Here is a 57,671-nt window from a genome sequence, read left to right as displayed (position 1 = left end):
ACATATGTCTCATAACGGAACGAAGCCCCCCTCCCATAATCCTGTAAAAGCGCCAGTTTTTTCTCAAAAGAAAGATATTGTCCAAAGAATAACTTTAATAAAACTTCATTTCGTTCTACTGGTAACTGATCAGCGGCTGCGCCACATCGTATAATAAGCAGAAGAGCACTTAAACACAAATCTAAATTGAGGGGTCTATTTCACCTTAATAGACCATTTAAATTTTGCAGTAGAACACTTCAAAAAGAATATTAATATCACAAATCTCGTGTACTGGGAAATCAAAAATTACTAAGAAGAATTTGAAGTAGGTAATTATGCACTAGGTGAAAAACCTGATTCGAAAGATGGTATAAAGTATGCCAAGATGATCGGGAGTAGAAGTCAATCTTGCGATAATTAAATGTGAAAATGGACCTTATTACAGCCGGTTCATTTCCCATGTGAAATTCTTTGTGGGAAGATTTTATGCAAATAAATTATTATCAGATCAAGAAAATGAGCTGCTGGAACAAATTGCTCACTTGTATCCTCAGCAATGGATGTTGCCAACAGGTGCATAGTATCGTCATCATATATTGTGGTACATATCCACCGCCTCCTTTCTTTCAACAAGTAAAGTAAATGTATAACCACTCGCCTCATCATGAGGCAAGTGGTTCTTTGTATAGTACCGTTTTATATTATGTCCCTATAGGCCGTTCTGCTGTACCAGGATTCGAGTCATTTAACGGATTGAAAAACCCTGTTTGTCCAAAGACAACGATGGCTAAAGCGAAAATCAGTAAACTCATTTTTTTCATCAGAATTCCTCCAGTCAATTTTATGATGTTCCGTGTGATAGGCTTCCTTTAAAAAGAGATATGCTTGATCTATTGATCCCAACTCTTCAAAGTGTCTCGCAGCTAATGCACTCAATTCACGTCCACCTTCAGCATCCTTTAATTCTTTCAGAATACGGATTTCATCGAAACAGGTTTGAGCTTTTTTGGTCATGTCTTCAGTGAAATATAGATGATAGAGCAAATTCATTTTTGCTGTATAGATGGGGCTTTTCTTCGTTTCATGTTTTTGTTTAAGCAATTCGAAATAATAGAGAGCTTGTGTTCTGTCATCAATAGAGAGCAGCTCTTTTATTAACATAAACATGGAGTGATGGAAATAACACGATGAAAGGTAGTCATCATCACTAAGAGCCTTTTCTAGTGCATCGATACATTTTTTTGATTCTCCAGCTTCGGCATACAGAATGCTGATATTATGATAAAGCTGTGATGTTAGAAAATAATCATTTAGACCTTTTGCGATATATAACGCTTTTTTGTAGTAGTTCTCTGCTCTTTTGTAGTCACCAATATCCATAAAATTGGTGGCGGCAATCACAAAGGCTGCAACCAGTCTCCTTTCATACCCTTCATGACTTTTGAAAATATCAATGGCATTCTGAATATAGTGAAGTGAAATCAGGCTTTGATGAAGCAGCATATATAAGTTTGCAATCTTTGTATGAAATTCAGCTACTTCTATTTCATCAGGAATGTTTTGTAGTTTTTTCTCTGCAATCTTAAATAGTCCAATCGCTGAAGCATAGTCTCTCTTATGTGATGCGTAAAGGGCTTTGTACAGGTAAAAATAGTACTCAATTAAGTCATTTGTTTTAGAGGGGCAATCTAGCTCTGTCTTTTCATTCAGATTGTGACCTCTTCTTTCATATAACATGAGTTTATACTTGCCCTCTAGCAATGAATAATAAGTCAAGACCTCCTGATTCTCTTCCATTTTTTTAAGTAATTCCTTTAATTCTGTATACATTGCGTTTGCACTGTGTACATCATGCTTACGAATCGCAATTCGCCAATCATTTAAACGGTTCCCCACCTGTTCAGCTGAAATGGTAGTCATGAAAATTTCACCTCTTTAAGATCCTTTCACCTGTTTCAACAAAAACGATATCACAATTTTTGGTAAAATATAATTGTTTTGGAGAGGTGATTGACAAAAGGTAATAAAAGGGACCTTAGGTCATGTGATGTACGATATTGTACTGATGAATAATCGTTTGTACAAATGAATAAAATCGTTTTTTAAAATGCTAAAAAAGTGATAAACAGATCAATTTTGTCATTATTTTTGAAAATATCACCCAAATATTTATAATAAAGCAATTTTAGGTATTTTTGAGGAAGAATGAAAGATCGATCTAGTAAAGAAAATCAGTTATAATGTTGCTAGAACGTATTGGGAAAGAAATAGATAGAAGCAGACAAAGATAGATATAAATACCAATTACAAAGAATCACGTATGTTAGAAAGGATTTCGGAATGAAGAAAAGATCTCAAACCTTGAATTGGACAAACACACTAGTTATTATGACGTTCTTACTCGTTTTAGTGACTCTTTACATGTCAAAGACATCCTTTTATAGCAAAGAAATTGAACTGTTGACGGAGTCATGTCAACAAGCAGACGGAAAAATTATTTTAGAAACAAATGATTTTTCCATGGATTACTTATTTACATGTAAGGAAAAGTAAAAACAGCCAGCTTCTGAAGTGCACCCCAAATGTTAGAACTTTTCTTTATTACTAAATTAAGAGCACCTTTTGGCTCATCTGCAAAAAGAATGCTTGGTTCATTCATCAGAGCTTGACAGATAGAGGCTCTTTGGGCTGTCCGCCTGATACCTCTAATAAATATCTATCTGCTAATTGACCAAGATCAAGCTTTTCCACTTAAATATTTAGCTCGTTCATTTATTTTTTTCTCGGTCTTTTTTCGCTAAGTAAGCTTCAGCAATAATGTTGTCAAATAGATTGAGATTCTTTAGTAATTGGCTGTGCTAGTGGGTGTAACCTCTTTTGACTAACAAAAATGAACTTCACTCTCCTTTTAGACCGACCGTATGCAGGATTGGTATTAAAGGGACCAATCACTGATTATTGTTATCCAGCTCTCCAGTTAATCGTTTGAGAAGGGAGGAGAAGCTTCCCTTTTTTGCATGTAACGAGGTCTCAAGGATATCTATAAATGCTAGAGCTCGTTGCATACTTTCTTCGGCGATCGTTGGAAAAGGCTCCCATCAAATATGACCTGTGCAGAAGCAAGGAGAAATTCAACCGTCTCTTGCGGATACTGCGTCTGAAAAGTTCATTCTTCTACACCTTGCTGAATGACATCTGCCAAAACGGGTGATAGTTCTTTAATGGCTTTGATCAAGTTTTTTGATGCATTTCTGCATTAGAAGGTTGATGAAATTGTTCTATCATGCCCTGTTTATTACTGCCTTGCTTAGGAGATTGGGCCATATGATATGAAATAGCTTATCGACTACTGGCAGGTTTGGATCAGCCTCAATGCGCTTTGCCACAATGATATCTACTTTTATGATCCTATCACTAATGGCATCCATCACTTCTTCTTTGGATGAAAAGTAATTAGAATGTGCCTTTTGCAATGCCCACGGCTTTTAAAATGTCACATTTTTGCGCTCCTCAGGATGTTTAACGGTTCTCATAAAGCCATCCTTTCTTTTATAAGACTGTCGGTTGGTCCTTTAATTTTATTAAACACTTTTCAACGACTGTTTTTTGCGAGCTTTGCATTTATTGTGCAATGACACTATGATACATTGAATGAAAACATCTTCAGGAGAGATGCTGTATGCAATTTTTAACCAGTAAATTGGCTCAAGAAATGGTTGAACGAACGATGCATATTTTACATCAAAACATCAATGTTATGAATGCGGATGGTGTGATTATTGGTTCTGGTGAACGAAAAAGGATTGGACAAAAACATGACGGAGCACGACTTGTGCTGTTAAGCGGGAACAGTGTCGAAATTGACCAGGAGAAATCTCTCCACCTAAAAGGAGTGAGGCCCGGAATCAATTTGCCTATTTGCTTTCACGAACAAGTAGTTGGTGTGATTGGGATTACTGGTGAGCCAGAGGACATTCGGCATCATGCCGAGCTAGTGAAAATGGCAGCTGAACTTGTATTAGAGCAATCTTTTCTGCTTGAACGAGTTCAGTGGCGGCAACGTATAGAAAGTGAAATTGTCAATCAGCTTATATCTCAATCCGACGTTGGTGATCATCAGCTAAAAAACCGAGCTGCATGGCTGGGAATGGATTTAGATAAGCGTCGAATGGCGGTCGTTTTTCAGCCAGTTCCCTCCTCTGAGGACACCGTGCACAAAATGATGCATGCGATACAATACGATAAGAATCCAACTGATTTACTAGGAATGACCTTCCTTCATGAATTGATTCTTTTAAGACAGCCGATCCGTGAACATAGTCTGAAGCATGTGATTGAGCAGCTACAGCGAACGATGACGAGAGCAGTAGGTGGACAAGTACTTGTGGGTGCAGGAAATGTTGCTGACGATATGAATCAATTGCCATTGTCTTTTCAGCAGGCGAGGGATGCCCTGCGGTTGGGGAAGGTTCTTGATCCAGGGGAAAGCATGTATTTCTTTGATTCTTATCAGCTTGAAAGCTTGTTCATGAGAGCAGGAGTCACCGAAGAAGAAAATTGGTGGAGTGATTTTTACAAGCCGCTTATACAAGAGACGGAGCTCGTCCTTACGTTAAAGGTTTATATTGAAGAGGGCGGTGATTCGCAAAGGATTGTTGATCGTTTATTTATTCACCGGAATACACTGCGATATCGTTTAGATAAAATCAAAGCAATGACCGGAAAAGATCCGCGTCATGTGAAACAGTTGATGGAGCTCTATATGGCACAATTGATGATTCAACTCCCCTGATTGTGCATTTGCACAACTGGATAAAGTGATAAATAAAAAAAGATTATCTAGATTCACAACTCGATCTTATTCAGTAAACGCTTACAATAAAGAAAAGACAAACTGGGGGGATCGGGAATGAATGGAGAAGTGACGGTAAGTACACTTGGAGCCATTATTGCGCTTGTGATTGCTATTGTTCTCATTCTAAAAAAAGTATCACCTGCTTATGGCATGTTGGCAGGTGCATTCGTTGGTGGTTTGGTTGGTGGTGTAGATATTGCTCAGACCGTCAATGTCATGATGGATGGAGCTAAGGACATGATTCCAGCGGTCCTTAGAATTATGTCCGCCGGAGTTCTTGCGGGCGTCCTAATTGAGTCGGGTGCAGCTTTATCTATTGCTGAGTCCATTGTGAAAAAGCTGGGAGAGGCAAGGGCGCTATTAGCACTCGCGCTTGCGACGATGATTTTAACAACGGTGGGTGTTTTTGTAGATGTAGCCGTTATCACGGTAGCACCCATTGCCCTGGCAATTGCTAAACGGGCAAAGCTTTCGAAAACGGGAATTTTACTTGCGATGATTGGGGGTGGAAAGGCGGGAAATATCATGTCGCCGAACCCGAATGCAATTGCCGCCTCTGATGCTTTTGGTGTACCCCTTACTTCAATGATGGCGGCAGGTGTTATTCCGGCTGTGTTTGGTTTAGCTGTTACGTATGTGTTAGCCAAAAAGCTCGCAAATAAAGGGACACCCATTTTTGAAGAGGAAGTCAATCAAAGCAAGGTTCAAGTGCCTACCTTTTTTTCATCGCTGATTGGTCCACTTGTTACCATTCTCTTGTTGGCCCTAAGGCCGCTGTTTCAAATCAATATAGATCCAATGGTTGCCTTGCCGATTGGAGGCATTGTAGGCGCTATTTTTATGAAAAAAGGAAAGTATATCAATGATTATGCGATGTCAGGGCTTCATAAAATGTCAGGTGTAGCGATTATGTTATTAGGGACAGGCACATTAGCAGGAATCGTATCCAATTCTTCCTTGAAAGAGGTTTTTATTCAAGCACTTGACGCATCAGGATTGCCTCCTTATTTGCTCGCACCAACGTCGGGAATCTTTATGTCAGCAGCAACTGCTTCGACAACAGCAGGAACGGCAGTCGCCAGTGGTGTATTTAGCGGAACATTGCTTGGGCTTGGCGTATCTGCTCTTTCAGGCGCAGCCATGATTCATGCTGGCGCAACTGTGCTCGACCATATGCCGCATGGGAGCTTTTTCCATGCAACAGCAGGAAGTGTTCAAATGGACATGAAAGAACGGTTGAAATTAATGCCCTTTGAATCGTTAATTGGTTTGACTTTAACCGTTGTATCGACCATTATCTTTGGCATTTTCCAACTGTTCGGCTGAAGACATGATGAGAAACGGAGGGTTTTTGGATGAAAATTGTGATTGCACCAGATTCATTTAAAGAAAGTTTATCTGCTTATGAGACGGCATGTGCCATTGAGCGAGGGTTTCGTTCTATTTTGCCAAACGCAGAGTATATTAAACTTCCAATGGCAGATGGGGGAGAGGGTACGGTTCAATCACTGGTTGATGCGACAGGTGGACACATTGTCAATCAAGTGGTAACAGGACCTCTTGGTGAGCCGGTGGATGCCTTTTTTGGCATGCTGGGGGATGGTCAGACCGCTGTCATAGAGATGGCCGCAGCATCAGGATTACACCTTGTCCCGCCAGAAAAAAGGAATCCTTTATTCACAACGTCTAGAGGAACGGGAGAATTAATGCTGGCCGCACTGGATAAAGGAGCGAATCATTTAATCATTGGGCTTGGCGGAAGTGCAACGAATGATGGCGGCGTTGGGATGATGCAAGGCTTAGGTGCAGCTTTTCTCGATAAAGCAGGACAAGACCTCATGCAGGGCGGTGGACCACTGAATCAATTAGCTTTTATTGATCTATCTGGACTCGATCCTAGACTTCAAGCTGTCAGGCTAGAGGTGGCTTGTGATGTGGATAATCCTTTAACGGGTGAGAGAGGGGCATCAGCCGTATTTGGTCCTCAAAAGGGAGCAGATGATGAAATGGTTCAGCTTTTAGACAGAAACCTATCTCATTTTGCACTTGTGGCAGAAAAGCAGCTAAAAGTATCCTTTTGTGATGCAGCAGGTGCAGGAGCAGCAGGAGGACTTGGTGCTAGTTTATTAGGTTTTTTACAGGCTGATCTGCAACAGGGAATAGATATTGTGCTCAAGGCTGTTCATTTTGATGATGTCATGAAGGACGCAGACCTTGTCATAACTGGGGAAGGCCGAATTGATCGGCAGACTATCTATGGGAAAACGCCTATCGGTGTAGCCAAAGCAGCAAAACAGTATGATCTTCCTGTGATTGGCATCGCAGGCTCACTATCAAAAGACAGTGCAATTGTACATGACCATGGAATTGATGCGCTGTTTAGTATTGTTCCAGGTGTCACCTCTCTTTCTGAAGCGATGCAAGATGCGGGTGTTCATGTAGAGAGAACTGCGAGGAATATTGCAGCTGTAATGAAATTTGGAATATAAAAGTAAATGATTTAAAATTTTCCTTTTCTATCTCGTTCATTTCTATAGAAATGTGGTAAAATAAAATTGGGACGAAGGTGAAAGGCAGTCGTTTAGTTGAGGGCGATTATACCATTGATTGTAAAATTCCTAGCTTTGCGAATATGAAGTTAAATTCAGAGTTTGTGAAAAAGATATAATGAATGAAGAGGCTGTCGATAATAGCCTCTTTATTCATTTCAATATTTATAGGTGAAAGAAATAATCATAAAAAGAATTCCATACATATAGACTTGTTGAAAAAGGTTCGTTTCAGAAAAAATCAAGCTTCTTTTCACATAAAAATCCGCTGTTTTCTTAACCCTACCTTAAAAAAGGCAGATGATTCTCTAAATTTTTCCTAATCCTCTTCACAACTTTCGGCCATTGCTGTACCATATGGAAGTGTTCTTCTATTTTTGACGGATCATGGGGTTTATCTGGAAATAGATGATACTTAGAAAAAGAAGGAGAGGTAACGTTGAACGTTTTAGAACTGAATAATGTATCTAGGCATATTCGCGGGAAAAAGATTGTTCAAGACTTGAGTTTTTCTGTCCAAGCGGGCGAAGTCTTTGGCTTCTTAGGACCGAATGGCGCAGGGAAAACAACCACCATTCGTATGATGGTCGGTCTTTCTCCAATTACCTCTGGTGACATTCTGATTAATGGTCATAGTATTCAAACCTCATATCAGCATGCCATTCAAGATGTCGGTGCGATTATTGAAAATCCGGAAATGTATAATCATTTAACTGCAAGGCAAAATCTTGTCCATTTTGCCAGAATGAATGGAAAAGTGGATGAAGGTCGAATTGATGAGCTGCTAGAGCTAGTCAGTTTGCAGCATGTAAAACATAAGCGTGTCCGTACGTTTTCACTAGGAATGAAGCAACGTTTGGGCATTGCACAGGCACTGATACATAAACCGAAACTGCTGATCTTAGATGAGCCGACCAATGGGCTTGATCCAGAGGGAATTCGGATGATACGAAATTACTTGAGAAGGTTGGCAAAGCAAGAAGGGCTGGCTGTCATCGTCTCAAGTCACCTCATGTCAGAAATGGAATTGATGTGTGATCGTTTTGCCATTATCAAAACAGGAAAGCTGATTGCGATTGAGGATCAGCGTGCGGAGACGAAGCAGGCTGATTTGGTCAATTATCGAATGAAGATCGCATCAAATGAGCTTGAAGAAGCGCAGAAGCTCATTGGTGCATTCGAGGAAGGCATCACTGTAAGGAAAGAGGAGCATTACTTATTCTTCTCCATGCCAGAAGAGAAAATGCCGCAATTGATTTGTCATTTGAGCGAGGCTTCTATTCATTTGTACGAAATCAAAATAGAAAAACAGACACTAGAAGATAAGTTTTTAAGCTTAACTGGTAAAAAGGAGGCAGACGTATGATTCGCCTCATTCAAAACGAGTGGATGAAGATCAGTTATCGTGTCGGTACGTGGATTATGGTTGGACTTCTTGTTTTAGGCATGATTGCCACGCTTATCTTTGCAGTTAAAACAAATGACGATGATCAATCGATAAGTGATTGGAAAGCCGAGCTGCAAATGATCAATAAAGAAAAGAAGCAAGAATTGAAAGAGAATGATTTAGGATTTTATAAGAGATCCCTTGAAAAGGATATTGCGATCAATGAGTATCGTATCAAACATGATTTGCCTCCAGCCGATCAATTCGGTAAAAATGCATGGACTTATGTGAAGATAAATGCTGATTTGCTTCAGCTCGTTGGTGTATTTGTGATTATTATTGCAGCCACGATTGTCTCGGCTGAATATAAGCATGGTACAATTAAATTATTATTGATTCGACCACCATCAAGGTTGAAGGTTCTTTTATCTAAATACTTTACCGTTCAACTTTACTCTCTATTCCTTATCGCAGTCCTATTTATCTTATCATTCATCTTAGGTGCGATATTCTTTGGACTAAACCATGATTATGTGTATTTGTCTTACCAAAATGGTGAAGTCATTGAACGATCTCAGTTTGCGAATATGGTTTTTTATTATTTGGCACATTGTTCCATGTTCGTTGTACTAGGGACACTTTCTTTTGCAATCTCAACGGTATTTAGAAGTGAGGCCATTTCTATTGCAATTAGTGTGTTAGCTTATATTGTGGGAGCATCCATCACAAGCATTTTGATGTTCTTCTTTGATTGGGCGAAATACTTATTGTTTGCCAACGACCCTGCACAATATTTCGCGGACACACCTACTTTTATCGAAGGCATGTCTCTAGGATTCTCATTAACCGTCCTAGTCATCTATTGGGCTATTTTCTTGGCTATTGCCTTAATTGTCTTCCAAAAGCGAGAAGTGAAAACAGGCAGTTAATCTAATTTTTTAGGAGGTTTACACATGATAAAACGTAAAGGTGAAAAAGTAATGGGGATTATTAGCATTGTCCTCAATGTCATTGGTGTTGGTTTTGGGGCATTGATGCTCTCTATGGATCAATCGTTTTTTGATCAATTCAATGAAGTGTTACAAGAGGAAGGCGAAACATTGCCAATCGAAACACTTCAGGCTTCGGTTCATGCATTTGGTATTCAATTCATGGTGGTTTCTGCCATTGGGGCTTTGTTAACCATTGTTGGTGTGATTATGTTGAAAACAGACCGCCGCGCCGTGCTTTCTGGTATTCTCTTCTTGGTTTCTGCGATCACTCTTTTAATTGGAACTGTTGGTCTTGCCTTCGTTCCGATGATCTTGTTGCTTATCATTGGATTGATGTCACTTATTAAAAAGCCGAAAACTGAAGTGCACACGAGTGAATATCCTTCTTAAATAAAAGAAAAAGACATGCGTCCATATGCGCATGTCTTTCTTTTTTTAAATGATGCCAATTAGCTTGGCGACGATCAGTAAAATGATACTGAATCCCCACATCCAAAAGAAGGAATAGCGGATATGTTTCCCCATATCCACACCTGCAAGGCCTACAGCAAGCCAAACAGCAGGGGCGAGTGGACTGACAAAGGTTCCGATGATATTTCCAATCATCATTGCATATGCCGCTGATGAGCCAGACACGCCAACCTCAGATGTAATCGATTCGACAATTGGCAGAAGTGCATAATAATAGGCGTCTGTACTTGTCAGCATATCAAGTGGTACCCCAAACATCCCCACAATGATGTGTAAAAATGGAAGCAAGAAAGCAGGTAGAATTTGAACGCTGTCAACAGCTATTGCTTTGAGCATTCCCGTTCCTTCGAGAATTCCTAGAAATGAACCTGCGGAGAAGATGACAGCAGCCATCATCAGCGCACTCGGTGCATGAGCCTTGATTCTTTCCATTTGTACATTCACATTCGGATAGTTAATCAACAGCGCAAGAGAAAGTCCAATCATAAACATATAACTGGCTGGAATCACACTCAGCACAAGAAGGACAACAACAGCCAAAAACAGGATGAAATTCACCCAGATGAGGTGATAACGTTTTAAAGAGGCGTCACCTGTTTCACTAATAGATTGAATAGCCCGGTCCCAATCAGCGCCTTCTAGTTGAACGGCGGCAATTTCTTTTGAAGCAATTTTCACCCTAATCCGTTTTTCTTCTCGTTTCCCTAAGATGAACGCCATCCCCAACACGAGAACGACTCCGATGAGCTGAATAGGGATGAGCGGTACCCATAGCTCTGATGGATCCATATTCAAGACACTTGCTGCCCGTCCAGTCGGTCCAGCCCATGGCACCATATTCGTTAATCCGGCACTAGTTCCGATTAATAACAGCAGTAAGTAAGGACTCATATGTAATTTTTTATAAAGTGGAAGCAGTGCAGGCACAGTTAATAAAAAGGTGGTGGCTCCTGCTCCATCTAAATGTGCGAAAACGCCAATTAGAGCTGTCCCCATCGCAACCGTGACAACATTTCCCTTTGTCAATTTGATTAAAGCTTTTATGACAGGTTCAAAGAACCCTGTATCTTGTAAAATACCAAAAAATAAAATGGCGAAGATAAACATGGTCGCCACTGGTAATACTTTGATAATCCCTTCTTCAAAGAAAGTTTGAATATCATTGATACCAAATCCTGCTATGATTGCCCCAACTAAAGGTACCATGACCATGGCGACAATTGGACTTGCTTTCCCCCAAATCAGCAAAACAACAATCGTTAAAATAATCAACAACCCAAAAAACGTTAACATAAGTCCCTCCCCCTACAATAAACCGTTTACACTTGTTTACTCTTTGTATACCAATGCAGTCCCATATCTGCATTGAAAAAAGGTTACCAAAAATACAAGTATTATGCAACCGCTTTCATACCTATGCAATTGTAAAAAAGGATTTCAAAACCAATCATGGTGCGGGATCAAACATGTCAAAAAATTTAGATAAAAAATAACCATTCAATCGTATATCTACAATTGCTTTGGCATCCCTTGACGCAATCGATAATCCAGCTTTTTCGGCAATGTTCTTTATTTTTGCTGCCAAGGTAGTCCTTTACGGAGTGGCAATGAATTAGTAAGATATATGTAAAGAAGGTGTTGGATTAAGACTGCTGATAGGAGAGGGGCAGATGTATTACGATGCATTGAAGACATTCGTGACAGTCGTAGAGGAGAAAAACTTTACAAAAGCAGCCCAGAAGCTGCGAATTTCTCAGCCGAGTGTCAGTCTTCATATCAAGAACTTGGAGCAGGAATTTCAGACGGTTCTGCTCAATCGTTCGCCGAAGCAATTAACTGTGACACCAACTGGGGATATGTTGTACCATCGTTCAAAGCAAATCATTCATTTATATGAACAGGCGAAGCAGGATATTTATGAGCATCATCATCTGGCAAGAGGGAAACTGACGATTGGGGCAAGTTTCACCATTGGGGAGTACGTGCTGCCGCAAATCTTAACAGAGTTCCATCAGCTCTATCCACATGTCGATATTGAGGTGGTCATTGATAATACCGAGGCGATTGCCAGACATGTCCGTTTGTTCCATGTCGATATCGGTCTCATTGAAGGACAGACCAATGACAAAGAACTTTCTGTGGAAACCTTTTTAGAGGATGAGCTCTACATCGTTGCTCCATTAGATCATCCGTTTGCTAAGAAAAAGGATGTCACAATTGATCAATTGCAAAACGAAACATGGATCACGAGAGAAGAAGGGTCAGGTACCGGAGAATACTTGCAGCATGTGCTGAAATCAAATGGACTGAAGGCGCGAACCTTTGTGACATTTAGCAGCAACCAAGCCATTAAAGAAGCTGTCATCCACGGGATGGGGCTATCTGTTTTATCCAAATACGTCCTCCAGCGAGGCAGTATTGGCGGTGAGTTGGCTGTCATTTCTGTGAGAGGAATGGACTTTAAACGAAAATTCTCTTATGTCGAATCGCCGATGACAGGTGGAAATAAAAATAAGGAATTGCTCGTTGAATTGTTAAGGAAAGAGAGAAAAGACGCTTCTCCAAAGTAGGAGAAACGTCTTTCTTATCATCCTTTTATTTTAATTTCATCGACTGGAAAGAACATTTTACCTGTATCGGAGTATTTCATCGTCACTGATTCCCTTCTTTTAAATAAATGACAAGGGGCTCTTTTTCAGATGACATGGTGTAGTTTTTCCCATCGTCTAGTAGGAATGTGACGGTTGTATAATCACCTGTCTTTTCCTTGAACACTCGTTTGACCTTGCCAGTCGTTTTTTTCTTTTCTTGCTTAGATGAGCTGTTGACTGTGCCGTCGCCCTTTTGAAGGCTGTTTTATAGGCTCTCAGTGCTTCGTATAATGTTGAAGCGTAAGCAGCGATTTCAGGGTTAGCCGCAGAGACAATAAAGTAGTTCTGCAGGAATCCGTTTGAATCGAAAACAGGTGTGAGCCAGCTTGCTTTTCCATAGAAATTGTAGAGAATCGGCATGCGCCCTTTCCATTTCTTCTCGATGAATCATTTCTCAATAATTTGCAAAGCGCCCTGGGAATCCATGTAGGATTCTTGAAGATTTCCGGTAAAATAAGTGGCTTTTCCTGTCCGGGCATTCGTCAGTGCATACCCGAGCATGAGATGTGGGAGGTGGACACGATCGAACCATTAAAACATGTATATCAACAATTATTTATTCAAGAGTTAGCAGAGAAACTTGCACAAGAGTCGACTTTATTTAATGCTGGTGAATTTCAGCGGCTCGTGTTACAAGAGGATTGGCCGCAGCTTGAGCTAAAAGAACGGATGAGAAGAATCACTGAGTCGATGCATGCCTGTTTGCCAGAGGATTACGAGCAGGCAATTGATGTACTGTGTCAGGTAGCACCACATTTTACAGGGCTTAGTGCACTCGTATTTCCAGACTACGTAGAGATGTATGGTCTTAAACATTGGGATATCTCGATCAAGGCGCTTGCCTTCTTTACGCCTTTTTCCACTTCTGAATTTGCCGTTCGGCCTTTTCTGATTCAACATCAAGACAAAATGCTGGCACAGATGCTGGTGTGGTCACAGGATCAAAATAGCCATATCCGCCGGCTGGCAAGTGAAGGGTGCAGACCACGTTTACCATGGGGATTATCAGTTCCTTCGCTTAAAAAGGATCCTTCGGTCACGCTGCCTATTTTGGAAAACTTGAAGTCCGATTCGGCCAAGTATGTACAAAAAAGTGTAGCCAATCATTTAAATGATCTATCTACGATTCAGCCTGATCTGATGAAGCAAACGGTCAAAAACTGGTATGGAACCAATAAGCATACGAACTGGATTGTCAAACATGCATCCCGTACATTACTCAAAAAAGGTGATCCAGATATCATGGCTTTGTTTGGCTATGGAGACGATCCGTCCATTCAAGTAATAGATTTGAAGGTAGCGATAGATTCTATTTGTATTGGAGAGAAAATGACCTTTCATTTCATTCTTCAGGCTGACAAGCCACTAAAACTGCGTGTGGAGTATGCCATTGATTACGTCAAAGCTAGGGGTACCCGCAATCAGAAGGTATTTAAAATCACAGAATTTGAAACAGACTCAGCGTTACATAGAGAATTTGTCAGGTCACAGTCGTTTCAAAATATGACGACAAGAAAACACTATAAAGGAACTCATACATTAACGATCATCGTCAACGGCATCCCAAAAGCGTCAGTTGACTTTGAAGTTGGAGCAGCTAACGAAAAAACCCGCCATTGAGACGGGTTTTGGCATTTACGCCTTCTTTTTCATCAAGAATGAAGCAATGATGGCCGCAATTAAGAAACCGATACTAATAATCGAGCTTGGCAAGTTTTCTTGCCTGAATAGGAACAAAACAAAACTTACACTTAGTACTAGACCTGCAAATAAAGTTAAATAAGGAAACAACCAAACCTTGAAATACGGCTCCTGTGGATATGATGGCCGCAGTTTCAAATGTGCCAGACAAATGCTGATCCAAATAAGAGAAACGGCGAAACCAGGAATAGCCAGCATATAACTGAAAATCTGTTCTGGATATAAATAAGCAAAGAATGTTCCAATTAAAAGAAACAGAACGGTCACCCATAAACTCAAAATAGGCACGCCTCTTTTATTGACCTGTGCCAGCTTTTTCGGGCCGCCGTCTGCTTTTGATAAAGAATGAATCATCCTCGTCGTTCCATAAATGCCGGAATTGGCCGCAGATAGAACGGCTGTAATCAATACAAAATTAATGAAGTGAGAGGCGCCTTGCATACCTGCAGCTGAGAAGACTTGAACAAAAGGACTGTTATTTGGATCGATTTGATTCCAAGGAATCAGTCCGCAGATAATCAAAACCGGCAATGTGTAAAATAAGATAATGCGCCACATCATGCTTTTGACAACACCAGGTAATACCTTCTCCGCATTCTTTGTTTCTGTAATGGTCAGCCCGATCAATTCAGAGCCTCCATAAGAGAAAATCACAACTAATAATGATGCAAAGATAGCGCCCCATCCGTTCGGAATGAAGTTTTGATAGTTGGTGAGAGCAGGTGTGCTTTGTTCGTTTGGAATGATCCCAAATAATAATGCTGCACCGAGAATAATAAAAACAATAATAACGAAAATCTTCATTCCAGCAAACCAAAACTCAATTTCACCAAAGTATTTTACATTATTTAAGTTAATTCCGATGACTAAGAGTGAGCAAAGTAAACATAGTGACCATAACGGCACATGGGGCAACCAATATTGAAGCAAACTGCCTGCTGCAATGATCTCGATGACACATACAGTGAGCCACATAAAACAGTAAACCCAGCCGACAACAAATGAAAAACGTTGACCAAGCGCAATCTGTATAAGATCACGAAGATTATTCCCCGGATAGACAATGGCCATTTCAGCTAAGGCTGCCATGACAATGAGAAGTAGTAATCCAGCAAATACATAGGAAAAGATAACCCCAGGACCTGCTAAACCGATTGTATCGGCACTTCCTTTAAAGATTCCTGTACCAATGACCCCGCCCATCGCAATCATGCGAATGTGACGCGGTGATAAAAGCTTTTTTAATTCGTGTTGTTCTTGATTTGCGCTCATGACGTTCTCCTTTTTTAACATGCTTAAGTTCCATTTTCTTTTTTCAAGACGTCAGTGTCAATATAAAAAAAGAGATTTTTCAGACAAAATAGACGGTTGATTCTATCAATTTATACACTTATACCCATAAATTCCTTCCGTCACCTATCATTAAAAGCTTTTATTAAACTTCAAGAGGAAAACAGAACATTTGCCATATTGATGACATAAACAATGGTCTGTTTTTGTTGATCTATCATTTTTATTACTAAAGTCCTAAAAACATTATTTATAACTTTAAAATAACAGAGCAAGTGAATGCCTCGGTCGATGATTTGAATCAAATGTCTCAGCGTCTTGTGACGTACTCAAAGAGTATTTAATGTCAAAAACCCCCTTTTCATCAGAAGGCGGTTTTTTGATTAAGCATGATCTGCTGGGAAAACAATGCCGATATCTTTTCTTGCGGCTTCAAGGACTTTCATGATAGAGAGACTTTCATCAAGCCATTCATAACACTGTTCATGATTTTCTATTTCAATGATGTGTTGGAAAGCTTCTGCTTCATAAAACAGGGCGTTCCGATTTATTTGTGCATTGAGTGGGATCATTTGATCATCAACATGTAGCAACACTTCGTCTCTTAGTATACCTGATGTTTTCATAGAACGTGTATCTCGTATCTGGGTGCAGAGGGTACCAGTAAAGAACACCGGCACATCTTTGGTTGCCTTTGCAATTAGCTGATGTTGGCTAATATTTGTTTCGTTAACAATTGAATGGCAGCCTTCCTCTTTTTTAACTCATGAATGGATTTTTGAATATCTTCTACTTTTTGTTTGAGCAGCTGTTCAGCTTCTGTTTTTGACTGATTCTCGAATAGTGACGACATAATTTTACGAATTTCTTTGAGTGAGAAATCTAGCTTTCTCGCTTCGGTGATGAAGGAGAGCATAAGCACATATTTTTTATCATATAAACGATAGCCGTTATGTGCTCTTTTTGGCTCGGGGAGCACACCCTCATTTTCGTAAAAACGAATGGTTTCGATATGAACACCAGACATTTTTGATAATTTCCCTCTCGTAAACGTAATCATTACCTGCACCTCCTTTCTTTGCTATTTATCATACAATTAGAACTGCTAGTTTCAAAATATTCTACGGTAATTTTGAAAAGGGAGGTAAGCTCTCCTCAAAGCAGGATTAATAGAATACGTTATATAGAGTAGGATGGACAGAAAGAGAAAAAAACGATAGGCTAAAGTAGGTAAATAGTACGATGAATCATATATGATCATGTAGATGATTGCTCAAAATAGTGACAGCACGTGTTTGCTGAGAAAAGGGGAGCAGCGAATGTATAAATTAGTCGCAATTGATATGGATGGTACGTTATTAAATGATCAACATATGATGCTGGATGAAGTGTTTGAAGCCATTCAACAGGCGAAGGCAGAAGGAATTAAAATTGTTTTATGCACGGGCCGACCAATTGGCGGGGTGAACCGCTATTTAACAGAGCTTCAGCTCGATCAAGAGGGAGATTATGTGATTGCCTACAATGGAGCACTTGTGCAAAATAGCCATACAAAAGAAGTGGTGTCAGAACTGACTTTATCCTATGATGATTTGACTTCTTTATATGAATTGAGTCGTCAGTTGAATACACCTATGCATTATTTCGATTCAACTCATTTGTATACACCAAATCGCAATATTAGTGAGTACACAGTGCTTGAATCCTACTTAACAAAATTACCACTTAAGTATTTACCTGTTGAAGAGGCAGATCAATCAATGAAACTTCCGAAGATGATGTATATTGATCAGCCAGAACGGTTGGAAAAGACGATACAAGCCATCCCACCTGAAGTGAAGGACAAGTATATGTTGGTGAAAAGCACGGATTTCTTCCTTGAGATCATGCATCCTGATGTGAGCAAAGGAAATGCCGTGAAGCTTCTAGCTAAGGAGATGGGGATTGCTCGTGAAGAAGTCATGGCCATTGGCGACAACGGGAACGACGTGTCGATGCTAGAGTTTGCAGGCTGTGGCGTCGCCATGGGAAATGCCATTGATGGTGCCAAAGCAGTAGCGGATGTTGTGACAAAATCCAATAATGAAGCCGGAGTCGCACATGTGCTACATGAGCTTGTCTTAGGAAAATAAAGAAAAGAGCAGTCTACCAGGGGACTGACCCCCGTTTTTGAGACAGGGATCAAAACACCTCCATGTTTTATTTCGGATCACAACGGTCCGTTTTCAAACTTGAAGGTGTTTTTTATTTGTCTCATCTTAGGGGGTCAGTCCCTGCGAACGGTGATTTCGCTTTGGTGGATTAAAAAACAAAGGAAGAACGGGGATTAGTGATTAGAGCTACCGTTTTGAACACATACAAGAAGACTAGCATCATACTAGTCTTCTTTATGGGGATGACACATCTCCTTTTTTCTTGACACTTGCTGTAATGAGTTTTGTCAAGGTGTCAGATCCTTTTGTTGAAAGATGGACGCCATCTGGCTGAAAATAGGATGACTGTCCTGTAGCGGCTGAATGCCAATCGACCAACGTGACGTTGCGATGTTGATTCGATACCCGCCGGATCACTGCGTTGACGTCATTTTCCCAAGCCCTCGGAATTTTCGTGTTCACAAGGAAAATGTGTGCTTTTGAAAAATGCTGAATGAATGATGTCAATGTGCCCTCAGTGAAATAACCATTTGTGCCAAGCTCAATAATTACAGCTGCATCTGTTTGATTAAATGAAGCGTATTGAGGGGCGATGCTGATGGCTTCCTTCATTTGTCTACCAACCTTTGCATCAATGGTGATTTGTTCATATACCTTTTCAAGATTCGGGGCAATGTCTAACATGACGGAATCGCCAATGGCAAGAACTTGGTGAAATTGTTTGTGATCTGCTGCTTTTTTCTCGTGTTTATCATTCTTTTTCTTCGCTTTTGATTCAGGAGGGTCTACTGCTTTTTTTGGCGCAGTCTTAATGTGTGTCACTTCTTTCGCATGTGGAGATGTATGAGACGAGCTAGACATGCCAATCGTAAATAAAATCAAGAGAGCTGCGCCGATCCCAAGGAACACTTTATTGGACACAGACCATTGTTTGATCCCCTTTTTCCAAATAGACCAAGAGGTAAAATATTGTCTAAACCCAAGCTGGCGAATCGGCTGTTCGATCAAGCGGTAGGAAGCCTCTGCTATTAGTAGAATCGCTATGAGCTGCAAAGTGACACGCCACATGGAAGGCTGGCCAATCTCAATGACAGGTGTGGTCAATACGATGATTGGGTAATGCCATAAGTAGATACCGTAAGACCGCTTTCCAAGCAAGACGAGTGGTTTAAAGGACAGCCATTTCCCCACGAGACTTGCAGGGTGGCATACGCACGCAATTAAGATGGCTGCATTGAGACAGAATAAAAGCATACCGCCCTGGTAGAGAAAGCTGTCAAATTCGTCCACTGCATAAACACATAAGAGGAAAATCGCCAGTGAACCAAATCCCGTTATATGTAACATACGTCTGCCGACAGGAAGTAATTTTCTGCTTGAAAGTCTTTGCATCGGCCATACAAATGCAAGACTGCACCCAATCAGTAGCGCAAATGCGCGTGTATCTGTTCCATAATAAACCCTGCTTTGATCAGTATCAGGAGAATAGAGAATCGCCATCCATAAGGCGGAGACCAGTGCAAGAACAAAGGTGATCATGAAAAGGTGGGATCTATTTTTGATCCATTTCAGTCCAGCAATCAACAGCACCGGCCAGATCATATAAAATTGCTCTTCAATCGCCAAAGACCACAGATTCTTCAGTGGAGATACAGCATTGAAGCTATCAAAGTAAGACAGCTGATGGAAAATGTACCACCAGTTACTCACATAAAAAAAGGACGATAAAGCATCGCCCCTTATGGACAATAATGCATTTGAACCAGCAATGGCACACCAGCTGACGGTTAAAAAAATCATGACATAGGCAGCCGGAAGAAGCCTTCTAATGCGGCCCATCCAAAATGTCAACAGCTCTTGATAGCCCAAAGCTTGCTGATGTAACAAGATCGTCGTAATCAAGTAACCGGAAATCACAAAAAACAAATCAACGCCAAGAAACCCGCCGCTTGCGGATCCAATATGTAAGTGATAAGCAATGACTGCCATTACGGCAACAGCTCTTAGCCCATCTAATCCTAATATGTAACGTAAACGGTTTTCCTTGCTGTTCATGAAAATGAATCCCCCATCAATGTTAAACGCCTCTTTTTTGTTGCACTCCAAAAGAACAACGATTCTTTTATTTTATATAAGAGTAGACGAACCGGCATCACATTTTGTTGGCGAATTTCTGGGTTTTTTTAAATTTTTTATATGAAGAAAAAAATTGATAAGCTAAAGGGATTGTCTTATCTTTATACTCAAATCAAAAATCCCTGTCATAATAAAATAAGAAGGAAAGGGGTTATGTTGAATGAGAACGATTGAAAATGATCAGTTATTGGTTCAAATCAATGAGAGAGGCGCTGAGGTCAGAGAGGTGCTTCACAAGGAAAGCGGACATCATTATATGTGGTATGGTGATCCCGCTTATTGGGGCAGGGTGTCGCCTGTCTTATTTCCGATTGTTGGCAGATTAAAAGATGATCAATACAAGATTGGGGATCAAACCTATGAGCTCACGCAGCATGGATTTCTTCGTGATGTCGATTTTGAACTATATGAAGAAGCGAAAGGTAAGGTGACTTTTCAATATCAATCAAATGGCCTCCACCTTGCGCAATATCCCTATGAGTTTACAGCCCGCATTCGTTATGAACTGTCGCAAAATGGACTGACGATTGCCTGGGAAATTGAACATGACGGGGAAGACACGATGTATTTCTCCATTGGCGGACACCCAGCATTCAATGTCCCGCTTGTCGAAGGGGAGCAAACAACCGATTATTTGCTGACACTGATACCTTCCACTGAGCATAAACCTGTACAATATGAACTGCGGGATTCACTTGTGAGGGAGAAGGAGAAAGACGTTCAGCTTGAGCCGATTCAGCTACAGTCAGAGCTCTTTCAGCACGATGCGATGATCTTTAGTCATATCAATCGAGTGTCATTATCATCCCCAAAAGGTCAGGGTGTTGAGGTTGACCTCAGTGGTTTTCCATTCGTGGGCATTTGGTCTCCTTATGATCCAAAAAAGGGAACGATGGCTCCTTTTGTTTGTATTGAGCCTTGGTATGGAATCGCAGATATGGAAGGGACGAATAAGCAGTATAAGGACAAATTCGGTATTCAAACCTTAGAAAAGGATGAGAACTTTCAAGCAGCCTACACCATTTTCTTCAAATGAACATTTGTGCATGATAAGGTGAACAATCTGTTATGATAGAAGAAAAAAAGGAGGCGTACGAATGGATCGGGAGAAACAGCAATTAAGTATTGAAGCGGCAAGGCTTTATTACTTATCTGATTACAGCCAGCAGGAAATCGCCAAACAGCTCGACCTGTCGAGACCGACTGTGTCTCGTCTACTTCAATATGCGAAGGAGAAAGGGTACGTCCAAATTACGGTGATGGACCCATTTGAGGATTTAAATGAGCTGTCCTCATTGCTCAAGGAAAAGTACGACCTGCTCGAAGCTCATGTGGTGTTTTCGCCAATGGACGACTATCCGACCATCACCGATTACCTGAGCCGATTTGGTGCAGATTACCTGCAAAAAACGCTGAAAGACGGTGATGTCGTTGGGGTGAGCTGGGGAACTACGATGTATCAAATTGCACAAAAGATGCAACCTAAACAGGTAAAAGGTGTAGAGGTGGTCCAGCTAAAAGGCGGGATCAGCCATTCACATGTGAATACATATTCTGCGGAAACCATCCAGCTGTTTGCTGAGGCTTTTCAAACAGCCCCCCGCTATTTGCCGCTGCCTGTTGTGTTTGATAGTGCAGCCGTTAAAGAGATGGTCGAACAGGACAGACATATTCAGCGCATCATTGAAATGGGCAAACAGGCTAATATCGCTGTGTTTACTGTTGGGACGGTAAGAGATGAGGCACTTTTGTTTAGGCTTGGTTATTTCCGTGAAGAAGAAAAAGCGTTGCTCAAGGCATCCAGCGTCGGAGATATCTGTTCGCGTTTTTATGATCAAGAAGGGCGCATTTGCAGTAAAGCCATTAACAACCGAACAATCGGTGTGGAGCTTGATGATTTAAGAACAAAAGAACGCTCCATTCTTGTTGCTGGCGGACATCGAAAGGTTGCTTCTATCCATGGGGCACTAAGAGGAAAATATGCGAACGTATTAATCATTGATCAGCACACAGCAAGAACTCTTTTAAATGTCACAAATTAGATGAACAAAATTTCATAACTATGTTTACTATTGTTCAATAGTCATTTAAGATGAAAGTATCTTAACTAAAAGGAAGTGTGAATGCATGACGATAGCAAAGCTCATTGATCATACAGCACTAAAAGCAGATACATCTAAAGCTGCAATTTTGCAGTTACTTGAAGAAGCAAAGACTTATCAATTTGCATCTGTTTGTGTCAATCCAACATGGGTGTCTCTTGCAGCAAAAGAACTAGCAGGGACAGGCGTTGATGTATGTACAGTGATCGGTTTCCCTTTAGGCGCAAGCACAACGGCGGTCAAGGCATTCGAAACAAAGGATGCGATTGAAAACGGAGCGACTGAAGTAGACATGGTCATCAACATTGCGGCACTGAAAGATTGCGAATATGTTGTGGTTGAACAAGATATTCGGGCAGTTGTAGACGCGGCAAAAGGTCAGGCACTTGTGAAAGTCATCATTGAAACATGTTTACTCTCAGAAGAAGAGAAAGTTCGAGCTTGTGAGCTTTCAGTGAAAGCTGGCGCTGATTTTGTGAAAACATCGACTGGATTTAGTACAGGCGGTGCAACGGCTGAGGACATCGCATTGATGCGTAAAACAGTAGGACCTGACATTGGTGTGAAAGCATCAGGCGGCGTAAGAAAAAAAGAAGACGTTGAGGCAATGACAGCTGCAGGCGCTACCCGCATTGGTGCAAGTGCAAGCGTTTCCATTATCAAAGGAGATCAATCAGCTCCTTCGAAAGACTATTAATTCATAACATCCTATGGTAGGATAACATTCGTGACTCATTAAATGATGAAAAAGTCATATGCGGAAGGATCTCGTTACTGGGAATTTCTTCCGCCATTTGTTTGCGAAAATAGGGTTCGTTCCATACAAGCGCATTAATGTAAACGAATTCATTCAAGGAGGAAAAACATGAAATACGTGATTGGTATCATCGGTTTGCTGGTGATTCTCGCCATTGCTTGGCTGGCAAGTAACGAAAGAAAAAGAGTGAAATTCCGTCCAGTCATTGTCATGATTGTACTGCAATTTATTTTAGGTTATATTCTGCTCAATACAGGTGTTGGAAACTTCCTAGTTGGAGGCTTTGCGAAAGGATTCCAGATGCTTCTAGGCTATGCAGGTGAAGGAATTAACTTCGTATTTGGTGGACTAATGAATGATAATGCGTCAACTTTCTTCCTCAACGTCTTGCTCCCGATCGTCTTTATTTCTGCATTGATCGGTATTCTGCAGCATTGGCGTATCCTTCCGCTTATCGTACGCGGAATTGGATATTTGCTTAGTAAAGTAAATGGAATGGGAAAACTAGAATCCTACAACGCAGTAGCGTCTGCGATTTTAGGTCAATCAGAAGTTTTTATTTCCATTAAGAAACAGCTTGGATTATTACCTCAGCAGCGTCTTTATACATTGTGTGCATCTGCGATGTCGACTGTATCGATGTCCATTGTCGGTGCCTATATGCAAATGATTAAACCAGAGTACGTCGTCACAGCACTTGTGCTGAACCTATTTGGTGGATTTATTATTGCGTCTATTATCAATCCATATGAAGTGTCTAAGGACGAAGACATGCTTGAAGTCGTAGAAGAAGAAAAACAATCCTTCTTTGAAATGCTTGGCGAATATATTATGGATGGTTTCAAAGTAGCGATTGTTGTCGCTGCGATGTTGATTGGATTTGTTGCGTTAATTGCGATGATTAATGGAATCTTCACAGCTGCCATCGGTGTTTCATTCCAAGATATACTTGGATATGTTTTTGCACCATTTGCTTTACTAGTCGGTGTACCTTGGAACGAAGCGGTACAAGCAGGAAGTATTATGGCAACCAAAATGGTGTCCAACGAATTTGTGGCGATGCTAGCACTGTCTGAAGACGGTATGAATTTCACTGCTCGTACAGAAGCCATCATCTCTGTATTCCTTGTATCCTTTGCGAACTTCTCCTCTATTGGTATCATTGCTGGAGCAGTCAAAGGCTTAAACGAAAAACAAGGAAACGTTGTTGCCCGCTTTGGATTAAAGCTGTTATTCGGTGCAACACTCGTCAGCTTCTTAACAGCAGGCGTTGTCGGTTTGCTTTACTAACATAAAAAAGGAATGGTGAAAACAATGAGAATGGTAGATATCATTGCGAAAAAACGTAACGGAAAAGAATTATCTCCAGAGGAAATTTCTTTCTTTGTCAAAGGATATACGGACGGAACAATTCCTGACTACCAAGCAAGTGCCTTGGCTATGGCAATTTTCTTCCAAGATATGACGGATCAAGAACGTGCAGACTTAACACTCGCTATGGCGAACTCAGGGGATACGATTGACCTGTCTGCCATTGACGGAATTAAAGTAGATAAGCACTCAACAGGCGGTGTAGGCGATACAACAACACTTGTACTGGCTCCTTTAGTTGCAGCACTTGATGTACCTGTTGCGAAAATGTCTGGACGTGGCCTTGGTCATACAGGTGGAACCGTGGACAAGCTTGAGGCTGTGAAAGGCTTCCACGTAGAAATTACAAAAGACGAGTTCATCGAGCTGGTCAACCGTTATAAAGTAGCGGTGATTGGACAGTCAGGCAATCTGACACCTGCTGATAAAAAGCTTTATGCTCTTCGTGATGTGACAGGAACCGTTAACTCGATCCCGCTTATTGCAAGCTCGATCATGAGTAAGAAAATTGCTGCTGGTGCAGACGCCATCGTACTAGATGTGAAAACTGGTGCAGGTGCCTTCATGAAAACACCTGAAGACTCTGAGAAGCTTGCCAAAGCCATGGTGCGCATCGGAAACAACGTAGGCAGACAAACAATGGCTGTCATCTCTGATATGTCTCAGCCGCTAGGATTAGCGATTGGAAATGCCTTAGAAGTAAAAGAAGCTATCTACACACTGCGAGGCGAAGGTCCTGAAGACTTAAACGAGCTCGTTTTGACATTAGGAAGTCAAATGGTCGTTCTTGCGAAAAAAGCAGACACGTTAGATGAAGCAAGAGAAAAACTGGTTGAAGTGATGAAAAACGGCAAAGCACTTGAGAAATTCAAGGAATTCTTAGAAAATCAAGGTGGAGACAGCTCGATTGTGGATCAGCCGGAAAAACTGCCACAAGCCCCTTATCAAATCGACGTACCTGCTAAAGAATCAGGTGTGGTCGCTGAAATCGTCGCAGACGAAATCGGTGTTGCAGCCATGATTCTTGGAGCAGGTCGTGCAACAAAAGAAGACGATATCGACCTATCTGTCGGTATCATGCTGAACAAAAAAGTGGGCGATCGTGTAGAAAAAGGAGAATCTCTTGTGACGCTGCATGCCAATCGTGAAGATGTGGCAAATGTCATGGAGAAAATTTATGACAACATCCGTATTGCTGATCAAGCCGATGCACCAACATTGATCCACACAGTTATTACAGAGTAGAGAAAAAGGACAAAAGCGATTTGCCGCTTTTGTCCTTATGTACCAGTTATGCTACTATCAATTGGGAAATCGGCTGATGAAGGCAACGTATCCTACAAACTGTTCAAGGATATGGAAAAGGAAATACCTTTTTAATGGTGGAAGTGTGGAAAAATGAAGCTGCGGTTCAGAGCCATATTGCAAGTGCATATTTCCAAGCTTTCGTAGTAAAGACAAAAGAATTTTTAGCCGCTCCACTTGATGTTGTTGCATATCAAGGTGAGCAGCTTTCATAGATAAACAACAAACACCCTAGGCGTTCATTGCCTAGGGTTCTTTTATTTTCAACACCTGGTTTATCCATTTCATTATCGTATTGTGCATTTTCCACAAAAATTCTGAAAATAAAATATTTTTCGACTTAAGTATACTGGAATATGCTAGAATTATATATTATTTATTACCATATTAGGGAGGAACCAATATGAAAAAAGGGAAATGGACGAGTATTGCATTAACAGCTGTCCTCAGTTTAGGCACATTGACAGTTTTCAGCACCCCGCTATCTGCCCACACCACAAAAAAGACAACATCCTCAGATGGCGGTCATTATTCAGGCATTCCATTCGATGCAAGTGTTGTGAATGAAGACCGTCTCATCAAAGCTCTGAAAAAACAAGGGAAAATCAAAAAGAATGCCAATGAGGTAGAAACCCAAAAGGTATTAAAGAACTATTTAAAGAAAAAAGAAGAAGCTGCCATGAAACAAAGCGCAAGTACCTTAACAGAAGAGCCTGAATTCCTAAAAGATTACAAACAAGAAGTACATAACAAATTAGCCAAAAAGAAAAAGCTAAAGAAACATAAAGGAAAAGAAGGCAACCAAGTAAAACCGGTCAAAAAGGAAAAGTATAAAGGCGACGTTCGCAATGATAAAGTGCTGGTTTTATTAGTAGATTTTAAAGATTATAAGCATAATAGTATTAAAAAAGAAGAGACGGATATGTACTATGACAAGTACGATCAACAGCACTATCAAGATATGATTTTCGGAAAAAATGGCTACTTCGGTCCAGATGGTAAACGAAAAGTATCCATGAAGCAATATTATGAAAAACAGTCGGGTGGAAGTTACACGATTAGTGGAACAGTAACTGGATGGTATACATCCAAGCATGAAGCAGCTTATTACGGCGGGAACGTCCCTGACGGAGAAGGAAGTGATGGAAAACCGCGTGAATTAGTGAAAGAAGCACTCGAAGCAGCAGCCAAAGATCCGAACATTGACCTCGGTGAATATGATCAATGGGATCGCTATGATATTGATGGAGACGGCGTTTATAACGAACCAGACGGTATCATTGATCATCTCATGGTCGTTCACGCTGGTGTAGGTGAGGAAGCAGGCGGCGGACAGCTCGGCTCTGACGCTATATGGTCGCACCGCTGGTCACTTGGTGATGTGTATGAGATTCCAAATACTGAATCTGAAGTTGGTCAAGGCGGGAAATTAGGTGCTTTAGATTATACCATTGAGCCTGAAGATGGCGCAGCAGGTGTTTTCTCACATGAATTTGGGCATGATCTTGGCCTTCCTGATGAGTACGATACACAATACACAGGCAGAGGGGAGCCCGTTTCTTACTGGTCTATCATGTCAAGTGGGAGCTGGGCAGGTAAAATACCTGGTACGGAGCCAACAGGTTTTAGTCCATATGCGAAAGAAATGCTTCAAAACCTGCATGGCGGCAACTGGCTTTCTGGACAAACCATTGATAGTAATACATTAAAGAAAAGCAAAACAGTGTTAATCGATGAAGCAGTAACAAAAGGTACGAACCATGATGCTGTTCGAGTCGATTTACCAGATAAAGAAGTTGTCGTCACAACGCCTGTCCAAGGGAAATACGCTTACTTCAGCGGGACGGGTGACAATTTGAATGCAACCATGACGACAACTGGTATTGATTTGTCGAAGGGAAGCAAAGCAGAGCTTACTTTTAAAGCATGGTACGATATCGAAGAAGATTATGATTATGCGTATGTAGAGGTTCGTGAAACAGGGACAGATCAATGGAAAACCATTGCGGGTAATATCACGGATGATCAAAATGAAGCAGGTGCTAACGAAGGAAATGCCATCGACGGAAAATCATATGGCTGGGTAGATGCAACCTTTGATTTATCTGCTTACGCAGGGAAAAAGATTGATCTGCAATTCCGCTACACAACCGATGCGGGTTATTCGTTACCAGGTTTATTCGTGGATGATCTAAACATAACAGCAGATGGAACAAAAGTGTGGTCTGATGATGCCGAGGGAACGTCCACTTTTACCTTCAATGGATTCTCTCAATCTAATGGAAAACAATATGCAGCACAGTACTATTTACTAGAATGGCGCTCTAATGCTGATGTCGATAAAGGTTTAAAGCATATCAAACGAGGAGCAAGTCTGATGAGCTATAATAACGGTTTGGTCGTGTGGTATGTGGATCAATCTTATAGTGATAACTGGGTAGGGAATCATCCAGGGAATGGCTTCCTTGGTGTGGTCGATGCGGATCAGCAAGTATTGAAATGGAGTGACGGCTCCATTGCGGCCACTGGGTTCCAAGTACATGATGCAGCATTTTCTTTAAATCCAAGTACGAAACTGAATATTGATTATACAGAGACGACAGGTTTAAACTTGGAAGATCGCTATATTCGCCCAACTCGTACATTTAGTGATAAAAAGAATTATGTGAATCCAAATAACCCAGATGCAGGGCGTGATGTGCTGTCATATGGGCTATCCTTTAAAGTCGTTGCACAAAGTAAGGATCGCTCTGTTGGAAAGGTATTAATTTCTAAAAGTAACTAAACAGAAAGCCGGATTCTACTATTGAATCCGGCTTTTTAATATGTCGAGACAAGGGTTTTCATAAGACGGTCGGTTTTTTGATCGAATGTCTGTTCTTTTTTATTTTGATATCCGAATGAAACCATTATATAATAGAAATTGGAAGTTTTTCTTTCAATCATGGTTCTTTTTGAGCTGTTAAAAAACAGGAAAGGATGAGCGTTACTAATGAGTTGTGTCACTGCCAAGCAATTAAAGGTGATTCGAGGAACGATGCAGACTTTTTGCAGCCATTTGGAGTATGATGGTTACGGTAAGCTTCATATCAATACCATTATGGCTTTTATTAAAAAGGAATTTGGTGTGAGGAAAATGAAAGACATTCCACAAAGTCGGTTTACTGAAGTGTTAGAGCTAATACAAGACTTTGATTTATACACGGACAAAATAGAAATTCATGATCGTCTATCAGAAAGGAATTAACTAAATTGATATTTCAGCAATGATATTAGTAGGAATTGTCGCTTTAGAACACATTTTCATCATGTTACTCGAAATGTTTTTTATGGAATTAAAAATGGCTAAAAGATCTTTCCGGCTGCCTGAGAACTTACAAAAAGATCCAAATGCGAAAGTGATTTTTGCCAATCAAGGGCTATATAACGGGTTTCTAGCTGCAGGAATCATTTGGGGGCTTATTCTCGGATGGATTACCTTTGGATATATGATTCAGCTTTTTTTTCATTCTTTGTGTGTTGATCGCAGTGGTATTTGGCGGTGTGACATCCAATAAAACAGATTACCAGCCTTGCTCGCATTAATTGCGTTCATGCTAGCGATTTAAAACCTTAAATCAGCCCCAGTGTGAAGTGCGCTCCAAATGTTAGACACAATCTAACATTTGGAGGTGCTTTCCTTGTATTTATACTTGTTTTGGTGCATTGTTTAGTGGGTGGCGGCGTTTGCCGTTGTAGTGGCGGCGCATACGAAAGATTTCAAACTCCGAAAGCTCTGCGCTTTTTCGTTTTTGGGTGCGGTTATCTTTTTTGAAAGAGAAAAGTAAATAGCAGCAAAGTGAAGCGATAATGAATAAAATCATCATATGACATTCCTCCAATTCATCCTATTCTTTAAGTGTAGACAGGGTGAGTGATGTTTATAACTGAAAATAAGCAACAAAATCGGTTTAGTTCTTATGATTTAGATAATCTGCTCATTTAGGTCTAAAATACTATGTATTTTCAACTATTATATTTCCAGTTATTTCTCTCGTCAAGAAGAATTTTTCTGGGGTTGTCTATATTAGTACGATTAAGTGTCATGAAAGTTTCAGAAAATTGTAAAATTTTATTGAAAAACCGTTCCCGAACAGGAACGGTTGTAAACATGTCTATGCTTTTTCTTCAAATAAACGCGCAATTTCCACGATAACTTCTGTTGCCTTGACCATGTTTTCAACAGATATAAATTCATATTTGCCGTGAAAGTTCTCCCCGCCAGTAAAGATGTTAGGAGTTGGGAGACCTTTATATGAAAGCTGAGAACCGTCTGTACCGCCGCGAATAGGTTCAATCACAGGTGTCACTGAGCGATTTTCCATTGCTTCATAGGCAATGTCCACAATATGTTTTACCGGCTCAATTTTTTCTCTCATATTATAATATTGATCCTGAATGCTAAGGGTAATGCTCTTTTCACCGTAGACCGCTTTTAAGTCATTTTTAATCTTTCCAAATAGTTCCTTACGGTTGTTAAACTTCTCCTTATCAAAATCACGAATAATATATTGAAGTTCTGCTTCTTCTACTTCCCCTACAAATTTCGTCAGGTGGAAAAAGCCTTCATATCCTTCTGTATACTCCGGAGATTCGTCAGAAGGAAGTTTGTTGTGAAAGAGCATCCCGATCTTAGCAGCGCTGACCATTTTGTCTTTCGCTGTTCCTGGATGGACGTTGTTTCCTTTAATCGACACCTTCGCACCTGCTGCGTTGAAGCTTTCATATTGAAGCTCTCCAAGTGGCCCACCGTCAATGGTATAAGCATAAGAAGCACCGAAGGCATCGACATCAAATTTGTGCGGCCCTCTGCCAATCTCTTCATCTGGAGTGAAGGCGACTCGAATCTTTCCGTGCTTGATTTCTGGATGCTGAATGAGGTAATGCATGGCGGTCATAATTTCTGCGATACCTGCTTTGTTATCTGCGCCAAGTAATGTCGTGCCATCAGTGGTGATGAGCGTATGTCCTCGGTATTTTTGTAAATTTGGAAACTGTGTTGGAGATAAAACGATATGTAGATCTTCATTTAACATGATGTCACTGCCTTGATAGTTCTCATGAAGCTGCGGCTTCACATTCTTGCCAGTGAAGTCAGTAGCTGTATCGATATGAGCCAAAAAGCCAATGGTCGGCACTTCTTTGTCTGTGTTAGATGGGATCGTTCCCATGACATAACCGTTTTCATCCATTGTCACTTCTTGAATGCCGATGGATTTCATCTCATCAACAAGCTGTCTCGCTAGGTTCAGCTGTCCTTCAGTGGATGGGCAGCTTTCCTTTTCTGCATCAGACTGGGTATCCACTTTCACATAACTTGTGAAACGTCCGATCATTTCCTCTTTCATCTATACGTCACTCCTTTTGTAGTATACGTTCATTTTATCATGTCTTGAAAGCGCTTCATAACAAGAAAGGCTTTCTCTGGCAATTAGAGAGGAAAAAGGCCTGCTTTCTTTGCATAATGCGCTGAATGGTTCTTTAGGGTGATTTTTTTAGGTGTCTTTTTATTTATAATGAGGACATATAAAATCGTCCATTTGTACGTTAAATTGGGAGAGAGGGGTCGAAAGTCGGATTCTAGTTAACCGCTGGCACTCGTTCAAAAATTTCAAGAAGCGGTTGATGACATTCAGCAGTCGAAGCAGCTACGGCTGAAGGCAGTAGACTCAGGCTGGCAAGGAGAAGCAAGAAGTAAATTTGATCAAAGCTTTGAGGAAACAACAGCACGCTATGATCAATTTGAAAAGGACTTGCTTGAAACGAGGCTGGTGTAAAAGCAGTCAATGACCATTGATCAAGCAAATCAGGTGATACATAAAGGCATTGAAAAAACAAAAGAAACCGTAGATTCGCTTATAAAGGGTGCAGTTGATTTCTTTAAGGGAGCATTTTCTTTTGGATAAGGAGAGATCAAGTTGGATCAGCTACGTCTAAGTATCGAGGAACTCATTTTTAGCTTTTACAGCGAAGGTTATTTTGAACAAGGTATGTCATTAAAGGAAGCTTATTATCCTGAGGTAGAGGACGAACGTCTTGGGTTTTTGTTTGAAATTGCATGCCGCTCTTTGCTGGCAAAAGGCGTGTTAGAATTTCGAAACAGACAATACCGTTATAAAGAAGAATATCGTCATTTCATTCAAGCTATGAATGATGCATCGCACACCGTCAAGGCTTCAACATTTGGAGAGATAGATGAAGGATTCAGTACTTCTTTTCATACGACGAAGGCGGGTGTGTATGCCCATCAAACACTTTATGATCAACAAGTGCATCAGATTCAAAAACTGAAAGATGATCAGCAGGCAGAGGAGCAAGTAACCACCTTTTTGAACATCCAAATGAGTGATCAACGCTTATCTGTCATTACCTTGCAGGCAGAGGAATTTGAAACGCTATTAGAACCAGCAAGCGAGGCGAAAGATGAATGGCTTTCTTTTCTAAAACTTAATAAAGCGGAGGATCCAGAACTTGTGAGGACATTTGTTTTAGATGTGCGGGCAAGAAAAGGTCAGATGGACTCCCTCATGAAGGTAGCCTATGACAAAAACAATCAGCCCGATGTGGAATCCATGATATTTGTTATTCCAGGTGAGAGACATTCTTGGCTTGTGTGGGGGATAAAGGAAAACGAATTTCGCATTGAGACGGCTCATAGAGATGGGTTACGTTCTATATTCTAAAGGATGAGGCTTGAATCAAAATGAAGTAATAGAAGTCCATTCTTAGGCAACGGGGACTTCGGTATCATTGGAACTTGGCTATGGCAGTAAAGTCTGAATGAGGTGATGAGAGATGGACAAGAATGATACGCAGGACCGTATGGCTGAGGTACTCTGTTTATCGAAAAGGTACTTACAGCAGGTTGAAAAAAACAGACTTCGTCTCAATTGACCGCAATCTGCGGACGTATGTGAAAAAAGGCACCTCTAGCAAAATGTGCTGAGTCAGCATTACCGCATCTTAGATGATGAGAATTATCGCTATTATAGTTCATTTAATAAGGAAGAAGCAAAGCGGTGATTATAGGAGTTAAGTCAGCTGTCTTCTCCTTATTTAGAAACAGCTCATCACAAAAGAAAAAGAGAGGCACCCGTCTGACAGGGCTCTCTCTTTTTTTGTTTATACTTACAGAGTGTTTTTCGCCCGAATAAAGGCAACAAGCTGTTTGATTTCTTCATCGGTTAGGGGAACACCATCTACAAGGATTGTTCCTTCTTTTGCTTTCGTCAGTTCAATCTTGATATCAGAGATTTTGCGTTGTATCTCCGGCTCGTCCGTTCTACCAAGTAAAAAATCAATGGACGTATCATACAAATCAGCCAGCAGCTTCACTGCTTCAAGCGAAGGTCGTCGGTACCCAGATTCGTAACCGGCATAGGTGCTTTTGGCGATACCTAGGCGATCTGCCGTATGCTGGAGAGACCATTTTTTCTTTTTTCTAAGGGTGGTTAAACGATCGAGTATCATACATGAACGCTCCTTTATATACAACAACAGTATATCATATTTTGGCAAAGAGTGTACGCGTTATGCGTAATATTTTCTTGATTAATTCGCGTTATGTGACTATAATGGCAATGAAGGTACGCGGAAAGCGTATATTATAGAATAGCACAAACTGGCTTATAATATGTGTGACAAACGATGTAATTTTATTGAAAGAGGTGGACCTGTTGAAGAAATTATTGCTTTTAACAACTGGTGGGACGATTGCATCTGTAGAGAGTGAAAATGGTTTAGCTCCAGGTGTTAAAGCTGAGGACCTTTTAAGCTATTTAAACGAAATTAATGCAGAGTACACAATGGACACAAAGTCCCTTATGAGTATAGATAGCACAAATATGCAGCCTGAATACTGGGTGGATATCGCAACAGCCATTTATGAAAATTATGATCAATATGATGGGTTTGTTGTCACTCATGGGACCGATACAATGGCCTATACATCAGCAGCCCTTTCTTATATGCTGCAAAATCCTGATAAGCCAATTGTCATAACAGGCTCACAAATCCCGATTACATTTAAGAAAACAGATGCGAAGAAAAACATTACAGATGCCATTCGATTTGCATGTGACGGTGTAGGCGGCGTGTATGTCGTGTTTGATGGCCGAGTGATTCAAGGAACACGCGCAATCAAACTAAGAACGAAAAGCTATGATGCATTTGAAAGTATTAACTATCCATATATTGCATCGATTGAAAACCATGAAATTGAATACAATAGCAAAGTAAAAAGATCATCAATGAAACCGCTTAAATTAGATGCATCGCTGAACACAGATGTCTGTCTATTAAAACTGCACCCAGGTCTTAAGCCTGAGTTTTTAGATTCCATCAAAGGTGTGTACAAAGGGGTCGTTATTGAAAGCTACGGCAGTGGTGGAATTCCTTTCGAGGGAAGAAACCTTTTAGAGAAGATCAATGAATTATTAGAAGAAGGCATTCCTATTGTTATCACGACTCAGTGTCTAGAAGAAGGAGAAGACATGAGCGTGTATGAAGTAGGACGCAAAATCAATCAAGAACTGGTAGCGCGTTCACGAAACATGAACACTGAGGCCATCGTACCGAAACTCATGTGGGCATTAGGAAAGACAACAGATCCAAAAGAAGTGAAGAAGATTATGGAAACCCCAATCGCTGAAGATTTAGTGATTTAACATTCTATAGAAAGCAGGTCATATAAGATGGTTCAAGCAATTTATCGCTACGAGAAGGATTTTCTTGGTGAAAAAGAAATTCCGGCAGACGTGTATTATGGTGTTCAAACCCTTCGTGCAAAAGAAAACTTCCCGATTACTGGGTATCGCATGCATGAGGAACTGATTAGAGCCTTTGCCATCGTCAAAAAAGCAGCAGCTCAAGCCAATATGGAAGTGGGACGCTTATATGAAGGAATTGGAAACGCGATTGTCAAAGCCTCTGACGAAGTCATTGAAGGCAAGTTGCATGAGTACTTCATCGTAGACCCTATCCAGGGCGGGGCAGGAACTTCAATGAACATGAATGCCAACGAGGTCATTGGTAACAGAGCCCTAGAGATTATGGGACATCAAAAGGGCGAATACATTCATTTAAGTCCAAACACACATGTTAACATGTCACAATCGACGAATGATTCATTCCCAACTGCTATTCATATTGCTGTGCTGAAGCAGTTAGACATTCTGCTTGAGACGATGCAAGCGATGCATGTTGTATTTCAAAAGAAAGCAAAAGAATTCGATCATGTGATCAAAATGGGACGTACCCATTTACAGGATGCGGTTCCGATCCGTTTAGGACAGGAATTTAATGCATACAGCCGCGTTCTAAACCGTGATATTAAGCGTATTAATCAATCAAAGCAGCATTTATATGAAGTGAATATGGGTGCGACAGCTGTTGGGACAGGCTTAAACGCAGATCCTCGTTATATTGAAATCGTAGTGAAGAAACTTGCTGATATTTCAGGGCTACCACTCGTAGGCGCAGAGCATCTTGTAGATGCAACGCAAAACACAGATGCTTATACAGAAGTATCAGCGGCATTAAAAGTATGCATGATGAACATGTCTAAAATTGCGAATGACCTTCGCTTAATGGCATCTGGTCCTCGAGCAGGTCTTGCTGAAATTGCATTGCCAGCCCGTCAGCCAGGGTCATCCATTATGCCTGGGAAAGTCAATCCTGTTATGGCAGAGCTCATTAACCAAATCGCATTTCAGGTTATAGGAAATGACCACACCATCTGTCTTGCTTCTGAAGCAGGTCAGCTTGAGTTAAATGTAATGGAACCTGTTTTGGTCTTTAACTTACTTCAATCTATTAGTATAATGAATAACGGATTCTGTTCATTCACAAATCATTGCTTAGCGGACATCGAAGCAAATGAGAAACGTTTGAAAGAATATGTAGAAAAAAGTGCAGGAGTGATTACTGCGGTGAACCCTCACTTAGGCTATGAAGCCGCGGCTAGAATTGCAAGAGAAGCTATTTTAAAGGGAGAATCCATTAGAGACCTCTGCTTGCAGTATGATGTATTAACGGAAGAGGAACTTGATATTATCTTAAATCCTTATGAGATGACAAAGCCTGGTATTGCAGGACAAGAGCTGCTAGAAAAGGGATAATATCAAAAAATTTATTTTATTAATATGACGAATTGCCTGTGAAAAAGAGAAAGACAGGCAATTCACTTTCTTTCGAATTGACGCACTTTTTTCACAATATTTTGAAAACGCTTAACGCAGATGCACAAAGGGAGGAAACAAAATGAAAACACCACGTCTACCGTCTATCTTAGAAGTCGTGTCTATCCTTGGCTTGTTTTTAGCAATTGTTTTATCATTTACTCTTTACTTCAATTTAGATATTCAACTAGCTTTGTTTATCTCATGGTTTATGGTGATCGCTTTAGGTATTCGTTTGGGACATTCATATAAGGATCTTCAAAACGCCATTACAAAAGGGATATCAAATGGTTTAGATGCTATTTTGATCTTAATTGCTGTAGGAGCACTTGTTGGAACATGGATTGCTGGTGGAGTTGTGCCTACATTAATCTATTACGGCCTAGAATTTATTCATCCTAACATTTTCTTATTAGCTACACTTGTGATATGTGCCATTATGTCCATTGCTACAGGAACCTCTTGGGGGACGGTTGGAACTGCGGGTATTGCAATGATTGCAATTGGTGAAGGTCTTGGTATTCCGCTTCCAATTGTTGCAGGTGCCGTTTTATCTGGAGCCTACTTTGGTGATAAATTATCGCCATTATCAGATAGCACCGTACTGGCCGCTTCTCTTTCTAAAGTGGACGTGCTTGCGCATGTAAGAGCTATGATGGTCTTATCCATACCAGCCTTTGTGATTACAGCGATTATGTTTACGGTTACAGGCTTTATGTATGGTGGCCGAAACATTGATCACGATAAAGTGGAGTTTTTGAAAAATGCACTTCATGATACATTTACAATTAATATCTGGATGGTTATTCCGGCTGTAGTGGTTGTGTTATTGCTTGTATTTAAGAAACCTTCAATGCCTGTTATCGCTATTGGTGCCCTTCTAGGTTCGATTTGGGCCATGGCTTTTCAAGGAATGAATCCGGCAGATGCGATTGCCACTGCTTATAATGGCTTTTCCATTAACTCAGATATAGATTTCTTAAATTCCCTGTTAAACCGTGGCGGTATTGTCAATATGCTAGGATCTTTAGTCGTGATTATCCTCGGTCTTGGTTTTGGTGGTGTACTTGAATATTTAGGCGTATTAAAAGTCATCGTCTCTATATTCGAGAAGAAATTGCATAATGCAGGAAACGTCACTCTATCCACGCTAATTGTTGCTTTCTTGGCGAATATTTTTGGCTGTGCTATGTATGTATCAATCATCCTTACACCAAAAATTATGGAAAAAAGCTATGACAAATTAAAATTAGACAGACGTGTATTATCTAGAAACTCTGAGGTCGGTGGAACACTTACGTCTGGTATGGTTCCATGGTCAGATAACGGGATATACATGGCGGGGATTCTAGGCGTGTCGACATTCTCGTATTTACCATTTATGTGGTTGAGCTTTGTTGCCATTGGTCTTGCCATTATTTATGGATATACAGGAAAATTCATTTGGTACGTTAAAAATCAACAAGAATCAGAAGAATCGGGATCATAAGCCGTTTAAAAGCCGCTCAAAAAGGAGCGGCTTTTATTTATAAATCCTATTCAATATTATAAGTTTATCGCTTTCGCAAAAATTGAAGAGAATCGTTTGGATTCAAAAAGCAGAAAAAGTAAGACTGAGTCATTTTGTTGGATGAGCTCAGGATGGCATGGAAGGGCGAAGATTTTGCAAAGCTCTTTAATAAAATGAATGAACAGTCATTAACTAATTTCTGTTATAATCATACGGTAGAAAGAGCGAAAGTAGGATTGGTGAAATGAAGAAAATATGTATTTTTATTGCGGTTGGTTTTGTCTTGCTGTTCATTTCGGGCTGTATGGGAATGAAGCAGCAAACAGAAGGAAACCAGCAAGCGGTAAAAGAGGAAAAAGGTCAAGCAAAAGAAACAAAACAGACACAGCAGAAAGAAGCGGCAGAGTTAGACAAACAAAAATGGATTCAGCAAAAGGAACCGGTTGCGCTCCCGATCTTGATGTACCACAGCCTCTCCAGCGGCAACTCGTTACGTGTGCCAAAGAGTGAGTTTGCAGCTCATATGAAATGGCTAATAGATAACGGTTATGTCACGCTGTCGCCGGAAGAGGCATATCAAGTCCTCATGACAAATTCGACACCAAGTGAAAAATTTGTTCTCATCACATTTGACGATGGATATTCAGACAACTACACAAAAGCATTTCCAATTTTAAAACAGTATGGAATGAAGGCAACGATTTTCATGATTGAGCAATCCATTGGCCGCCCGAACCACTTAACAGATGACCAAATGGATGAAATGATAGCAAATAGGCTATCAATTGAGAGTCATACAATTCATCATTTAGAGCTCAATCGTTTATCAAAGAAGCAGCAGGAAGAGGAATTAAAAGGGTCGAAGGCGTTCTTTGATCAGCGATTTTCTCAGCGCACGAGAATGGTCAGCTATCCGGTCGGGCGCTATAACGAAGACACGCTGAAGCTGGCAAAGGAAGCAGGATATCAGATGGCTGTGACCACTGAACCAGGACATGCGAAAAAGGAACAAGGCATGATGTCCTTGCACCGCCTGCGCATTTCACCGGGACTTTCACCCGAAAGCTTTGGGAGGCTGATAGAAGGAAATTGATAGATATTAGATCACAGATGTTTCACATGAAACATTTTACGACAAGTTTCATGGAGATGATTTGTGAATCCACATTGATAGTATGATGAGAAAGAAGAAACAGACCTTTCATGAAGATGGAAGGTCTGTTTCTTTTTTGCGTTTTATTCAAAACTCCATATGAGTTTTCTCTTGTTTGTAATAATCCATTCTATCTTTCAAGGTCCCTGTATGAAATTCAAATTTATGTCCATCAGGGTCCGTGAAGTAAATCGACTTCTGATCTCTTTCGTCTCTTGGCCGGCTTGGTAAAATGTTGACGTGCAAATCTTTTAGTTTGTTGTACATTGGATCTACATCCGCCTCATCAATAGAAAAAGCGATGTGTGTGTAAGAGTGATGGATGTCTTGACGAGGAATGTCTTTTTCCACATTGAGGGCAAGCCATAGCCCATTCAAATCAAAGTAAGCCGTCGTCCTTCCCTTTGCTAACAATGTGGCATTAAAGACCTTTGTATAAAAATCAATAGATGTCTCTAAATCAGAAACAGAAAATAATAAATGGTTTATTCCTTTGATGTTCAATTTAATCACCTCAAATTCAATGATGAGAAAAAAGCTTGCAGACTCAATCTACAAGCTTTGTTGTTTATTGATAAACAGGATAGCCTGTTATTTTCATATCTTTCCCTAGCTGTTCAACGGTGAGTTGATCCAGTTCAATTGCGTCACTCATGAGGGGGATGCCTTCGCCTCCGAAAAAGGAAGGAGAAAGTCGTCCGCCAATAAGCTTAGGTGCCATGTAGATGACCAATTTATCAACAAGTTGCTGCTCTAAAAATGAGGCATTCACTTGACCGCCACCTTCAATCATGAGGGAGGAGATGTTTCTTTCTCCAAGCACTTGAAGCACTTCTGGCAAGGGAACTCGCATGTCTCCATCTGTCATGATGACGTTGACTCCAGCTGCTTCAAAAGCGGCTCGCTTTTCCTCATCTGCTTGTTTTGTTGTGAAAATCCATGTAGGTGCCATCTGATCGGTGACGACCTTTGCCGTCAGCGGTGTAGACAGCTTAGAGTCTAAAACAATTCGTATCGGATGGTCACCATTTGGAATCCTTGCAGTTAATGATGGATCATCATGAATGACGGTTTGGGCACCAACCAAAATGGCATCATTGATACTGCGGATGTGGTAAGCGTCATAACGAGAAGTCTGTGAGGTAACCCACTTGCTGTCAGACGTAGCAGAAGCAATTTTCCCATCTAAGGTGATGCCCGCTTTGAGCGTCACGAACGGCGTTTTTTTCGTAATAAAGTGATTAAACACTTCATTCATGAGGATGGATTCCTGTTCCAATACGCCCGTGATCACTTGGATACCTGCGTCTTGTAAAATGGTAATCCCGCGGCCAGCGACAAGTGGGTTCGGATCAAGTGCAGCTACGACAACCGTCTCTAGGCCGGCTTTCACCAGTGCTTCAGCGCATGGGCCTGTGCGGCCATGGTGGGAACAAGGTTCTAGGGTCACATAGATCGTGGCTCCTTTTGCCTTGTCTCCAGCCATTTTGAGGGCGTGAATTTCAGCATGTGGTTCGCCGGCCTTCATGTGAGCACCAACACCAACAATTTCATTCTCTCGCACAATGACAGCCCCGACGAGCGGGTTTGGAGATGTCTGACCTTTCATTGCCCGTGCATTTTCAAGGGCTAGCTTCATATATCGCTCATGATGTGGCAATCGTATGCACCTCTTGATCCGCCTTCATGTGACCAGAGCGGTTCATTTTTGTCTGCAAGTATTTTTCGTTGAACTCAGAGACATCACCCCAAAGCGAAATCCGTCCAGAAAGAGAAAGGCCTGCATGGCTGATGGCATCTGTCTTTTTCGGGTTATTGGTAATGAGTCTCACTGGCTTTGTACGCAGTGTTTGAAGAACGGCAATGGCTTCTTCATATTGACGCGTGTCATCTTCAAAGCCGAGTGCTTCATTTGCTTCCACTGTATCGTAGCCGTTCTCTTGGAGAATGTAGGCCATGGCTTTACTGAAAAGACCTATGCCTCGTCCTTCATGATTGGCTAAATAAAACAGGGCGCCTGCTCCATTATCTTCAATCATTCGCATGGACTGTTTCAATTGGAACCCGCAGTCGCAGCGTTTGCTTCCGAAAATATCGCCAGTGTGGCAAATAGAATGCATACGGATCAGTGCTTCATCAGCATGTTTGAAATCTCCGTAAACAAGAACACTTGATTGCTGGTGATCCGCAAGCTCACGGGAGGAGAGGCTTTCAATTAAGGCTTCATCTGATAACGGTTCTTTTCCATCGTCCTTTAACCATGAATACCAGTTGAACATTACGGTTCTACCGTCTAAACTGACTGGCAGTTTAATGGGGCCAGTGATATATATATATCCGTCTTCTTGCTGTACTCGTTTGATTTTATCTTTTAAAATAGCTGTTTTAACCTCTGTGTGTTTGTCCATATTTTGCACCTTCTTTTTTGTCTGTTTCTTCTGGGAAAACCAATGTATAGCTTCTAATTCCTGAAAAACGTCGATCAATGGCTCCTTTTCTCCCGCATTCCCATGCATTAAAGGCAAGGTGATGATGGTATACACCAGTAGCGATAAATAAACTCGCTGGGGAGCCATTCGGATATGAAAACCGAGCGTGTTCACATAAAGGGAATCAGCTGCTTCTTGAAGGAGATCTTCACCATCAAGCGGTGCATTTCCGCCACCTTTCAGTTCACCATGTTTACCTATCCAAACATCCTCAGGCGATCAGCATAAACTTCGACGCCAATGTCATCAGGATCACTTAAATAAATGGTTTCACTGAAAAAGTGATCGCATACTCCAATTAAAGGATAGCCTTTTTTGATCACCTGTGCCAGCCATTTGCCCAGGTTTTTTCTGGTAAGTAATAAATACAGCAAAATGATAAACCCTGGCTCATGATGAGGTTTCTCTTTCAATTGGGCATCTTCTTTTAACACAACCAAAGGTGACGGTGGATTCCATCTAACTAATATAGTAAAAGGCAAAGAACGCTCAAAGTTGGATACATGTCATTCTGTTACACCCAATCTTAGCTGCTTCATTGTATTCAAGCTCGTTCATCCCTTCGTTATATGCGTCGGCACGTTCAAATGTTTTTGATAACCTATCAAAATGTATACATTGTTACTTTTAGTAACTGAACGATATATTTGAACTTAGACGCTTTCCGGAATGTTTTGTCTATTGAATTGTAAAAAAACACATACCCAAAAATGGATCGGGATATATTATTTATTTTATTATATCTATTGAATGATTTAACAGTGCAATAATACCGGTTTGTACTCCCATTCTGTCATTAATCTTTTTAGCTAACTAAAACATCCATATTATTGAATGGCTAAACTTAACACCTTGTTTTTTCAGGAGATGATTTAATTATCGGAAGAAAGTTGATTGAATTAGTTGAAGAATTAGCAATAAAAGAAGGGACAAAGGAACTCGCATTAGATACAGCTAACAAAGCCCTCTCTTCAAAATGGAATGATTTTTCCCTTAACGAGGAAAATCGGATTTCCACCTACCATAAATTGTATTTTTTGGTTTGTGTTATTTGGTTGGGGGAACCCCAAACATAATCAAAGCGCTGAAACTAAGAGGCAGTGCTATTTTTTTGTGATTTTTTTCTTTCCGTCACATATTTTTGACAAAGTATTCAAACAACTGACACAACATCACCCAATTTTTAGGTAAAAACTACTTTATTTTTGAAGTGCATGGGTGTAAAGTACAGGTATAAATAACTAGCCGAATGAAAATCAAGGGTAAAAGTTCACCGAGTAAACCATTTTAAAAACGGACTTTTATTTGTGAATAATTGAACAATCAGTGGACTTTTTGTGAAATTCTGAGCATGAGGAATTCGAATCATTCGGCATGTGAAAGTAAGGGAGGATGTAGGCTGTGAGTGAGCTATTTTTAGCAAGATTTCAATTTGCCTCAACGACATTATTTCATTTTATTTTTGTTCCTATGTCTATAGGTTTGGTGTTTATCGTCGCATTGATGCAGACCCTTTATGTGGTGAAGAAAAAAGACATCTATAAAAAGATGGCGAAGTTTTGGGGTCATCTTTTCTTAATCAACTTTGCAGTAGGTGTGGTGACAGGGATTTTGCAGGAATTTCAGTTTGGGATGAACTGGTCTGACTATTCAAGGTTTGTTGGTGATGTCTTTGGTGCACCGCTTGCCATTGAGGCACTATTAGCCTTTTTCCTTGAATCTACATTTATTGGACTATGGATTTTCGGCTGGGATCGTCTACCGAAGAAAATCCACTTATTGTGTATTTGGCTAGTTTCCCTTGGTACAATCTTTTCGGCGTTTTGGATTTTACTCGCCAACTCATTTATGCAGGAGCCAGTCGGATTTGTCATTAAAAATGGCCGTGCAGAGATGAATGATTTTGGAGCTCTTGTGACGAATCCGCAGCTCTGGGTTGAGTTCCCGCACGTTCTGTTTGGTGCGCTGGCAACAGGTGCTTTCTTTATTGCAGGAGTTAGTGCCTATAAAATGATCAAAAAACAAGAAATCACCTTTTTTAAAAAATCATTCCAGATTGCCATGGTACTCGCGCTCATTTCGGGCTTGGGTGTGGCGTTCTCTGGACATGATCAAGCGAAGCACCTAATGAAATCACAGCCGATGAAGATGGCAGCAAGTGAAGCCCTTTGGCAGGATAGTGGAGATCCAGCCGCTTGGACACTTTTTGCCAACATTAACACAGATAAAAAAGAAAACTCTGGAGAAATCAATATTCCGTTTGCTTTAAGTTATTTGGCTTATCAGAAGTTCAGTGGAGATGTTCCAGGCATGCTAACACTTCAAAAAGAATATGAAGCGAAGTTTGGCCCAGGAGACTACATTCCTCCAGTAAAAACGACATTCTGGAGCTTTAGAATCATGGTTGGTGCAGGAATGCTCATGATTTTTGCTAGTATGATGGGCTTGTACTTGAGCTTTAGAAAGAAACTTGAATCAAACAAATGGTATTTACGCTTTATGGTTTGGATGATTGCGTTCCCGTTTATTGCGAACTCAGCCGGCTGGATCATGACTGAAATCGGGCGTCAGCCGTGGACCGTCTTTGGCATGATGACGACCGCTCAATCGATTTCACCGAACGTATCTTATGGCATGCTGTTATTCTCAGTCATTAGCTTTACGACCATTTATCTGATTCTTGTCATCGTGCTTGCCTACTTATTCATTCGAGAAATTAAAAAAGGGGCACATTCTGAAGAGGATACAGATCAAAAGGATGAAACGGACCTATCTACAGATCCATTTGATGGAGGCGCATATCATGGCATATCTTAACGAGATTTGGTTTATTCTTGTCGCATTATTATTTGTTGGTTTTTTCTTCTTAGAAGGATTTGATTTTGGTGTAGGGATGTCTATGCAGTTGCTTGGAAAGGATGCGCATGAGCGCCGCATTTTAATCAATACGATTGGTCCTTTTTGGGATGCGAATGAGGTGTGGCTCCTTACAGCTGGCGGCGCTATATTCGCAGCGTTTCCTCACTGGTATGCCACGATGTTCAGTGGATACTATATTCCATTTGCGGTTCTCCTATTAGCGCTTATTGGGCGGGGGGTCGCCTTTGAGTTCCGAGGGAAGGTCGAGAAAGCTTCTTGGATCAAAACGTGGGACTGGGTCATATTCTGTGGCAGTCTACTTCCGCCGTTTTTGCTCGGTGTGCTATTCACAAGTATTTTACGCGGGATGCCAATTGATCAAAGCATGAATATGTACGCTGGTTTCACAGACTTTGTGAATCTTTATTCAGTGATCGGCGGGGTGTTAGTGACAGTTCTTTGCCTCCTGCACGGATTGATTTTTGTCACACTTCGTACAGAGGGAGATTTGAGACAGCGTGCAAGAAAGCTTGGCCAGCGTATCTTGCTGATCGCACTGCCAGTTCTTGTTCTATTTGTCGGTGTGTCCATCATCGAAACAGACATTTATACAGTCCGCCCTATCATCACCATTCCTTTAACGGGGCTGATTGTGGTTTGTTATATAGCGGCTCTTGTCTTTATGAGAAAAGAGCGTGATGGCTGGACGTTCTTATTCACAGGAGCAGGCATCATGGTGACTGTGACGATGCTTTTCACCGCATTGTTCCCGCGTGTGATGATTAGTTCAATCAACCATGCGTTCGATCTCACCATTCAAAACGCTGCATCAGGATCTTATTCACTTACGGTCATGACGATTGTCGCCATTTCTTTGCTGCCTTTTGTGCTTGGGTATCAAATTTGGAGCTACTATGTCTTCCGTAAGCGTGTAAGCGGTAAGGAGCCAATGACTTACTGATGGATAAACGCTTGCTTCAATTAAAGGGAATGAGAGGGCTTCTTGCCCTCTTAGGTATTGTGTCACTCATTCAAGGAGCAAGTATAATTTTCCAAGCACAGTGGCTGGCACATGCCATAACAACGCTGTTTGATGGGAAAAGCCTCGCGCAGGCAACGCCTTATGTTTTACTGTTTCTTGCTGCCTTTCTTGTGCGGCACGGTCTCACCTTCATTCGGGAGAGAGTCATGTTCACTTATTCTTCCCGAATTGGAGCAGACGTACGAAAGCAGCTGTTAGATCAACTCTTTCGTTTAGGTCCAGCCTTCACAAAGAAAAAAGGAACAGGAAAGCTTGTGACATTAGCGATGGAGGGAATTGCCCAATATCGTCAGTATTTACAGCTGTTTTTGCCGAAAATGGTAAACATGGCCGTAATCCCGGTGATGGTTCTTGTCTATGTTTGGACACTAGATGAAACATCTGCCGTCATTTTAATTGTGACGCTGCCGATTTTAATTGTTTTTATGATTTTGTTAGGCCTTGTCGCCCAGCGTAAAGCGGCCAAACAATGGAGATCGTATGAGAAATTATCCAATCATTTTACTGATTCCCTCCGTGGCCTTGAAACACTTCGCTACTTAGGTATTAGCAAAAAGCACTCTCGCAATATCGCGGAGGTGTCAAAGCGATATCGAAAGGCGACAATGAGCACACTGAAGGTCGCATTTCTTTCATCGTTTGCTCTCGATTTCTTTTCCATGTTATCGATTGCGACCGTTGCTGTATTTCTTGGCTTGCGATTAATTGAAGGGGAACTTCTCTTATTGCCGGCTTTGACAGCACTTATGCTGGCTCCGGAATATTTCCTACCAGTACGTGAAGTGGGAAATGATTATCATGCGACGTTAAATGGAAAAGAAGCGAATGAGGCCATTCAGGTCATTTTAGATGAAAAGGGCTTCCAAGCGCAGGAGACACAATCCATGCAGCTGAGCCGGTGGAATGAACAAGATGTGCTCACGCTGCAAGATATCTATGTCCTGCATGATGACCATGCACCGTATTCCATTCAAGATGTAGACCTGACTGTCAACGGAAAGAAAAAAATTGGAATCATTGGTACCAGTGGTTCAGGAAAATCAACGTTAACAGATGTCCTCGGCGGCTTTGTTGAACCGTCTTCAGGTCAAATCACGCTAAATGGCCAGAAGCTTGTTCATTTACAGCTGACGGCATGGCAAAAGGAAGTCGTTTATATGCCGCAGCATCCCTATTTATTTCACATGACATTAAGGGAAAATATTCGTTTTTATGAGCCAAATGCAACAGATGAAGAAGTCGAAAAAGCTGTGCAGGAGGCGGGCTTATCTCAGCTCGTAGCGGAGCTGCCAAATGGGCTGGATGAGGTCATTGGAGAACAGGGAAGAGGGCTAAGCGGCGGACAGGCGCAAAGGGTTGCGCTTGCTCGGACTGTGCTGGGACAGCGGTCGATCATGCTGTTAGATGAACCAACGGCGCATCTCGACATTGAGACAGAGTATGAATTGAAGAAAACGATGCTTCCGCTGTTTGAAGATAAACTAGTGTTTTTAGCAACACACAGGCTTCATTGGATGCCGGATATGGATGAAATCATTGTGATGGATCATGGAACCATTGCAGAAATGGGAACACATGAATCATTAATGCAAAGAAAAGGTGTGTACTATCAATTGGTACAGGAGCAAATGGGGGCGGTCACACATGGTCAGTAAAGGCTGGTTTATACCTTATATCAAGGAGAATCAAAAGCTGTTTGCCTTGGTCCTTTTTTTAGGAGCCATTGCGGTGTTCTCTGCTTCTATGCTCATGTATACATCAGGATTTCTGATTTCAAAAGCTGCCACAAGACCTGAGAATATTTTATTGATCTATGTCCCAATCGTGGCAGTACGTACCTTTGGTATTTCACGCTCAGCTGCTCGTTATGCAGAAAGGCTAGCGGGCCATCAGCTCATTTTGACGATGATTGAAAAAATGCGGGTGCGTCTGTATGACATGGCTGAACGAAGTGCCAAACAGACAAAGCTTGGTACAGGTGAAATGCTCGGACTCTTATCAGAAGATGTGGAGCGATTACAGGATGCCTATTTAAAAACAATCTTTCCATCCATTGGTGCGTTGCTTTTATATGCGGCATCGATTGGGGCACTTGGGCTTTTCTCATGGCCTTTTGCTGGATTAATGCTGCTCTATATTGCTCTTCTTGTGTTTATTTTCCCATACGTTACAGTGCTTGTGAACCGGGTGAGACAAATTCAAATGAAAAAAGACAGAAATGAATTGTACAATCTTTTAACAGATGCGGTCATGGGCGTCAGTGACTGGTTGTTTAGTGGCAGGCAGAACGATTTTGTTGATGGCTATGAACAGAAAGAAGCGCAGCTGTTAGTACTTGAAGCGACCAAACATCGGTTTATCCATCTACGTCAATTGTTTGCGCAGTTGATCATTGGAGGGGCAGTCGTGCTCGTGGTGTATTGGAGCGGCTCAGTCGTTCAGTCAGGATCTATATCACACACGCTCATTGCAGCCTTTGTGCTTGTGCTGTTTCCGTTAACAGAAGCCTTTCTTCCACTGTCAGATGCGGCAGGTGATATTCCTGGTTATCAGCATGCCGTCAGTAGATTAAATCGTTATGAAAAGCAGTCGTATGAAGGAGAAACTGAGAGGGAGTCAGTGGATCTGACAACCATTTCTCATGATGAAGCGGTCTGTTTTGATCAAGTAACCTTTGGATATGAGGCGGATCAACATGTGCTTCAAAACCTCTCGTTTTCGCTTAAGCAAGGGGAATCACTCGCTCTCTTAGGAAAAAGCGGTGCAGGAAAATCGACCATTTTAAAATTGTTAGAAGGGGCAGTCGTCCCAAATCAAGGTGTTGTCAGCATTCAGGGGAAACCGGTGCAACGCATTCAAGAGAACGTGTCCTCCTATGTGTCTGTGCTCAATCAACAGCCTTATTTATTCGATACGTCTGTTTTAAACAATATTCGCTTAGGCTCTAAAGACGCGACAGAGGAGCAGATCAAAGAAGCGGCGAGACAGGTACAGCTGCACGATTACATCGAATCTTTGCCAGAAGGCTATCACACAGGTGTACAGGAGACTGGGGTTCGTTTCTCAGGTGGAGAAAGGCAGCGTCTGGCGTTAGCTCGGATTTTGCTGCAAAACACACCGATTGTTGTATTGGATGAGCCAACTGTCGGACTTGATCCACGGACAGAGCGTGAATTGCTTGAAACGATATTCCGTGTGTTGAAAGGAAAAACAGTGATTTGGATAACCCATCACCTGACTGGCTGTGAGGCGTGTGATCGAATCATGTTTATTGAAGATGGTCACATTGAGATGCAAGGACAGCACAAGGATTTACTGAGAGAAAACCACCGTTATCAAAAGCTGTATGAGATGGATCGTCCGTGTGAATGCCACCGTAAATGGCCTTGTTGATCATAAATGGGGTCCATCTGTTTTTTATTGATTAAAGGAGCTGAAAAAAGGAGACGAGGTAATCCTGACGTCTCGTCAGGAAAAAATCGAAGTCATTAAGGTGCAAAGGCTATCCGCGTGAAGAGAAGTCAAATGCTTTTTTCAGGTACGCCTTTACACAGAATCTCAATTTCATCACATCTACTGGGACATTTGATCATGTACGATACTCATGAAAAAAGATGGGTTGTATTACACAGCTAATCTCCTCATAAAAAGGCGGATACACAAAGGTGTATCGCCTTTTTTTAATGCCTTCCGCAAAAACAGCTGTGAAAAAGATTCATAGGCCAATAGATATGGTTTGTCGTATAAATAGGGGCGTTTGTCATATAAATGAGTTGGCAATTTTTATATCTATTCAGTAGAATATGAGTATTGAAGAGAACTGCAAGCGTATACAACTTGTTCATCCAAGGCAGATTCTTCACCTTAAATAAGGAGGTCGATCTTATGCTGAGTAAAAGACTGACGCACATCTTAAGTCAGCTGATGGCGGCTGAGACTCCTCTCACAAGCGCTGCGCTTTCTGTCAGCTTACAAGTGACAAGCCGCACCATTCGTACAGACATCAAGGAATTGAATGACCGTCTTTCCCCTTATCAAGCGGCTGTATCAGCTGTTAGAGGAGCTGGCTATGAGCTCTTGATCAAAGATGAGAATGCCTTTCGCCGTTTTATGAAAGAGGAGGTGGAACAGGAGAAGCCGCTGGCTGTTCTGCCGGAGGAGCGTGTCCGATTTATTTTAAAAAGGCTACTTCTCGCAGATCCGTACGTGAAGCTAGAAGACTTACAGGAGCAGCTTTTTATTAGTAAATCAACGATGAGTAATGATATGAAGTGGGTCAAACGTAAGCTTGAGCCCTTTGATCTTAAGCTAGAATCAAAGCCGAGTAAAGGGTGCCGGATTAAAGGATCTGAGATGAAAATCCGTTATTGTATGTCAGAATATTTATTCAATGAACGCCGTTCCTATCAAACGATGCTGAATACAGCTGTCACCATTTTGCCAAAGAGTGAGCTAGAATTAATTCAGAAAACCATGATTGATTATATCAATGAGGAAAAAATGAATCTATCTGACATATGCATGAATAATTTAATTGTTCATGTCGCCATTGCCTGTAAACGAATTAGGCACGGAAACTATGTTTCTGTTCTTCCAGAGGAAATGAACGAAATCCCGCAGGCAAAGGAATACAAGGTAGCAAAAAAAATGGTTGAACGTCTTGAAGGGCTGCTTGATGTCTCCTTTCCACAAGAGGAGATCGTCTATATGGCCATTCACTTGCTAGGGACTGCCAAAATGGTGCAGTCTTTTTCTTCGAGCGGTCAAAAACAAATTGTCGATGATGACACAAGCCGACTTGTTCAGCTCATGCTGAAAGCCATTGATCAAAAATTGCAGCTAGATTTAGCTGCTGATGCGGAATTAATGCTTGGCCTCAGTCTGCACTTAAAGCCAGCCATGAACCGGTGTAAATATGGCATGAACTTACGAAATCCGATGCTCGATGAGATAAAAGCAGGGTATCCACTCGCCTTTGAAGCAGGGATTATTGCGAGCAGGGTCATTGAAGAAGAGGCAGGTCTGTCCATTCATGAGAAAGAAATCGGATATATGGCGCTCCATTTTGGTGCTGCTTTAGAGCGTAGAAAAATGGAGATTCCGCCGAAGCGCTGCCTCATTGTCTGTGCATCTGGTGCAGGGAGTGCAAGGCTATTACAGGATCGTTTGCATTCACAATTTGGGTCCAAACTGACCATTTTAGGAACAGCAGAGCTTTATTCACTTCCACATGTCTCTTTACATGCCCTGGATTTGATTATTACGACGATCCCTATTCATATGGATTTGCCGATCCCGGTCATTCAAGTGAACACCATTTTGGGAGGCGGTGACTTTTTAAAAATTGAAGAAGCCCTGACGAGTGAATCAAGAGTGACGTTGGCCTCTCAATATATGAAAAAGGAATTGGTCTTTACAAAACGCGTTTTTCAAACAAAGGAAGAGGTCATGACTTTTCTCACGCAAAAAGTCATCGGTATGGGGTTAGCACCAGTAGAGCTCACACAATCTGTGATGGAACGAGAGCAGGCTGCACCAACCTCCTTTGGGCATTATACAGCGATTCCCCACCCTATGACCCCGCTGACAGACGAGACGTTCTGGGCAATATGTACATTAGAAAAACCCATCATTTGGGGAGAGAAAAAAGTTCAATTTGTCTGCTTGCTTTGTGTTGAAAAAGAGAATGCCAAAGATTTGAAAGGAATGTACCGTCTGCTGGGAGAGCTTGTGCATAATGTGAAATTCATTCAGCATCTCATCGCCTGTGATACCTTTGAAGACATGCTAGATGTGATGTATAAAAAGGCCCCTTCGTACAAGAACTAACAGTGTGATATTAACTTTTTCCGCTTCCTTAAGGAAAAAGTATGGGTGTTTATGAAAGCGGTTTCATAATATGATGATTGTGTAAAGAAAAGCTTCACACTTCTAAAAGGGGGGGTTACACATGGACATCTTATTGGTTTGCGCAGCAGGTATGTCAACAAGCTTACTTGTCACAAAAATGGAGAAAAGTGCACAAGAACAAGGGAAAGACTATCGTATTTGGGCGGTATCTGGAGATGCTGCAAAAAGTCATATTGATCAAGCCGATGTGCTTTTATTAGGACCACAGGTTCGATATTTATTGCCACAAATGAAAAAGCTCGGAGCAGAAAAAGGAATACCAGTAGACGTCATCAATACGGTGCATTATGGCGTGTGTAATGGCGCCGAAGTTCTAAAATCTGCTGAACAGTTAGTGAACGGATAAAGGGGGCGGAAGGGATGAATGGATTCAACCGATTTCTAGAAGAGAAGGTCATGCCGTTTGCAGGAAAAATTGCCGCTCAAAGACATTTACAAGCATTGCGTGACGGAATCGTTTTAACCATGCCTCTCATTATTGTCGGTTCACTGTTTCTCATTTTAGCCAACCTTCCGATCCCAGGATACAGCGATTTTATGGCAAGTATCTTTGGAGACGAATGGGCCACGAAGCTATCCTATCCTGTGAATGCAACCTTTGACATTATGGCACTTGTTGCGACCTTTGGGATAGCCTACAGGCTTGCTGAAAAGTATGCTGTCGATGCACTATCATCTGGTGCGATCGCTGTCGCGGCTTTCCTTTTGGCGACACCATATCAAGTGCCTTTTACACCCGAAGGCTCAACAGAAGCCATCTTAGTGAATGGCGGAATTCCGGTCACACTTATGGGTAGTAAAGGGTTATTCGTTGCCATGATTATTGCCATGCTTTCAACAGAAATTTATCGCTTCATTGTGCAGCGAAATATCGTGATTAAAATGCCTGATGGTGTACCGCCAGCAGTTAGTAAATCGTTTATCGCACTTATTCCAGGTTTTGTGGTCATCACGCTGATCTGGGTCGCTAGACTTGTGATTGAGATGACACCTTTTGAGAGTATTCATAATATCATCACGGTCTTAATTGGCACACCGCTTTCTATTCTTGGGGGAAGCTTAGGGGGAAGTATCGTCGCCATAGGTGTACAAATGCTCCTCTGGGCTTGTGGTATTCACGGAGCAACGATTGTCGGAGGCGTCATGGGTCCGATTTGGCTCGGTGCGATGGATGAGAACCGTCTTGCGTTTCAAGCAGGAGAAATGCTGCCGAATATTTTCACAGCGCAGTTCTTTGAAATTTTCATCAATGTCGGCGGAAGCGGCGCGACACTTGCTTTGGTGCTGACGATGATCTTACGTTCCAGAAGTAAACAAATGAAACAGCTTGGTCGACTAGCCATTGGGCCAGCCATCTTTAACATCAACGAACCGATTATTTTTGGAATGCCGATTGTGATGAACCCAATGCTTCTTATTCCGTTTATTCTTACGCCAATCATCATGATCATCACCACATATATCGGAATGAGCACAGGACTTGTGGCAAAACCCGCAGGAATCGCTGTCCCATGGACAATGCCACCAATCATTTCAGGCTATCTCGCTACAGGCGGGAAAATCTCCGGTGCTGTCATGCAGCTGATCAACCTCGCGTTGTCATTTGCTCTATACTACCCATTCTTTAGAATGTGGGATAAGCAGAAATTGAAAGAAGAAAATGAACTGGATACAAAAGCATCAACTGACGAAAATGTCGTCAGCATGTAATAGAGGGAACAAGGGGGATGCGGCTGATGGAAATGGAACAAATTGTGTTTCAACTCATCTTGCATGGTGGAAATGGCAGAAGCTCAGCAATGGAGGCCATTACATGTGCAAAGCAAGGAAACTTTGATGAGGCGAAGCAAAAATTGCAGGAAGCACAAGACGCTTTAAATGAGGCGCATCACGCACAGACAGAGCTGATCCAAGGAGAAATCAGAGGAGAAAAGGCTGACATCAGTCTCTTAATGATTCATGCACAGGATCATCTCATGAACGCCATGACTGTCAAGGAGCTTGCAGCGGAAATTATTGAGCTCCATGAAAAAATGAAACAATTCGGAGGTGTTAATTCATGAAAGACGGAATCAAAATTGTCACAATAGGCGGTGGATCGAGCTATACGCCGGAACTGGTTGAAGGTTTTATCAAACGGTATCAAGAATTGCCTGTGAAGGAATTATGGCTTGTGGATATTGAAGCAGGGCAGGAAAAACTAAATATCGTAGGTGCTTTTGCGAAACGTATGGTCGAAAAAGCAGGTTTGCCCATTGAGGTACACCTGACCATTGACCGACGGGAAGCTCTGAAGGATGCTGACTTTGTCACGACACAATTTCGTGTAGGACTGCTGGAAGCACGAGCAAAAGATGAAAGAATACCACTCAAATATGGCGTCATTGGTCAGGAAACGAATGGGCCAGGTGGTTTATTTAAAGGTCTTCGCACCATCCCAGTCATTTTAGATATAGTGAAGGATATGGCAGAGCTTTGTCCAGAGGCTTGGCTTGTGAACTTTACAAATCCAGCGGGGATGGTCACAGAAGCTGTTTTACGCTACACGAATTTGAAGAAGGTGGTCGGTCTATGCAATGTGCCGATTGGGATCAAAATGGGGATTGCAAAGGCGCTTGATGTGGATGTTGAACGCATTGAAGTGCAGTTTGCCGGCCTCAATCACATGGTGTATGGATTAGATGTGTATTTAGACGGGGTCAGTATTATGGATCAGGTGATTGATGAATTAGGAAATCCAAATAGCCAGTGGTCCATGAAGAACATTGAGGCGAAAAACTGGGAGCCTTCTTTTGTCAAAGGCTTAGGGGTCATTCCATGTCCGTATCATCGTTACTACTACAAAACGAAAGACATGCTGGAGGAAGAGCAAAAAGCGGCCCAAGAAAAAGGAACAAGAGCAGAGGTTGTCCAGCAAGTCGAGCAAGAATTATTTGAGCTATACAAAGACCCTGATTTATCGATTAAACCGCCGCAGCTCGAAAAAAGAGGCGGGGCTTATTACAGCGATGCTGCATGTAATTTAATCAGCTCTATCTATAATGATAAGCATGACATTCAACCGGTTAATACAGTGAACAGAGGAGCGATTGCCAGCATTCCGGCTGAATCAGCGGTTGAAGTGAACTGTATCATAACGAAGGACGGCCCAAAACCAATAGCGACTGGTGATCTACCTGTGGCTGTGAGAGGGCTCGTTCAGCAAATCAAATCATTCGAACGTGTGGCAGCCGAAGCTGCTGTGACAGGAGATTACGAGACGGCTCTTGTCGCCATGACAATCAATCCACTCGTCCCTTCTGACGAAATTGCAAAGCAAATGTTAGATGAAATGCTAGAAGCGCACCGTGAGTATTTACCGCAATTCTTCAAATCAGTGAACGCATAAAACGAAATGGCCCCTTGATGGGGTCGTTTTTTATAATCTGACCATATGGAAATTTGAGAAAGAAGTGTATGATAGGATGGTTTCCAAGTTTTGGCATAGTGGTGCTGTTTTTGTAAGCCATCATCGCCACCTTTTTTCCTGAAATCTTTTATTTGATTGAAAGAAACCATGGCGTCAAAGGGAAAGGGTGGATGTATGCAGGGGGAAAATTGTGTGTGTATCGGTTTTGTTTTGGTGGACGATTTGATGGAAAGTGAGTTATCCAAATAAACCCGCAAATCTCATCACTTCTTTTTATTGATTCTCTTTCGTCGATACTTTACAAAGGTAACGGAGAAGACGATGGTTGAAATCCCGAGAAACTTAAATATAAATCGAGTGAGGAACGGTGAATCCTCGAAGCCTGTAGGCACTATGCATGATCCAATGATGACCAGTAAGTCAAAAACATAAGCATCACTCCTGAGTTTTTTTGGAATAGAAGAACATCATTTCCATTATACAGTGAGATGGAAATAAACAAAAAAAGAACCCTTCATGAAATGAAAGGTTGTTTCGCTTGTTTATGCCTGCTTGACGACCGAGTCGACTTCTACTGTCCAGCCGAAGATGTCTGGCTGTGTCCCTTTTTGGATGCCCGTAATAGCTTCGTATAATCTTTTCGATACTTCGCCTGTTTGACCATTTTGAATGACATATGGTTGATCGTGATAAATTAACTCACCGACAGGAGAAATCACGGCTGCCGTCCCTGTTCCAAAGATTTCTTCAAGTTCGCCTGATTGGTGTGCGTCAATTAATTCATCAATTGAAATTTTGCGTTCTGTCACAGGAATCTCCCAATGCTTTAACAGCTCAAGCACAGAGTTACGTGTGATGCCTTCTAAAATGCTGCCGTTCAATTCAGGCGTCACGATTTCTCCATTAATTTTAAAGAAAATATTCATGCTGCCCACTTCTTCAATGTACTTTTTCTCGACCCCATCAAGCCAAAGAACCTGTGAGAACCCTTTGGTTTCAGCGACTTGCTGTGCCTTCAGGCTCGATGCATAGTTTCCAGCTGTTTTGGCATTTCCTGTTCCACCCTTAACGGCACGGACAAACTCGTTTTCAACCGCAATTTTCACCGGATGGATGCCTTCTTTATAGTATGATCCCACTGGAGATAGGATAATGAGCAGCTTATACGTGCTTGACGGTGCAACACCTAAATATGGCTCAGTGGAAATAATGAATGGACGAATATACAAGGAAGTGCCCTCTGCATCAGGTACCCAGTCCTTATCAATGCGAATGAGTTCATTTAAGCCCTCTAAAACCGTTTCTGTATCAATTTGTGGAATACACAGGCGGTCATTGGATCTGTTTAGGCGTTCCATATTCTTTTCTGGACGGAATAAGAGAATTTTTTGATCCTCAGAAACATAGGCCTTCAAGCCTTCAAAAACAGACTGACCATAATGATAGACCATAGAAGCTGGATCCATTGGAATTGCCTGATAAGGGATAATTCTTGGATCATACCAGCCTTTATCAATTGAATAATCCATCACAAACATGTGATCTGTGAATATTTTTCCAAATTCAAGTTGATCAGATTGAGGTTTTGGTTTTTTTGTTGAACTAAGTTCAACGCGGATGGGTTGTTTTGGCATTGTAAATCTCCTTGCTGTTTGATTATTTGAAAATTCTAATAATATGAAATAATTATGATTCTATTCTATACCTTCACAAAATATTAGCAATAGGTTTTCTGGAATTCAGACAAGAAAAATCTGTTAAAGTGCTTTCCTCTCCTCTTCTGTTCGTTTTACTGATGTCACCCTTTTCAAAACAGAAATAAAATCCAAATGATTATTAAATGATTAATCTGACAATTTAAAACAAATGGTTTTCTTGTAAGATATTCTTTCAAACATACACCTTTAGACTATTACATTGCAAGGAATAGCGTCATTTAATTTAAACCGATAAAGTAAGAAGAGAAGCGAAGGAAGCAAGGAACAACGTACGATGTGGCAGCAAACGGAAACGACAAAAACCCTGAAACCAAGCAAAAACCTTTCAGCGTATTAAATCGGCATTTATGGCCAAAGCGGGATCAACAATTTACATGAGAGGTGGTACATACAAATTGATTATCCATCATTCAGGGACAAAAAAAGTTCCTGTTGTCTTTCAGGCTTATGAAAAAGAAAAACCCCGCTTTTTCAGCAAAATCGGGCAGGGCCATATATCATTTTGCAGCGATAGGAGGTATTGTGCTGGTGTAAAGGGTGATGACAGCAGAAATTAACGCAGATGCGCCTTATTTAATGGATGGAGTAGCTACTGCTATTATCGGTTTTTCAGTCATAGGAGCAGGAAAGCCAAATGCATTTGGCACTTTTATTGGTAATGTGCTCATCGGTATTTTGTAAATGGACTTGTGGTGATGTCTGTCCCTTATTACACAATGGATAATGTGAAAGGATCTGTGCTTGCACTTGCATTGGCGCTGACTTCTTACAACCAGCGCAACTAAGATGTATTTTTTTAAAACCATTCGAGTCCTCTCTCCGTCTACTTAACGGAAAGCAGTGTAATAGCTGTTTTCCAAAAGGAGATGACAAAGAGAAATGAATATGTCAGCAACTCATGTAGAAGATTTGAAAAGTGTCATGGAAGACTGGAAAAATGAATTATTAGTATATAAATTTGCATTAGATGAAATGGATACAAAGTTTTCGATTATTAGTCAGGAATATAACTTAATCCATGGACACAACCCAATAGAGCATACAAAATCACGAATCAAATCCTTTGAAAGCATCGTGAATAAACTAGCAAGAAAAGGGTGCGACATCACCACACAATGTGCCAAGGAGAACATTCATGATATCGCTGGTGTCCGCATCATCTGCTCTTTTATTCAAGATATCTATAATATTATCGATGTACTGAGGCAAAGAGAGGATTTAAAGATTCTTGAGGTAAAGGATTACATTCAACATCCAAAATTAAATGGCTATAAAAGCCTTCATTTAATTGTTGAAATTCCTGTCTACTTAACGAATCGTGTGGAGCATGTGAAGGTTGAGATACAGGTGCGGACCATTGCGATGGATTTTTGGGCGAGTCTTGAACATAAAATCTATTATAAACTGCAAAACGATGTCCCTCATCAGCTCACCGATGAGCTAAAGGAAGCGGCAGATATCGCCCATTACTTAGATGAAAAAATGCAAAATATTAAACGAGAAATTGATTAAAAAGATAAAAAAGAGTAGCTGTTTCGGGACTGACCCCCGTTTTTGAGACAGGGATCAAAACACCTTTATACAGCCAATTGCCGATAGTTTATCGGTGATTGGTTGTTTAGTTTTGTTTGAATACGAATGTTGTTATAATAATAAATGTAT

General features: G+C 41.2%; 47 protein-coding genes and 10 pseudogenes. 39 read left to right on the top strand and 18 right to left on the bottom strand.

Annotated features, from left to right (window positions below; all coding sequences use genetic code 11):
- Positions 1 to 205: 205 nt before the first annotated feature.
- A pseudogene (locus tag WAX46_RS05190) lies at positions 206 to 295 on the top strand (PRD domain-containing protein); the annotation flags it as partial.
- Positions 296 to 723: 428 nt separating this feature from the next.
- On the opposite strand, the gene WAX46_RS05185 reads toward WAX46_RS05190, so the two are convergent.
- Complete coding sequence (locus WAX46_RS05185) at positions 724 to 1,902, bottom strand: Rap family tetratricopeptide repeat protein (RefSeq protein ID WP_226567290.1); 1,179 nt, start codon at positions 1,900 to 1,902, stop codon at positions 724 to 726.
- Positions 1,903 to 2,322: 420 nt separating this feature from the next.
- Here WAX46_RS05185 and WAX46_RS05180 point away from each other — a divergent pair, with 420 nt between their 5' ends.
- Positions 2,323 to 2,535, top strand: coding sequence for a hypothetical protein (locus WAX46_RS05180; protein WP_226567291.1), 213 nt, complete (start codon positions 2,323 to 2,325; stop codon positions 2,533 to 2,535).
- Positions 2,536 to 2,590: 55 nt separating this feature from the next.
- Here the strand turns inward: WAX46_RS05180 and WAX46_RS05175 are convergent.
- Positions 2,591 to 2,840 (bottom strand): annotated as a pseudogene (locus tag WAX46_RS05175) (ATP-binding cassette domain-containing protein); the annotation flags it as partial.
- Between the two features lie 90 nt (positions 2,841 to 2,930).
- Positions 2,931 to 3,515: pseudogene (locus WAX46_RS05170) on the bottom strand (TetR/AcrR family transcriptional regulator).
- A 146-nt stretch (positions 3,516 to 3,661) separates the two neighbouring features.
- Between WAX46_RS05170 and WAX46_RS05165 the strand changes: the two are divergent.
- The 7 genes and pseudogenes from WAX46_RS05165 (at position 3,662) to WAX46_RS05135 (ending at position 10,155) form a co-directional block, all read left to right on the top strand.
- Positions 3,662 to 4,774: a CdaR family transcriptional regulator gene (locus WAX46_RS05165; protein ID WP_226567292.1), complete on the top strand. Its 1,113-nt coding sequence runs from the start codon at positions 3,662 to 3,664 to the stop codon at positions 4,772 to 4,774.
- A gap of 117 nt (positions 4,775 to 4,891) precedes the next feature.
- Positions 4,892 to 6,163: a GntP family permease gene (locus WAX46_RS05160; protein ID WP_226567293.1), complete on the top strand. Its 1,272-nt coding sequence runs from the start codon at positions 4,892 to 4,894 to the stop codon at positions 6,161 to 6,163.
- Between the two features lie 29 nt (positions 6,164 to 6,192).
- The gene (locus WAX46_RS05155) at positions 6,193 to 7,326 is read left to right on the top strand and encodes a glycerate kinase (RefSeq protein ID WP_336493453.1); all 1,134 of its coding nucleotides are present in this window, start codon (positions 6,193 to 6,195) and stop codon (positions 7,324 to 7,326) included.
- Positions 7,327 to 7,388: 62 nt separating this feature from the next.
- Positions 7,389 to 7,505 (top strand): annotated as a pseudogene (locus tag WAX46_RS05150) (PhnA domain-containing protein); the annotation flags it as partial.
- A gap of 320 nt (positions 7,506 to 7,825) precedes the next feature.
- Positions 7,826 to 8,752: an ABC transporter ATP-binding protein gene (locus WAX46_RS05145; protein WP_226567295.1), complete on the top strand. Its 927-nt coding sequence runs from the start codon at positions 7,826 to 7,828 to the stop codon at positions 8,750 to 8,752.
- A complete protein-coding gene (locus WAX46_RS05140) occupies positions 8,749 to 9,702 on the top strand; it encodes an ABC transporter permease subunit (protein WP_336493452.1) in 954 nt (317 codons plus the stop codon). The genes WAX46_RS05145 and WAX46_RS05140 overlap by 4 nt, the downstream gene beginning before the upstream one ends.
- 24 nt (positions 9,703 to 9,726) lie before the next feature.
- The gene (locus WAX46_RS05135; protein WP_336493451.1) at positions 9,727 to 10,155 is read left to right on the top strand and encodes a DUF4064 domain-containing protein; all 429 of its coding nucleotides are present in this window, start codon (positions 9,727 to 9,729) and stop codon (positions 10,153 to 10,155) included.
- 45 nt (positions 10,156 to 10,200) lie between these two features.
- Here the strand turns inward: WAX46_RS05135 and WAX46_RS05130 are convergent, their stop codons facing one another.
- Complete coding sequence (locus WAX46_RS05130) at positions 10,201 to 11,529, bottom strand: CitMHS family transporter (RefSeq protein WP_226567298.1); 1,329 nt, start codon at positions 11,527 to 11,529, stop codon at positions 10,201 to 10,203.
- Between the two features lie 377 nt (positions 11,530 to 11,906).
- Between WAX46_RS05130 and WAX46_RS05125 the strand changes: the two genes are divergently transcribed.
- Entirely contained in the window at positions 11,907 to 12,806 is a 900-nt protein-coding gene (locus tag WAX46_RS05125) for a LysR family transcriptional regulator (protein WP_226567299.1), read from the top strand.
- Positions 12,807 to 12,823: 17 nt separating this feature from the next.
- Here the strand turns inward: WAX46_RS05125 and WAX46_RS05120 are convergent.
- Positions 12,824 to 13,388, bottom strand: a pseudogene (locus WAX46_RS05120) (hypothetical protein); the annotation flags it as partial.
- 3 nt (positions 13,389 to 13,391) lie between these two features.
- On the opposite strand from WAX46_RS05120, the gene WAX46_RS05115 reads away from it, so the two are divergent.
- Entirely contained in the window at positions 13,392 to 14,507 is a 1,116-nt protein-coding gene (locus WAX46_RS05115; protein WP_336493450.1) for a DNA alkylation repair protein, read from the top strand.
- Between the two features lie 15 nt (positions 14,508 to 14,522).
- Here WAX46_RS05115 and WAX46_RS05110 read toward each other — a convergent pair whose 3' ends face one another.
- The 3 genes from WAX46_RS05110 to WAX46_RS05100 all read right to left on the bottom strand — a co-directional run bounded on the left by WAX46_RS05110 (position 14,523) and on the right by WAX46_RS05100 (position 16,938).
- Entirely contained in the window at positions 14,523 to 15,860 is a 1,338-nt protein-coding gene (locus WAX46_RS05110) for an amino acid permease (RefSeq protein ID WP_226567301.1), read from the bottom strand.
- Positions 15,861 to 16,261: 401 nt separating this feature from the next.
- Positions 16,262 to 16,504: a hypothetical protein gene (locus WAX46_RS05105; protein ID WP_226567302.1), complete on the bottom strand. Its 243-nt coding sequence runs from the start codon at positions 16,502 to 16,504 to the stop codon at positions 16,262 to 16,264.
- A 74-nt stretch (positions 16,505 to 16,578) separates the two neighbouring features.
- A complete protein-coding gene (locus tag WAX46_RS05100; RefSeq protein WP_226567303.1) occupies positions 16,579 to 16,938 on the bottom strand; it encodes a MerR family transcriptional regulator in 360 nt (119 codons plus the stop codon).
- Between the two features lie 259 nt (positions 16,939 to 17,197).
- Here WAX46_RS05100 and yidA point away from each other — a divergent pair, with 259 nt between their 5' ends.
- A complete protein-coding gene (gene yidA / locus WAX46_RS05095; protein WP_226567304.1) occupies positions 17,198 to 18,010 on the top strand; it encodes a sugar-phosphatase in 813 nt (270 codons plus the stop codon).
- 255 nt (positions 18,011 to 18,265) lie between these two features.
- Here yidA and WAX46_RS05090 read toward each other — a convergent pair whose 3' ends face one another.
- The gene (locus WAX46_RS05090) at positions 18,266 to 20,086 is read right to left on the bottom strand and encodes an acyltransferase family protein (RefSeq protein WP_226567305.1); all 1,821 of its coding nucleotides are present in this window, start codon (positions 20,084 to 20,086) and stop codon (positions 18,266 to 18,268) included.
- Between the two features lie 241 nt (positions 20,087 to 20,327).
- Between WAX46_RS05090 and WAX46_RS05085 the strand changes: the two genes are divergently transcribed.
- The 9 genes and pseudogenes from WAX46_RS05085 (at position 20,328) to WAX46_RS05045 (ending at position 29,310) form a co-directional block, all read left to right on the top strand.
- Complete coding sequence (locus tag WAX46_RS05085) at positions 20,328 to 21,203, top strand: aldose 1-epimerase family protein (RefSeq protein ID WP_336493449.1); 876 nt, start codon at positions 20,328 to 20,330, stop codon at positions 21,201 to 21,203.
- A 61-nt stretch (positions 21,204 to 21,264) separates the two neighbouring features.
- Positions 21,265 to 22,209, top strand: a complete 945-nt coding sequence (locus WAX46_RS05080; protein WP_336493448.1) for a sugar-binding transcriptional regulator — start codon at positions 21,265 to 21,267, stop codon at positions 22,207 to 22,209.
- 85 nt (positions 22,210 to 22,294) lie between these two features.
- Positions 22,295 to 22,966 (top strand): deoxyribose-phosphate aldolase, encoded by a 672-nt coding sequence (gene deoC, locus WAX46_RS05075; RefSeq protein WP_226567308.1) that lies wholly within the window; start codon positions 22,295 to 22,297, stop codon positions 22,964 to 22,966.
- A 168-nt stretch (positions 22,967 to 23,134) separates the two neighbouring features.
- Complete coding sequence (locus WAX46_RS05070) at positions 23,135 to 24,316, top strand: NupC/NupG family nucleoside CNT transporter (protein WP_226567309.1); 1,182 nt, start codon at positions 23,135 to 23,137, stop codon at positions 24,314 to 24,316.
- A gap of 24 nt (positions 24,317 to 24,340) precedes the next feature.
- Positions 24,341 to 25,642, top strand: coding sequence for a pyrimidine-nucleoside phosphorylase (locus tag WAX46_RS05065; RefSeq protein ID WP_336493447.1), 1,302 nt, complete (start codon positions 24,341 to 24,343; stop codon positions 25,640 to 25,642).
- Positions 25,643 to 25,717: 75 nt separating this feature from the next.
- Positions 25,718 to 25,917 (top strand): annotated as a pseudogene (locus tag WAX46_RS05060) (putative quinol monooxygenase); the annotation flags it as partial.
- Between the two features lie 188 nt (positions 25,918 to 26,105).
- Positions 26,106 to 28,487, top strand: coding sequence for an immune inhibitor A domain-containing protein (locus WAX46_RS05055; protein ID WP_226567312.1), 2,382 nt, complete (start codon positions 26,106 to 26,108; stop codon positions 28,485 to 28,487).
- 207 nt (positions 28,488 to 28,694) lie between these two features.
- Positions 28,695 to 28,949: a hypothetical protein gene (locus WAX46_RS05050; RefSeq protein WP_336493446.1), complete on the top strand. Its 255-nt coding sequence runs from the start codon at positions 28,695 to 28,697 to the stop codon at positions 28,947 to 28,949.
- Between the two features lie 4 nt (positions 28,950 to 28,953).
- A pseudogene (locus WAX46_RS05045) lies at positions 28,954 to 29,310 on the top strand (DUF1304 domain-containing protein).
- A 78-nt stretch (positions 29,311 to 29,388) separates the two neighbouring features.
- On the opposite strand, the gene WAX46_RS05040 reads toward WAX46_RS05045, so the two are convergent.
- The gene (locus WAX46_RS05040; protein ID WP_099682360.1) at positions 29,389 to 29,568 is read right to left on the bottom strand and encodes a hypothetical protein; all 180 of its coding nucleotides are present in this window, start codon (positions 29,566 to 29,568) and stop codon (positions 29,389 to 29,391) included.
- A 288-nt stretch (positions 29,569 to 29,856) separates the two neighbouring features.
- Positions 29,857 to 31,089 (bottom strand): peptidase T, encoded by a 1,233-nt coding sequence (gene pepT, locus WAX46_RS05035; RefSeq protein WP_226567314.1) that lies wholly within the window; start codon positions 31,087 to 31,089, stop codon positions 29,857 to 29,859.
- Positions 31,090 to 31,332: 243 nt separating this feature from the next.
- On the opposite strand from pepT, the pseudogene WAX46_RS15750 reads away from it, so the two are divergent.
- The 3 genes and pseudogenes from WAX46_RS15750 to WAX46_RS15745 all read left to right on the top strand — a co-directional run.
- Positions 31,333 to 31,506, top strand: a pseudogene (locus WAX46_RS15750) (WXG100 family type VII secretion target); the annotation flags it as partial.
- A 153-nt stretch (positions 31,507 to 31,659) separates the two neighbouring features.
- Complete coding sequence (locus WAX46_RS05025; RefSeq protein WP_226567315.1) at positions 31,660 to 32,424, top strand: hypothetical protein; 765 nt, start codon at positions 31,660 to 31,662, stop codon at positions 32,422 to 32,424.
- Between the two features lie 244 nt (positions 32,425 to 32,668).
- Positions 32,669 to 32,764 (top strand): annotated as a pseudogene (locus WAX46_RS15745) (transcriptional regulator); the annotation flags it as partial.
- A 105-nt stretch (positions 32,765 to 32,869) separates the two neighbouring features.
- Here the strand turns inward: WAX46_RS15745 and WAX46_RS05020 are convergent.
- Complete coding sequence (locus WAX46_RS05020; protein ID WP_226567316.1) at positions 32,870 to 33,211, bottom strand: helix-turn-helix domain-containing protein; 342 nt, start codon at positions 33,209 to 33,211, stop codon at positions 32,870 to 32,872.
- Between the two features lie 206 nt (positions 33,212 to 33,417).
- Between WAX46_RS05020 and WAX46_RS05015 the strand changes: the two genes are divergently transcribed.
- From WAX46_RS05015 to WAX46_RS05000, 4 genes are all read left to right on the top strand, one after another.
- A complete protein-coding gene (locus WAX46_RS05015) occupies positions 33,418 to 34,407 on the top strand; it encodes an asparaginase (protein WP_226567317.1) in 990 nt (329 codons plus the stop codon).
- Between the two features lie 27 nt (positions 34,408 to 34,434).
- Entirely contained in the window at positions 34,435 to 35,859 is a 1,425-nt protein-coding gene (gene aspA / locus WAX46_RS05010) for an aspartate ammonia-lyase (RefSeq protein WP_226567318.1), read from the top strand.
- A 142-nt stretch (positions 35,860 to 36,001) separates the two neighbouring features.
- Positions 36,002 to 37,408: a Na+/H+ antiporter NhaC gene (gene nhaC / locus WAX46_RS05005; protein ID WP_336493445.1), complete on the top strand. Its 1,407-nt coding sequence runs from the start codon at positions 36,002 to 36,004 to the stop codon at positions 37,406 to 37,408.
- 265 nt (positions 37,409 to 37,673) lie between these two features.
- Complete coding sequence (locus tag WAX46_RS05000) at positions 37,674 to 38,522, top strand: polysaccharide deacetylase family protein (RefSeq protein WP_226567320.1); 849 nt, start codon at positions 37,674 to 37,676, stop codon at positions 38,520 to 38,522.
- A 147-nt stretch (positions 38,523 to 38,669) separates the two neighbouring features.
- Here the strand turns inward: WAX46_RS05000 and fosM are convergent, their stop codons facing one another.
- The 4 genes from fosM to WAX46_RS04980 form a co-directional block, all read right to left on the bottom strand.
- Positions 38,670 to 39,086, bottom strand: a complete 417-nt coding sequence (gene fosM / locus WAX46_RS04995; RefSeq protein WP_226567321.1) for a FosM family fosfomycin resistance protein — start codon at positions 39,084 to 39,086, stop codon at positions 38,670 to 38,672.
- Between the two features lie 64 nt (positions 39,087 to 39,150).
- Entirely contained in the window at positions 39,151 to 40,242 is a 1,092-nt protein-coding gene (gene ribD, locus WAX46_RS04990) for a bifunctional diaminohydroxyphosphoribosylaminopyrimidine deaminase/5-amino-6-(5-phosphoribosylamino)uracil reductase RibD (RefSeq protein WP_226567322.1), read from the bottom strand.
- Positions 40,229 to 40,990 carry a GTP cyclohydrolase II gene (locus WAX46_RS04985; RefSeq protein WP_226567323.1) on the bottom strand — a complete coding sequence of 254 codons (762 nt, stop codon included), beginning with the start codon at positions 40,988 to 40,990 and terminating at the stop codon, positions 40,229 to 40,231. The genes ribD and WAX46_RS04985 overlap by 14 nt, the downstream gene beginning before the upstream one ends.
- Positions 40,991 to 41,268: 278 nt before the next feature.
- Positions 41,269 to 41,484: a hypothetical protein gene (locus WAX46_RS04980; RefSeq protein WP_226567324.1), complete on the bottom strand. Its 216-nt coding sequence runs from the start codon at positions 41,482 to 41,484 to the stop codon at positions 41,269 to 41,271.
- A gap of 988 nt (positions 41,485 to 42,472) precedes the next feature.
- Between WAX46_RS04980 and WAX46_RS04975 the strand changes: the two genes are divergently transcribed.
- The 9 genes from WAX46_RS04975 to WAX46_RS04935 all read left to right on the top strand — a co-directional run bounded on the left by WAX46_RS04975 (position 42,473) and on the right by WAX46_RS04935 (position 54,270).
- Complete coding sequence (locus WAX46_RS04975; protein WP_226567325.1) at positions 42,473 to 43,888, top strand: cytochrome ubiquinol oxidase subunit I; 1,416 nt, start codon at positions 42,473 to 42,475, stop codon at positions 43,886 to 43,888.
- Entirely contained in the window at positions 43,875 to 44,891 is a 1,017-nt protein-coding gene (gene cydB, locus WAX46_RS04970) for a cytochrome d ubiquinol oxidase subunit II (RefSeq protein WP_226567326.1), read from the top strand. The genes WAX46_RS04975 and cydB overlap by 14 nt, the downstream gene beginning before the upstream one ends.
- Entirely contained in the window at positions 44,891 to 46,627 is a 1,737-nt protein-coding gene (gene cydD / locus WAX46_RS04965) for a thiol reductant ABC exporter subunit CydD (protein WP_226567327.1), read from the top strand. Before cydB ends, cydD begins: the two co-directional genes overlap by 1 nt.
- Positions 46,617 to 48,365, top strand: a complete 1,749-nt coding sequence (gene cydC, locus WAX46_RS04960; protein WP_226567328.1) for a thiol reductant ABC exporter subunit CydC — start codon at positions 46,617 to 46,619, stop codon at positions 48,363 to 48,365. The genes cydD and cydC overlap by 11 nt, the downstream gene beginning before the upstream one ends.
- A gap of 492 nt (positions 48,366 to 48,857) precedes the next feature.
- Complete coding sequence (locus WAX46_RS04955; RefSeq protein WP_226567329.1) at positions 48,858 to 50,801, top strand: BglG family transcription antiterminator; 1,944 nt, start codon at positions 48,858 to 48,860, stop codon at positions 50,799 to 50,801.
- Between the two features lie 121 nt (positions 50,802 to 50,922).
- Positions 50,923 to 51,228 carry a PTS sugar transporter subunit IIB gene (locus tag WAX46_RS04950; protein ID WP_226567330.1) on the top strand — a complete coding sequence of 102 codons (306 nt, stop codon included), beginning with the start codon at positions 50,923 to 50,925 and terminating at the stop codon, positions 51,226 to 51,228.
- 14 nt (positions 51,229 to 51,242) lie between these two features.
- Positions 51,243 to 52,592 (top strand): PTS cellobiose transporter subunit IIC, encoded by a 1,350-nt coding sequence (gene celB / locus WAX46_RS04945; protein WP_226567331.1) that lies wholly within the window; start codon positions 51,243 to 51,245, stop codon positions 52,590 to 52,592.
- A gap of 26 nt (positions 52,593 to 52,618) precedes the next feature.
- Positions 52,619 to 52,945, top strand: a complete 327-nt coding sequence (locus WAX46_RS04940; RefSeq protein ID WP_226567332.1) for a PTS lactose/cellobiose transporter subunit IIA — start codon at positions 52,619 to 52,621, stop codon at positions 52,943 to 52,945.
- Entirely contained in the window at positions 52,942 to 54,270 is a 1,329-nt protein-coding gene (locus WAX46_RS04935; RefSeq protein WP_226567333.1) for a 6-phospho-beta-glucosidase, read from the top strand. Before WAX46_RS04940 ends, WAX46_RS04935 begins: the two co-directional genes overlap by 4 nt.
- 563 nt (positions 54,271 to 54,833) lie before the next feature.
- On the opposite strand, the gene WAX46_RS04930 is transcribed toward WAX46_RS04935, so the two are convergent.
- A complete protein-coding gene (locus WAX46_RS04930; RefSeq protein ID WP_226567334.1) occupies positions 54,834 to 55,925 on the bottom strand; it encodes a branched-chain amino acid aminotransferase in 1,092 nt (363 codons plus the stop codon).
- Positions 55,926 to 56,510: 585 nt separating this feature from the next.
- On the opposite strand from WAX46_RS04930, the pseudogene WAX46_RS04925 reads away from it, so the two are divergent.
- Positions 56,511 to 56,794, top strand: a pseudogene (locus WAX46_RS04925) (ABC transporter permease); the annotation flags it as partial.
- Positions 56,795 to 56,888: 94 nt separating this feature from the next.
- Positions 56,889 to 57,521 (top strand): GTP pyrophosphokinase, encoded by a 633-nt coding sequence (locus WAX46_RS04920; RefSeq protein ID WP_226567335.1) that lies wholly within the window; start codon positions 56,889 to 56,891, stop codon positions 57,519 to 57,521.
- Between the two features lie 65 nt (positions 57,522 to 57,586).
- On the opposite strand, the gene WAX46_RS04915 is transcribed toward WAX46_RS04920, so the two are convergent.
- Positions 57,587 to 57,671 (bottom strand): IS3 family transposase (locus WAX46_RS04915; protein ID WP_160282791.1); only part of this gene is annotated, 85 nt, incomplete at its 5' end.

Source organism: Bacillus sp. FJAT-53060 (assembly GCF_037104745.1).
Classification (GTDB): Bacteria; Bacillota; Bacilli; order Bacillales; family Bacillaceae; genus Bacillus; species Bacillus stratosphericus_B.
This window is presented reverse-complemented; position numbering and strand designations above follow the sequence as displayed.

Excerpts from the sequence above, each read along its gene's own strand:
- cydC (WP_226567328.1), top strand. The coding sequence starts at position 46,617 with ATGGTCAGTAAAGGCTGGTTTATACCTTATATCAAGGAGAATCAAAAG.
- WAX46_RS05140 (WP_336493452.1), top strand. The coding sequence starts at position 8,749 with ATGATTCGCCTCATTCAAAACGAGTGGATGAAGATCAGTTATCGTGTC.
- nhaC (WP_336493445.1), top strand. The coding sequence starts at position 36,002 with ATGAAAACACCACGTCTACCGTCTATCTTAGAAGTCGTGTCTATCCTT.
- WAX46_RS05000 (WP_226567320.1), top strand. The coding sequence starts at position 37,674 with ATGAAGAAAATATGTATTTTTATTGCGGTTGGTTTTGTCTTGCTGTTC.
- WAX46_RS05080 (WP_336493448.1), top strand. The coding sequence starts at position 21,265 with ATGGATCGGGAGAAACAGCAATTAAGTATTGAAGCGGCAAGGCTTTAT.
- WAX46_RS05050 (WP_336493446.1), top strand. The coding sequence starts at position 28,695 with ATGAGTTGTGTCACTGCCAAGCAATTAAAGGTGATTCGAGGAACGATG.
- WAX46_RS05040 (WP_099682360.1), bottom strand. The coding sequence starts at position 29,568 with ATGATGATTTTATTCATTATCGCTTCACTTTGCTGCTATTTACTTTTC.
- deoC (WP_226567308.1), top strand. The coding sequence starts at position 22,295 with ATGACGATAGCAAAGCTCATTGATCATACAGCACTAAAAGCAGATACA.
- WAX46_RS05100 (WP_226567303.1), bottom strand. The coding sequence starts at position 16,938 with ATGATTACGTTTACGAGAGGGAAATTATCAAAAATGTCTGGTGTTCAT.
- WAX46_RS05070 (WP_226567309.1), top strand. The coding sequence starts at position 23,135 with ATGAAATACGTGATTGGTATCATCGGTTTGCTGGTGATTCTCGCCATT.
- WAX46_RS05130 (WP_226567298.1), bottom strand. The coding sequence starts at position 11,529 with ATGTTAACGTTTTTTGGGTTGTTGATTATTTTAACGATTGTTGTTTTG.
- WAX46_RS05125 (WP_226567299.1), top strand. The coding sequence starts at position 11,907 with ATGTATTACGATGCATTGAAGACATTCGTGACAGTCGTAGAGGAGAAA.
- WAX46_RS04985 (WP_226567323.1), bottom strand. The coding sequence starts at position 40,990 with ATGGACAAACACACAGAGGTTAAAACAGCTATTTTAAAAGATAAAATC.
- WAX46_RS05110 (WP_226567301.1), bottom strand. The coding sequence starts at position 15,860 with ATGAGCGCAAATCAAGAACAACACGAATTAAAAAAGCTTTTATCACCG.
- WAX46_RS05115 (WP_336493450.1), top strand. The coding sequence starts at position 13,392 with ATGTGGGAGGTGGACACGATCGAACCATTAAAACATGTATATCAACAA.
- WAX46_RS05090 (WP_226567305.1), bottom strand. The coding sequence starts at position 20,086 with ATGAACAGCAAGGAAAACCGTTTACGTTACATATTAGGATTAGATGGG.
- WAX46_RS05055 (WP_226567312.1), top strand. The coding sequence starts at position 26,106 with ATGAAAAAAGGGAAATGGACGAGTATTGCATTAACAGCTGTCCTCAGT.
- aspA (WP_226567318.1), top strand. The coding sequence starts at position 34,435 with ATGGTTCAAGCAATTTATCGCTACGAGAAGGATTTTCTTGGTGAAAAA.
- WAX46_RS05135 (WP_336493451.1), top strand. The coding sequence starts at position 9,727 with ATGATAAAACGTAAAGGTGAAAAAGTAATGGGGATTATTAGCATTGTC.
- WAX46_RS05105 (WP_226567302.1), bottom strand. The coding sequence starts at position 16,504 with ATGAAAACATCAGGTATACTAAGAGACGAAGTGTTGCTACATGTTGAT.
- WAX46_RS05185 (WP_226567290.1), bottom strand. The coding sequence starts at position 1,902 with ATGACTACCATTTCAGCTGAACAGGTGGGGAACCGTTTAAATGATTGG.
- WAX46_RS05020 (WP_226567316.1), bottom strand. The coding sequence starts at position 33,211 with ATGATACTCGATCGTTTAACCACCCTTAGAAAAAAGAAAAAATGGTCT.
- WAX46_RS04950 (WP_226567330.1), top strand. The coding sequence starts at position 50,923 with ATGGACATCTTATTGGTTTGCGCAGCAGGTATGTCAACAAGCTTACTT.
- cydB (WP_226567326.1), top strand. The coding sequence starts at position 43,875 with ATGGCATATCTTAACGAGATTTGGTTTATTCTTGTCGCATTATTATTT.
- WAX46_RS04935 (WP_226567333.1), top strand. The coding sequence starts at position 52,942 with ATGAAAGACGGAATCAAAATTGTCACAATAGGCGGTGGATCGAGCTAT.
- pepT (WP_226567314.1), bottom strand. The coding sequence starts at position 31,089 with ATGAAAGAGGAAATGATCGGACGTTTCACAAGTTATGTGAAAGTGGAT.
- WAX46_RS05165 (WP_226567292.1), top strand. The coding sequence starts at position 3,662 with ATGCAATTTTTAACCAGTAAATTGGCTCAAGAAATGGTTGAACGAACG.
- yidA (WP_226567304.1), top strand. The coding sequence starts at position 17,198 with ATGTATAAATTAGTCGCAATTGATATGGATGGTACGTTATTAAATGAT.
- WAX46_RS05065 (WP_336493447.1), top strand. The coding sequence starts at position 24,341 with ATGAGAATGGTAGATATCATTGCGAAAAAACGTAACGGAAAAGAATTA.
- WAX46_RS05155 (WP_336493453.1), top strand. The coding sequence starts at position 6,193 with ATGAAAATTGTGATTGCACCAGATTCATTTAAAGAAAGTTTATCTGCT.
- cydD (WP_226567327.1), top strand. The coding sequence starts at position 44,891 with ATGGATAAACGCTTGCTTCAATTAAAGGGAATGAGAGGGCTTCTTGCC.
- WAX46_RS04920 (WP_226567335.1), top strand. The coding sequence starts at position 56,889 with ATGAATATGTCAGCAACTCATGTAGAAGATTTGAAAAGTGTCATGGAA.
- celB (WP_226567331.1), top strand. The coding sequence starts at position 51,243 with ATGAATGGATTCAACCGATTTCTAGAAGAGAAGGTCATGCCGTTTGCA.
- WAX46_RS04955 (WP_226567329.1), top strand. The coding sequence starts at position 48,858 with ATGCTGAGTAAAAGACTGACGCACATCTTAAGTCAGCTGATGGCGGCT.
- WAX46_RS04930 (WP_226567334.1), bottom strand. The coding sequence starts at position 55,925 with ATGCCAAAACAACCCATCCGCGTTGAACTTAGTTCAACAAAAAAACCA.
- WAX46_RS04940 (WP_226567332.1), top strand. The coding sequence starts at position 52,619 with ATGGAAATGGAACAAATTGTGTTTCAACTCATCTTGCATGGTGGAAAT.
- WAX46_RS05085 (WP_336493449.1), top strand. The coding sequence starts at position 20,328 with ATGAGAACGATTGAAAATGATCAGTTATTGGTTCAAATCAATGAGAGA.
- WAX46_RS05180 (WP_226567291.1), top strand. The coding sequence starts at position 2,323 with ATGAAGAAAAGATCTCAAACCTTGAATTGGACAAACACACTAGTTATT.
- WAX46_RS05160 (WP_226567293.1), top strand. The coding sequence starts at position 4,892 with ATGAATGGAGAAGTGACGGTAAGTACACTTGGAGCCATTATTGCGCTT.